The organism is Streptomyces sp. NK15101 (assembly GCF_020400725.1).
Taxonomy (GTDB): domain Bacteria; phylum Actinomycetota; class Actinomycetes; order Streptomycetales; family Streptomycetaceae; genus Streptomyces.
The window spans coordinates 1-57,671 of the sequence record NZ_JAINVG010000034.1 but is presented as its reverse complement, the minus strand read 5'-3'; the positions used below and the strand labels follow the sequence as shown (position 1 = coordinate 57,671).

Here is a 57,671-nt window from a genome sequence, read left to right as displayed (position 1 = left end):
CGCGGCGCAGCAGCGCACGCAGCCGGGCCAGCAGCACGGCGTACGAGAAGGGCTTCGTCAGGTAGTCGTCGGCGCCGGTGTCGAGTCCCTCCACCTCGTCCCACTCGCCCTCCTTGGCGGTGAGCATGAGGATCGGGGTCCAGATCCCCTCGGCGCGCAGGGCGGCGCAGAGGCGGTAGCCGTTCAGGCCGGGGAGCATGATGTCGAGGACGATCGCGTCGTACGCGTGCTCGCGCGCCCGCCACAGGCCCTCCGTGCCGTCCAGGGCGACGTCGACGGCGAAGCCCTCCGCCTCCAGGCCGTTGCGGAGCCCCTCGGCGAAGCGCTCCTCGTCGTCCACGATCAGAACCCGCATGCCCCGATTGTGACCCGCGTCACCCGGAGCGGAGCCGAAGGGCGCGCGCGGCCCCGGCGGAGAGGCCCCGGCGCCGTACGCGGGGGCCCGCACCGTGCTACGGCAGGACCGGCAGCACGCTCGCGCGCGCGGGCTTCGCGGGCGGGGTGGTGCCGTACACGTCCGGGCTGATCTCGTAGCCGCGCGCGTCCTGTTCCAGCACCTCCTCGCGGACGGCCGCGAGCTCCTCGCGGCCGAGTCGGGTGAACTCGGTCAGGGACAGCGTCTCCGGGTTCTCCTCGCCCACGGGCTCCACCTTGATGTTGCCCACGTGGGGCGCGTAGGACTTCAGCTGGTGGCCGCCCTCGGGGTCGAGGGGCGCGAACTCGTCCGTCACGAGGACGTTCTCGAAGCAGCCGGCCTCGACGCAGACGCTCTGGCCGGTCTGGACCACCGTGGCGCAGTCCAGGAAGTCGATCTCCGGTGCCAGGCCCTCGGTGTAGGTGGGGGTGCCCACCCGCGGCCTGGCGAGCATGGCGATGCCCGCCTTGGCGCCCTCCACGCCGGAGATCCAGGTGTCGGGCGCGCCGGTCAGCCGGCCGTTCTCGTAGATCTCCGGGTACTCGCCGAGGCGCCAGACCGTACCGCGCCTGTCCTGGGCGAAGAACGCCAGCTCCGACTCCTGGATCTCGTCGCCGTTGAAGTCCTGGTCGAACACCACCACGGTGCGCACGCCGTCGATGACCTTGGTCAGGTCGGTCACCGTCGTCACCACGGTGTGGTCCTCACCGGCGACGTCGCCGGTGAGGACCAACCGGGTTCCGGGCTTCAGGGGAAGGAACTTGTTGTTCACCTTCGGGCGGGCGGGGAACGTGTACGGACGAAGGGCGGGCGGGTTTCCACAGCCGTTCTGAGCGCTCGGTCCGCTCTTCGCCGGGGCGGCGGAGGGCACCTTGGGGGCGTCGGTGGCCGACGCGCCGGGGGCCAGCAGCAGCGCGGCGACGATCGGGCTCAGCAGGACAGCGGACGCGCGGAGGCGGCGGGGCATTCGGCTTGATCCTCTCGGTGGAGCCAGGGTGGGGCTCCACCGGGAGGCGGCGGCCCCGTCCGCCGCCTGCCTCAGTGCGTGGCGGCCGCCTCATCCTGCGGCCGGTGCCGTCGGAAGCCCTTGCCGAAACGCAGGTACAAGGACGGCACGACGAGCAAATTCAGCAGAGTGGACGTAACCAGACCGCCCACGATGACCACGGCGAGCGGGTACTCGATCTCGTGGCCCGGCCGGTTGCCGAGGAAGACCAGTGGCAGCACCGCGAGTCCGGTCGCCAGGGAGGTCATCAGGATGGGGGACAGCCGTTCCCGCGCACCGCGCAGCACCAGGGCGGGCCCGAAGGCCATGCCCTCGTGCTCCTCCAGGTGCTGGTAGTGGTTGATCAGCAGGATGCCGTTGCGTGCGGCGATGCCGAACACGGTGAAGAAGCCGACCAGGGAACCCAGCGAGATGTTCCCGCCGGCGATCCAGACCGCGAGGACACCGCCGACCAGGGCCATGGGCAGGGTGAGGAAGGACAGCACCGCGAGCCGCCAGCTGCGGAAGGAGACCTGCAGCAGCACGAGAACCGCCAGTCCCGCGAAGATCGCGCTGTAGAACAGGACCCGCTGGGCGGCCTGCCGCTCCTCGTGCTCCCCGAGCAGCTCCGCGTGGTAGCCGCGGGGGAAGTCCGTGGAGGCGATCGCCTTCTCGACGTCCGCGACGACGGCGCTGAAGGAGCGTCCGGAGACGGTGGCGTCCACGTCGAGGCGACGCGAACCGTTCTCGCGTGCGATCAGGTTCGGCACGGGCTGGACGGTCACCTCGGCGACGTCACCGAGTCGCACCGTGGTGCCGGAGGGCGTGTCGATCGGGAGCCGGCTGATGGCCGCCACGTTGCTGCGCGTCTCGGGGGTGCTCCACACCACCGTGTCGTAGGCCCTGCCGCCGCGGAAGATGTCTCCGACCTCCTCGCCGGCCACGAGGGTGGACGCGGCGCGGCGCACGTCACCGGGCTTCAGCTGGTACTTCGCCGCCTTGGCGACGTCGACCTCCACCTGGACCTGCGGGATGTCGAGCTGCAGGTCGGTGTGGACGTCGCCGGTGCCGGCGATCTTGCCGATCTTCTCCTGGAGTTCCAGGCCCTTCTCGCGCAGGATCTTCTGGTCCTGGCCGAAGAGACGGACGACGATCGGCGACTTGGAGCCGGTGAGCACCTCGTCGACGCGCTCGTTGAGGTACGTCTGGACGTCGTGCTCCACGCCGGAGTAGCGCGCCACGGTCTCCTTGACCTTCTTGAGGGTCTTGTCGTAGTCGGCCTTGGGATCGATGCTGATCCAGCCCTCGCCGAAGTTGACCCCGACGACCTCGTCGCCCAGGAACGCCTGCCCGGTGTGGGCCCCGAAGACGTTGCGCACGCCGGGGATGGCCCGCACCTCACGGCTCAGCTGGAAGGTCATGCGCTGCTGTTCCTGTACGGACGTGCCGGGCGTGGTGATGAAGTGCATCAGGAAGTCCCGCTCCTTGAAGGAGGGCATCAGGGACTGGCCGAGCTGCGGCACCACGAGGGCCGCGACGACCGCGAGCACACCCGACACCAGGTAGGCGTTGCTCGGCCGCCTGACGATGCGCCGGAGGCCCGACGTGTAGCCGTTCTGCAGCCACCGCAGCAGTGGGGACTGCCGGCGTTCGACCTTGGCCTTGCGCAGCATGATCAGGCACAGGGCGGGGGTCACGGTCAGGGCCACGACCATGGAGGCGACGATGGCCAGCGTGTAGGAGACGGCGAGCGGCCGGAAGAACGAGCCCGCCAGCCCCTGGAGCAGGAACACCGGCACCGTGGCCGCGACGATGATCATCGTCGCGTAGACGATCGGGCTCCGGACCTCCAGCGAGGCGTTCAGGACGACCTTCGCCACCGACGTCCCACCGCCGGTTCTCCGGTGCTCGCGCAGGCGTCTGAGGACGTTCTCGACGTCGATGATCGCGTCGTCCACGACGGCGCCCAGTGCGATCACGAGGCCGGCGAGGGCCATCGTGTTGATGGTGGCCCCGCGCCAGTGGAGCACCAGCACGGTCGCCATGAGGGACAGCGGGATCGTCAGCAGGCTGATCAGCGCGACGCGCCACTCGTAGAGGAAGGCCGCGAGGACCACGACGACCATCACGAAGCCGAGCACCAGGGCCTGGGTCAGATTGTCGATCGCGGTGTGGATGAAGTCCTGCTGCCGGAAGATGGTCGTGTCGAACGTGATGTCGGGCAGGCCGGGTTGCAGGGAGTCGATCGCCTCCTGCACGTTCTTGGTGATCTCCGGGGTGTCGCCCCAGGGCAGCTTCTCGACGATCAGCAGCAGACCGGGACCGCCGCCGACGACGCCGTCGCCGATGAGGGGCTGGTGGTCCTCCTTCACCTGGGCCACGTCCCCGAGCCGGACGGTGCGGTTGTCCTCGGTGCGCACCGGGACCTTGGAGAGGTCGGTGGGCGTCACGATCGGCAGGACGTGCCGGATGCCGAGGCGCTGCTCGGGGGTCTCGACCCAGCCGCCGGTGCCGATGACCGAACCGGTGGTGAACCTGAGCAGACCGGAGTCGACCGACTCGCCGGTGGCCTCCATGACGTGGTCGAGACTGACCTTCTGGGCCTGCATCTTGACCGGGTCCACCTGCACGGTCATCATCTTCAGCCGCTCGCCGAAGATGCTCACGTTGGCGACGCCGGGCACCCGCAGCAGGCGGGCCCTGACCTCCCAGTACGCCGTCATGGACATGGACATCAGGGACGCGTCCGAGTGATCCGCCGACGACATCCCGATCTTCATGACACGGCTGGTCGCCGAGACGGGCGGCATGATCACCGGAGGGGCCGCCCAGGTCGGCAGGTTGGGCGACACCTGCGCCACCCGTTCCTGGACCTCCTGCCGTGCCTTGAAGAGGTCGGTTCCCTCGTGGAAGATCAGCTGGACCGACGAGAGCTGCGAGACGGACTTGGAGCGCAGGTCGTTGAGTCCGTCGAGCCCGTTGAGGGACTGCTCGAGCGGGACGGTGACCAGGGACTCCACGTCGGCCGTGGACAGGCCGAGGCAGGCCGTCTGGATCTCGACCCGCGGCGGCGCGAACTCGGGGAAGACGTCCACCCGCGTCTGGGGCAGCGACGCCACGCCGACGACCATCATGATCGCGGCCGCGGCCACCACGAGGTAGCGGAATCGCATGCTGGAACTGACGATCCAGCGCATCAGAGTGCGGCGTTCCTCGGCCATCAGTGCTCGCCGTCCGTCTCGTACTCGATGCCCAGCAGTTCGGCGGCCCCGACCGTCACCACGGGGGTGCCCGTCGCGATGCCGGACTTCACGACGGCGTGGTCCTCACCGAACTGCCCCAGTTCGACGGGGGTCCGGAGGTACACGTGGGGCTCCGGGTTGGTGAAGGCGAAGGTCTCGCCCTCCGGGTCGTAGACCACTGCGCTCAGCGGGATGAGCGTCTGCGGCGGCCCTGCGCCGTCCAGCGGCGCCTGCCGCAGCGGCTCCGTCGTGAGGTGGATCCGTTCGACCACGTCCTCGGCCAGCGTCAGACGGGGGATCTTCCCTTCCGCGACGTCCTCGATCTGGGCGGGAAGATTGTCGGTGTGCTCGGCGGCCGAGGCCGAGGAGGGGTTCGAGTCGGCGCAGGCCGACAGGCCCGCTCCACCGGCGAGCAGCAGCCCCGCGGCCGACAGGCCGGCGGCCCACCGGCGCCTGGTGCGACGCCGGCCGGGCCCGCTGCGGGGCGCTTCTCGCCGTTCCGCCCTGCCGTCGTCCGCGGCTGCCGCGCCCGGGGCGTGGCCGGCCGTCGACAGTCCCGGCTCGGGGCCGGTGCGACGCTGCTTGAGGCCGCCGGGGGCGGAGAAGAAGCGGATGTAGAGGGCGGGCACGATGAACAGCGTCACGAGGGTCGAGGTGACCAGTCCGCCGAGCACGACGACGGCCAGCGGGTGCAGCACCTCCATGCCCTCGACGGTCCCGAGGAAGACCGCGGGCAGCACCGCGACGGCCGTGGCCAGTGCGGTCAGCAGGACCGGGCCGACCCGGTCGCGCGTGACGTCGACGACGTGCTGCGGGTCGACGGTTCCGTCCTGGCGCGGCTCGGTCTCCTGGTAGCCGCGGACGAGCAGCACCAGGTTGCGCACGGCGATGCCCACCACGACCAGGAAGCCGCCGAGTGCGCCGATCGACGTGACGCCGTCGACGGCGAACGCGGTCAGCACACCGCCCACGCCGGCCAGCGGCAGGGCGAGGAGGACGAGCGTCGCCGCCCGCCAGCTGCTGAAGGCGGCCTGCAGGAGGAGGAAGGCGACGAGTAGCGCGGCGGCCACGAGCCCCGCGATGCGCAGGTCCTGGCTCTGCTGGTGCGCGACGTCGCTCTGCACCTCGACGTGGTACTCGTACGGCATCGGCATGGCCTGGACGCGGTTCCTGACGTCGTCGAGGACGGTGTTCAGGTCGCGCCCGCTGACGTCGGCGACGACGTCGATGCTGCGCGAGGTGGCGTCGTGCTCGATGACCGTCGGGTACGGGGTGACACGGACGGTGGCGACGTCGCCGAGGCGCACGGGGGTGCCGCTCGGCGTGTCGATCAGGAGGTCCTGGACCTTCTGCGGAGCGGAGCGGGTCTCGGGCGAGCCCCACACCACGACGTCGAAGACCTTCTGCTCCTCGTAGAGGCTGCCCACCGGCAGGCCGGAGAAGTAGGTGGCGGCCGTACGGCGGACGTCACCGGGCTTGATCCCGTGGCTCTGGGCCGCCGCGAGGTCGACCTTGACCTCGAGGGTCGGCTCCTCGACCGTGTCCGGGACCTGCGGCCGGACGACTCCGGGGATCTGCGACAGGGCCTTGCTCACCTGCTCGGCCTGTTGCCGCAGCACACCCAGGTCGTCGCCGTAGACGCGGACCACGACGGGCGCGCCGTTGCCGTTCTCGGCCCGGACCTCGTTCAGCCGTGCCTGCGGGTACGTCACCACTTCGCTGTCGAGGCCGGTCTGGTCGTTCATGGTGCGGTCGATCGCGGCGACGGTCTTGCCGTAGTCGGCCGAGCTCTTGAGGTTGACCCAGAACTCACCGGAGTTGACGTTGACGACCTGGTCGGACTCCCTGGCGCGGCCCACGTGGGCTCCCACGCTCTCGACGCCCGGCAGGGCGCGCAGTTCGTCGGCCGCCGCCTGGCCGAGGCGGTTCATCTCCGGCAGCGACGTGCCGGGTGCCGCCTCCACGCGGATCAGCAGCTCACGCTGGTGCAGGGCCGGGACGGGGGACGCCCCGTCGAGCTGCGGCCACGCCGCGAAGCCCGCGCCGACCAGCACGGCGACCGCGGCCAGCGCCAGGCCCGGCCGGAGCAGGGTCTTGGGACTGATCCGGTCGAAGCCGCGGTGGAGCCGACCGAGCAGCGGGTTGCGGCGGTGTCCGAGCCTGGCGCGCGCGAGCAGCATGGCGGCCAGCACGGGGGTGAGGGTCAGGGCGACGACGGTGGAGGCGACCACCGCGAGCACGTAGGACAGGGCGAGCGGTCGTGCGAACGCTCCGCCCACTCCGCTCAGGAAGACGACGGGCACCACGGCCAGCAGCAGGATCAACGTGGCGAAGAAGGCGGGCCGCCGCACCGCCGCCGTGGCGTCGACCACGACGTCGGCCACCGAGCGGTGTTCGTCGGATCCCCGGCCCTCCTGCCGGAACTGCCGCTGGATGCGGTCGAACCCGATGACGATGTCGTCGATGATGGCGCCGAGAGCGATCGTCAGCCCGGCCAGGACCATCATGTTGAAGCTCGAACCGCGCAGGTAGAGCACCCACAGGGCGGCGATCTCCGCCATCGTGATCGACACGAGGCTGATCAGGGCGACGCGCCAGGAGAGGAAGTACAGGCCGAGCAGCACCGAGACGGCGGGCACGGCGATGAGCACCCACAGGCCCACGTTGTCGAGTGCCGAGTCGACGAAGGACGCCGGCCGGTACACGTCGGTGTCGACGGTGATGCCGGACAGTCCGGGCTGGAGTGCCGTCATCGCCTTTTCGATGTCGTGGGTGACGTCACCGGTGTTGGCACCGGGGAACTTCTCGATCACCAGCATGATGCCGGGGCCGTTGCCCAGCATCACGTCGCCGATGAGGGGCTGGTGGTCCTCCACCACGGTGGCCACGTCACCGATGCGCAGCTTCTTGGCCTCGGTGTCCTCCACGGCCACGGAAGCCAGGTCCTGTGCCTTGGCGATGGGCAGCACGTGCTGGATCGACAGCCGCTGGCTCGGGGTGTCGATGAACCCGCCGGTGCCCGGTGTCGAAGCCTCCACGAAGGTCAGCGGCGACACCCACAGCGCGTTGCCCGTGGTGCGGACCACCTGGTCCAGAGAGACGCCCCGGCTGCGCAGCTGCTCCGGGTCGACCTGGACCTGCAGCTGCCGGTCCCGCTCGCCCCAGATGACCACGTTCGCCACGCCGGGGATGCCCATCAGGCGCGGCTTGATGCTCCACCGCGCGAGGACGGACATGTCGATGCGGGAGACCTCCTTCGAGGAGAGCCCGATCATCATCACCCGGCTTGTCGACGACAGCGGCTGGATCATCACCGGCGGCTTGCCCACCTGCGGCAGGCCGCCCACCTGGATCAGGCGTTCCTGGACGGCCTGCCGGGCCTTCTGCTCGTTCGTGCCCGGTTCGAACACCAGGTCGACGGAGGACAGGCCGGGGGCCGACTCGGAGGTGATCTCGTCGAGCCAGGCCACGCCGTTCAGCAGGTCCTGTTCCAGCGGGACGGTGATGAGCTGCTCGACCTCGGCGGCGGAGAGACCCGGCGCCTCGGTCTGGATCTGCACCTGCGTCGGGGCGAACTCCGGGAAGACGTCCGTCGACGCCGCCCGCGGGAGCTGGAAGAAGCCCAGGGCCATCACGGCCGCTGCCACACCGAGGATCAGGTTCCGGAACGTAAGACTGAGAGAGAGGATTCTGTGGACCACGGCAGGGTCCTGCCTTCCGGAGCGACTGTGCGTTCCGCCGCACCGCTTCCGGGGCCTCTTCGCAGGGCCTGGTGAGAGTACGGGATCACGCACCGGGCGGACGGCGCACGGGGGCGCCCGCACGGGGTCGTCCGTCCTGCTGCGGCATCAGTCGCCGGCTTCGACCGGCGATGGAGAGGATTCCTGGCCACCGCCCTTTCCGCGCGATCGCGGGAAAGGGGCGGGCCGACCTCATATTCATGTCCGGTAAGAGCTGTAAACCGACGGAGCTGTCAGCCATGCCCGTAGTCGATAGATACGTTGTAAATGTAGCCAGTAGGTAAAACCCCTGTCAACGGATCGGCCGGATGAGGATTAGGGATCAAGAATCAGGGAAGGGCCTCGCAGGACGGGCCGTCGGGTGCGCGGTCGCGGGAGCACAGGGTCACGTCCCTCCCCTTGAGGTAGGCCAGCAGCCACTCGCCGAACGTCATCTCGTAGAAGGTCCAGGAAGGACTGTCCATCTCCTGGACCAGGACGCGCCAGCGCGACGAGGATTCCCCGGGGACGCCGAGGAAGACCGTCTCGCCCGTCGTGGCCGTCGCCACCGGCAGCAATTCACCGGGACCCGCCCCCGCCCGGCTCGGCAGGAACTCGGCCATGTCCTCCTCGCGCCAGAACTCGATCTCCTCCCTGACGAAGCTTCCCAGGTCGTGCAGAAGATGGGTGGCGGGGTGTTTCAGATACAACTGCCCGTTGACCGAGACCGAACCGTAGGCGTCCGTGATCTCGCGGAGGTCCGCGGGAAACGCGACGCCGAGTTCCTGCTCCAGTTCGGTCCACGGCGCGGGGTCCGGCCAGTTGAACCGTGGTTCACCCAACAGGGCTTTTATTTTCGAGAGATCTGCCACCGCTGTGCCCCTTCTGACGAGTCGAGCCGATGCCGGCCTCGGAGGAACTGTTCATCACAGAACAGGCCCTCCGTCAAGTGACCGCCCCATCAGGACATTTCGCGTGCCGGCTTGTGAAGGTTGAACGCGTGTCGCCGGACTTGTCGTACGCCCGGCCGGCGTGGATTCCGATGGTGTGTGACCCGGGCCGAATTCACGTCGATCGAAAGCGCGGCCATCTCCACCACGAAGAACCGGCGGAAACGGCAAGGCCGGAAGAGCCGGCGAAGCGGGAAGAGCCGGGGGAGGGACGAGAGCGGAGCTCCCCCGCCGGCGCCTCCGGCCGTACGACGTGCGGCGGCGAAGCGCCCGGGGACGCCGACGGGGCCCGCTGAACGGATGAGACGGATGAGCGGACGTTCCACCTCCCTTGACGCCCCTGTCCCGCAGGACGAGACTCCGCACGGTCAAGAACCCCACGCCCCGCACGGCCTCGTTCCGTCCCCGAACGAAGGGTTCCGTCCATGACCGCAACCGCGCCCTCCGGCAGACCCGGCCCCTCCGGCGTCCACGGGGGCCGTGTCGAGCTCGCGCCCGGCACGGCCCCCGCCGACCCCCGCTTCGCCAACGACGACCTGCTCCCCGTCCCCGTGGCCGACCGCCGCTGGACCACGTACAACTTCGCCGCCCTCTGGGTCGGCATGGCCCACAACATCCCCTCCTGGATGCTCGCCTCCGGTCTCGTCGCCCTCGGCATGGACTGGAAGCAGGCCGTCCTCACCATCGCCCTGGCGAACGTCGTCGTCCTCGTGCCGATGCTGCTCACCGGGCACGCCGGACCCAAGTACGGCATCCCCTTCCCCGTCCTCGCCCGTGCCTCCTTCGGACTGCGAGGGGCCAACCTGCCCGCCCTCGTCCGGGCCGGCGTCGCCTGCGCCTGGTTCGGCATCCAGACCTGGATCGGCGGCCAGGGCGTCTTCGTCCTGCTCGACAAGGCGTTCGGCGGCGGCTGGGCGGAGGCCTCGGAGGTCGGCGGGCAGCCCTGGACGCTGTGGCTCTGCTTCGTCCTCTTCTGGGCGCTCGAACTCGCCGTCATCCACCGGGGGATGGAGGCCCTGCGCCGCTTCGAGAACTGGGCCGCGCCCTTCGTGATCGTCGGCGCGCTCGTCCTGCTCGGCTGGATCACGGTCAAGGCGGGGGGCCTCGGTCCGCTCCTCGACCAGCCGTCGAAGCTGGGCTGGGGCGCCGACTTCTGGCCCGTCTTCTTCCCCGCCCTCATGGGCATGATCGCCTTCTGGGCCACGCTCAGCCTCAACATCCCGGACTTCACCCGCTTCGGCGCGGCCCAGCGCTCCCAGGTCCTGGGGCAGGCCCTCGGACTCCCCACCACCATGACGCTGTTCGCGCTGCTCTCGGTGCTGGTCACCTCCGGCTCGCAGGCCGTGTACGGGGCGCCCGTCTGGGACCCGGTGGCGCTCGCCGCGAAGACCGACAACGTCTTCGGACTGCTCTTCGCCCTGGTGACCGTGCTGGTCGCCACCCTCTCCGTGAACATCGCGGCGAACGTGGTCTCCCCGGCGTACGACCTCGCCAACCTCGCCCCGAGGCTGGTGGACTTCCGTACGGGGGCGCTGATCACCGGTGTCGTCGGCGTGCTCATCATGCCGTGGAAGCTCACCGCCACCCCGGAGCTGTACATCTTCACCTGGCTCGGCCTGGTGGGAGGCCTCCTCGGCACGGTCGCCGGCATCCTCATCGCCGACTACTGGCTCGTCCGCCGGACCGTCCTCGACCTCGAAGGCCTCTACCGGGCCGACGGCCCCTACTGGTACCGGGGCGGCTGGAACCCGGCGGCCGTCCTCGCCTTCGCGGTCGGCGGCGTCCTCGCCGTCGGCGGCTCCCACTCGGCGCCGGGCACCGGACCGTTCCCCGAGGACGGCCTGATTCCGTTCCTCGAGCCGCTCGCCGACTACGGCTGGGCCGTGGGACTCGTCGCCGCGCTGCTCCTGTACACCGCCCTCATGAGGCGAGGGGCGGCTTCCCGGCCGTCCGCCCGATCCAGCTGAGGTAGGACCAGACCCGGGTGTTCACGGCGGGGGTCTCGGTCGCGCACTCCTTCCCGTACGAGACCAGACCGACCAGGTACGGCCTCCCCGCGATCGTGTGGACCAGGGGGCCGCCGGAGTCGTACTGACAGGTGTCCCGGCCGGGCGCGTACGTGCAGAGCTGGGCGGCGGTGACCTGGGACATGCCCCGGGCCCCGCACGTCGGGTTGCTCATGGTGCCGAGGACCACGGTCCGCAGGACGTCGGAGGTGCGGCCCCCGAAGGAGGTGGTGCCCCAGCCGGGAGCCTCGACCTGCGTGTGGTCGAAGGTGCCGTGGGCGTACCGGACGGGCAGGGCGACCGGCCGCACGTCACGGTTGAACACCACCGGCTCGGCCAGCCGGACGAGCGCGATGTCGTCGCGCTGGGTGGCCGGGTCGTAGCCCGGGTGCGTGAGGAAGGCGGCGGGGGCCGCGAGCACCGCGTTCGGACTGTCGTCCCCGCGCGTCAGGTCGTGGTCGCCGAGGAGCACCCCCACGCGCGCGGTGCTGCTGTACGAGCCGGTCAGACAGTGCGCGGCGGTGAGCACGTACCGCTCGTCGACCAGCGCCCCGCCGCACATCACCCGCCGCTCCGCCAGATCCACGAGCCCCACCATGAACGGGTACTGGTGGGGCCGCGCCTCATGGCCCCCTACGACCGCGTGCGCGGGGGCGGGCCCGAGCGGACCCACCGCCGTCACCGCACCCGCGAACGCGGCCGCGAGCTTCCTCGCCCATCCCATGGGTTCTCCGTACTGTCGGCGGCGTCTTCCCGGGGCCGACGGCGTGCGGAGACGTTTCCTCAGCCTTCGGCCCGCGTGGGCGACGACGAAAGCGTCCGGCCCACGTGGGCATCAACGAACCGGGCCGGACGCGGTCACCCTCCGGAGGGCCACGCGTCCCCTGCCGCTTCCGACGGGCGCGGCAGCGGACGAGGCACGGGTGCTCCCGCGGGAGCACCAGGAGAAGGCCGATGCCTCAGGACGGGACGAGCAGCGCCACGAACGTCCGGGCGACGGCGGTCTGTTCGCGGTGGAGGCTCTCCATGGGAGACGGGCCCGGGCCCGGTCGAGCCGGCGCGCTCGTCCCGCCGTACGGTCCGCTCGTCGGCGTCCGGCCGACGGCCGCCTCGGGCTCGGGACCGAGGCGGGCGGGACCGAGGCGGGCGGGACCGGCATCGACCCGGCGGCCGCCGTCACGCCGCGGGCGGTCGTCTCCTGCGCGCCGTCCGGTCGGCCCTGACGGTACGGAACGCATTCGGCCACGGGGTGCTCCCCGGGGAAACGGAGGGTGACATGTGCGGCATTCCGGTTGTCAGCGGCCCGTGCTTAGCTGGACGCATGATCGAAGACTTCCTTGAGCAGGTCCTCGACGGCCGCACGGCCGAGGTCGAGGAGGCCGTCCGCAAGGCTGCCGCCGCCGAGATCATGCCGCGCTTCCGGCAGCTCGCCGCCGACGACATCGTCGAGAAGAACGGGCCGCACGACCTGGTCACCGTCGCCGACCGGGCCGCCGAGGCCCACCTCACCGCGTCCCTCACGGCCCTGCTGCCCGGCTCCGTGGTCGTCGGAGAGGAGGCCGTCCACGCCGACCCCACCGTGTACGAGGCGCTGCGCGGCGACGCCCCCGTCTGGATCGTCGACCCCGTCGACGGAACCCGCCAGTTCGTCCACGGCGACCCGGCCTTCTGCACCCTCGTCGCCCTCGCCCGGCACGGCGAGGTCCTCGCCTCCTGGACCTTCGCGCCGGCCCTGGAGCAGTTCGCCGTCGCCGTGCGCGGGCGCGGCGCCACGCTCGACGGGCAGGAGATACGGTCCGGTTCGCCGGCGCCCGGCGCGGCCCTCGAGGTCGCCACCTCGCACCCCGACTACACCACCCCGGACCAGAAGCGGGCCCTGCTCGGCCTGGTCGTCGAGGGCGTCCGTCCCCGCCCCTGCGGCTCGGCCGGTCTCGAGTACCTCGCGGTGGCGCGCGGGGAGCTCGACGCCACCGCGTTCTCCTGGGAGTACGCCTGGGACCACGCCGCCGGACTCCTCCTGGTCGCCGAGGCGGGCGGCGCGACCACGACGATCGCGGGGGAGCCGTTCCGCCTCGCCGGGGGCAACGCCCTGCCGTTCACCACGGCCCGGGACGCGGCGACCGCCGAGCGGATCCGGACGCTCCTCGGGGGCGGGTGAGACGCGCTTTCCCACCCGCCTATCCTGGGAGCCCTGGCCATCGGCTGACGAAGGAGCCCGAAGGTGACGAACGAGACGTCGATGCTCGATGCCGTCGTCGTGGGGGCGGGACCCAACGGACTGACGGCCGCCGTCGAACTGGCCCGGCGCGGCCTGTCCGTGGCCGTCTTCGAGGCCAAGTCCACCGTCGGCGGCGGCGCCAGGACCGAAGAGCTCACCCTTCCCGGCTTCCGCCACGACCCGTGCTCCGCCGTGCACCCGCTCGGCGCCGGCTCGCCCGTCTTCAAGACGATGCCGCTCGACCGCTACGGCCTGGAGTGGCTCCACCCCGAACTGCCCATGGCCCACCCCTGGGACGACGGCACCGCCGCCGTCCTCGCCCGCTCCGTCGCCGAGACCGCCGCCTCCTTCGGACCGCGCGACGCCGGGACGTACCGCCGGCTCGTCGCCCCCTTCCTCGGCAAGTGGGACACGCTGGCGAGCGACTTCATGCAGCTGCCGCTCACCGCCCTGCCCCGCGATCCGGTCACCCTCGCCCGCTTCGGCCTCGCCGGACTGCCGCCGTCCACCTGGCTGATGCGGAGGTTCCGGGACGAGAAGGCCCGCGCGCTTCTCGCCGGGCTCGTCGGTCATGTCATCGCCCCGCTGGACGGCATCGCCACCGGCGCCGTCGGCCTGGTCTTCGCGCTCGCCGCGCACGCGGGCGGCTGGCCGATGCCCCGGGGCGGCTCGCAGTCGATCTCCGACGCCCTCGCCGCGTACCTCAAGGACCTCGGCGGCGCCGTCCACACCGACTTCGAGGTCAAGCGGCTCGACGACCTGCCGCCGGCCCGCGCCTACGTCTTCGACACCTCGCCCACGGCCCTGGCCCGGATCGCCGGCTTCGGCGGGCACTACGACCACTACAAGTACGGCGCCAGCGCCTTCAAGATCGACTACGCGCTCGACGGACCCGTGCCCTGGACCGCCGAGGAGCCCCGCCGCGCCGGCACCGTCCAGGTCGGCCCCACCGCCGGCGAGATCGGCACCGCCCTGCGCGAGGCCTCCTCGGGCACCGCCCCCGGCGCACCCTTCCTCATCACCGCCCAGCCGAGCCTCGTCGACCCCTCCCGCGCCCCCGAGGGCAAGCACGTCTTCTGGGCCTACGGCCACGTGCCGAACGGCTGGCGCGGCGACCTCACCGAGGCGATCGAGCGTCAGATCGAGCGCTTCGCCCCCGGCTTCCGCGACCGCGTCCTGGCCCGCGCCACCGCCGGCCCGCCCGAACTCGCCGAGCGCAACGCCAACTACATCGGCGGCGACATCGCCTGCGGCGCCGCCCGCGGCCTCCAGCTCCTGCTGCGCCCCACGCTCTCCCTCCGCCCCTACGCCACCCCGCACCCGGCGGTCTTCCTCTGCTCCTCCGCGACCCCGCCCGGCCCCGGCGTGCACGGCATGTCCGGGCACAACGCGGCGAAGGCCGTATGGCGGAGCCTGCGAAAATAGACTGGCCCCCATGGCCAAGTACTTCGACGTGCACCCCGACAACCCCCAGCCCCGCACCATCGGTGCGGTGGCCGACTCCATCCGGAACGGGGCGCTCGTCGCGTACCCGACCGACTCCTGCTACGCGCTGGGCAGCCGCATCGGCAGCCGTGACGGCATCAGCCGGATCCGCGCCATCCGCGACCTCGACGACCGGCACCACTTCACGCTGATGTGCGCGAACTTCGCCCAGCTGGGCCAGCTCGTGCACATCGACAACGACGTCTTCCGCGCGGTCAAGGCGTCCACCCCCGGCGCGTACACCTTCATCCTGCCGGGCACCAAGGAGGTGCCCCGCCAGCTGCTGCACCCCAAGAAGAAGACGGTCGGCGTCCGCATCCCCGACCACGTCGTCACCCAGGCCCTCCTCGCCGAACTCGGCGAGCCGCTGCTCTCCAGCACCCTGCTCCTTCCCGACGAGGCCGAACCGCTGACCCAGGGCTGGGAGATCAAGGAGCGGCTCGACCACCAGGTGGACGCGGTCCTCGACTCGGGCGAGTGCGGCACCGAACCCACCACCGTCATCGACTTCTCCAGCGGCGAGCCCGAGATCGTCCGCCGCGGCGCGGGGGACACCGCCCGGTTCGAGTAGCCGGCCCGGAGGGCGGTCGGTCCGCCGGCTCTGAACCGATCCGCGGCTCCCGGAAGCGGTCCACCGGCCCCGAGCCGGCCCACCGCTCCCGGAAGCGGTCCACCCGTCCCGAAGCGGCCTTTTCCGGCCCGGTCGTGATCACCTTGCGGTCGCGTGTGAACGCCCGTTCACACGCGCCCACGGAGACCCGAGCCGCATGATCGTCATCGCCCACGTCAGCGACGTCCACATCGACGACGAGCAGCACAGCGCGGACCGGACCCGCGCCGTCCTGCGCTACCTGGAGGAACTGCCGTACGACCTGGCGGCCGTCCTCGTCACCGGCGACGTCGCCGACCGCGCCACCCCGGACGAGTACGCGGTGGCGCGGGAGCCGCTGACCTCCCGTCACCCGCTGCTCGTCTGCCCCGGCAACCACGACGACCGCGCCGCCTTCCGCAAGGGCCTCCTCCCGGAGGAGACGGCGGCACGCCCCGACGCGCCCGTCGACCAGGCGCTCCGCGGCGAGGGTTTCGTCATCGCCCTCTGCGACTCCTCGGTGCCCGGCGAGGACCGGGGCCTCCTGGAGGACGAGACGATCGAGTGGCTCGACGGCGTCCTCGCCGGGACCCCCCCGCGAGGTGCCCGTCCTGGTCGCCTTCCACCACCCGCCGGTCCCGCTGCACACCCCGCACGTGGACGGGATCCGGCAGTTCGGCGAGGAACGGCTCGCCGCGCTCGCCGACCGCCACCCCCACCTGACGGCCTTCCTCGTGGGCCACGCCCACACGGCGGCCGCCACGACCTTCGCCGGCCGCCCGCTGCTCGTCGCGCCCGGGGTCGTCTCCGCCCTCCGGCTGCCCTGGGAGAACGCCGGCGCCGAGAACCCCCACGTCCGCCTCGACCTGCCGCCGGCGCTCGCCTTCCACGTCCTCGGCGAGGACGGCCGGCTGACCACCCACTACCGGACGGCCACGGTCTGAGGAACCGGGAGGGGGCGGACGTCCATGTCGTTTTCTCGCCAGCCCGCGGGCCGTCCGTCCCCGATCCTGGAACCATGCACACCGACACCGAGCGCTGCGTGCGGGCCGTCCAGTCCAAGGAGGCGCGCTTCGACGGCGTGTTCTTCACCGCCGTCCGCACCACCCGGATCTACTGCCGGCCCAGCTGCCCGGCCGTCCCGCCCAAGCCCGAGAACATGGAGTTCCACCCCAGCGCCGCCTCCTGCCAGCGCGCCGGCTACCGGGCCTGCAAGCGGTGCCGGCCCGACACCAGCCCCGGCTCGCCCCAGTGGAACGTCCGGGCCGACGCCGTCGCCCGCGCCGTACGCCTCATCCAGGACGGCGTCGTCGACCGCGAAGGCGTCCCCGGCCTGGCCCGGCGGCTCGGCTGGTCCACCCGCCAGATCGAACGCCAGCTCCTCGCCGAACTGGGCGCCGGACCGCTCGCCCTGGCCCGCGCCCAGCGCGCCCAGACCGCCCGACTGCTCATCGAGACCACCGCGATGGCCTTCGGCGAGATCGCCTTCGCGGCCGGCTTCTCCTCCATCCGCACCTTCAACGACACCGTCCGCGAGGTCTTCGCCCTCACCCCCGGCGAGCTCCGCGCCCGCGCGGCCCGCCGGTCGCCGGTCCGGGCGACCACGACCCCCGGAGTCATCGGCCTCCGGCTGCCGTTCCGCGCCCCCCTCGAACCCTCCAACCTCTTCGGCCACCTCGCCGCGACCGCCGTCCCCGGCGTGGAGGAATGGCGCGACGGCGCCTACCGGCGGACGCTGAGCCTCCCGTACGGACACGGCATCGTCGCCCTCGCCCCGCGCGCCGACCACATCGCCTGTCGCCTCTTCCTCACCGACCCGCGCGACCTCACCCACGCGATCAGCCGCTGCCGCCGGCTCCTCGACCTGGACGCCGACCCCGTCGCCGTCGACGAACGGCTCCGCACCGATCCGCTGCTCGCCCCGCTCGTCGACAAAGCACCCGGCCGCCGCGTCCCCGGGACCGTCGACCCCGCCGAGTTCGCCGTACGGGCCGTCCTCGGCCAGCAGGTCTCCACCGCCGCCGCCCGCACCCACGCCGCCCGCCTGGTCACCGCGCACGGCGTCCCGATCGAGGACCCCGAGGGCGGTCTGACCCACCTCTTCCCGGACCCCGGGGCGCTCGCCGCCCTCGACCCCGAGAGCCTCGCCCTGCCGCGCAGCCGCCGCACCACCCTCCTCACCCTCGTCCGGGCCCTCGCCGACGGTTCGCTCCCGCTCGGCCCCGCCGACGACCGGGAGGAGGCCCGCGCCCGGCTGCTCGCCCTGCCCGGCTTCGGGCCCTGGACCACCGAGATCATCGCCATGCGGGCCCTCGGAGACCCCGACGCCTTCCTCCCCGGCGACCTCGGCGTCCGCCGCGCGGCCGAGGGGCTCGGCCTGCCCGGCACCCCGGCCGCGCTCACCGCCCGCGCCGCGCACTGGCGCCCCTGGCGCGCCTACGCCGTCCAGTACCTCTGGGCGACCGACGACCACCCGGTCAACCACCTGCCCGCGTAGCCGGCCACCCGACCGGCACCTCTCCCTCCGCCGCGTGAAGGATCCCGTCCCATGCCCGTCATCCAGCACACCGTCGTGGACAGTCCCTACGACCCGCTGACCCTCGTCGCCGTCGACGGCGTCCTCAGCCGCCTCCACATGACCGGCCAGCGCCACCGCCCGCCGGAGGAGACCTTCGGCGAACCGGACCCGCGGCCCTTCGGCGAGGCGGTCCGCCAGCTCGACGCGTACTTCGCGGGCGAACTGACCGAGTTCGACCTGCCTCTGAACCTGGTCGGCACCCCGTTCCAACTCCGGGTCTGGGAGCAGCTCCTCCGCATCCCGTACGGGGAGACCCGGACGTACGGCGAACTCGCCGGGGAACTCGGCAACCCCGGCGCCTCCCGCGCCGTCGGGCTCGCCAACGGCAAGAACCCCGTGGGCATCATCGTCCCCTGCCACCGGGTGATCGGGGCGGGCGGCGGTCTCACCGGCTACGGCGGCGGCCTGGACCGCAAGCAGCGGCTGCTCGCCTTCGAATCGGGTGCGGCGGAACCCGACGCCCTGTTCTAGGCGAGCCGGTCGAGCAGTGCGGGCAGCGCCGTGCCGATCGGCTCGCGCACGACCTCGTCGGCGACGGAATCGTACGGGGTGGGCTCGGCGTTCACGATGATCAGCCGGGCGCCGTGCTCGGCCGCGATCCCCGCGAGGGAGGCCGCCGGATTCACCTGGAGACTGCTGCCGACCACGACGAACACCTCGGTGGCCTTGGCGATCGACATGGCCGTGCCGAGCACCACCGGATCGAGCCGCTGCCCGAACATCACCGTCGCGGCCTTCAGGATCCCGCCGCACGCCCGGCACGCCGGGTCGTCCTCACCGGCCCGCACCCGGTCGAGCGCCTCCGCCATCGACGACCGCGCGTGGCAGGCCGTGCACACCACCGACCGTGCCGAGCCGTGGAGTTCGAGGACCTTCCGTCCGGACACCCCGGCCGCCTGGTGCAGCCCGTCCACGTTCTGCGTGATCACCCGCAGCGCGTTGCCGCTCGTCCGCTCGTACGCGGCGATCGCGCGGTGCGCCGCGTTCGGCTCGGCGTCCAGGACCGGACCTTCGAGCCGCATCCGCCACGAGCGGCGGCGGATCTCCGGATCGGCCATGTACGGCCCGTACGTCACGAGCCGCTCGGCCTCGGGGTCCTGCCGCCACACGCCGTTCGGGCCCCGGTAGTCGGGGATGCCCGAGTCCGTGGAGATACCGGCACCGGTGAAGATCGCGACCATCGTCATGCGGCGACCCTAGGCACCACCGAACCGCTCACGCGAGAGGGTTTCCCGGTGTTAGGTTCCCGCCATGACCAAGGTGAACATCGGGCTCGACGCCGAACTCGTCGTGGAGGTCATGGTCCTGGCGGGCATCGGCAACCCCCAGGACGCCGTGGAGGCGGTGGTCCGCGACTACATCGCCCGCGGCCACCGCACCGAGGCCCGGGTCGCCGGCCGGGACGAACCGCGGAACACGGGCGAGATCGTCCCGCCGGAACCCCCGCAGGGCTGAGGTGCCGGAGATCTCCGACCGGAGCGCCGCATGCTCCTGGGTCCTCGACGGCGACCTCGTCCCGGTCGTCGGTGCTCTGCTGCTCTTCGCGGCCGCCCTGTCGTCCCTCGAACGGCCCGCGGACCCCAAGCCTCCCCTCACCCCGTCCGCTCGGCCAGCCGCACCGTCCGTTCCGCCAGTTCGCCGATGCCGATGCCGTCGAAGCCGAAGACGGCGCTGCGCACCCGGTCCCGCAAGGGCTCCGACCACTGGGGCGGGATCGCGGCCGCGCCGCAGCGGACCCCGGCCACCGAACCCGCCGTCGCCCCGTTGGAGTCGGTGTCCAGGCCGCCGCGGACGGTCAGCGCGATCGTCCGGGTGAAGTCCCCTTCGCCGTAAAGGAGTCCGGCCGTCAGGACGGCCGCGTTCGGGACGGTGTGGATCCAGCCGAGGCCCGCCGTCCGCTCCGCGAGCTCGGTGAGCGCCTCCGACCAGCCGAGGCCCGACTCGTACAGCGCGATCGTGCCCCGTACGGTCCGGGCGAGCCGGCTGCTCGCCGGCACCCGCTCCAGACTCGTCTCCAGGGCCGACCGCAGGTCCGGCGCGGTGAAGGCCGCCGCGATCAGCGCCGCCGCCCACATCGCCCCGTACACGCCGTTCCCGGTGTGCGAGAGGACCGCGTCCCGGCGGGCGAGCGAGGCGGCCCGGCGCGGGTCGCCCGGACAGGTCCAGCCGTGGACGTCGGCCCGGATCAGCGCCCCGATCCACTCCTGGTACGGATTGTCGTACGTGGCCGTCAGCGGCGGCCGCAGCCCGGCGGTGAGGTTCCGGTAGGCGACCCGCTCCGCCGTGAACGTCTGCAGGTACGGCATCCGCAGCAGCCACTCCTCGCCGACCTGCTCGGTGGTGAACGCGAAGCCGTACGTCTCCAGGAGGTGCAGTCCCAGGACCGACCAGTCGACGTCGTCGTCCCGGCAGCTGCCGTCGATCCCGCCCCGCACGCACCGCTCCCACTCGGGCCGCAGCTCGAAGCCCTCCGCCCCGGGCGGCGGGGGAGGGAGGTAGTCCGTCAGCGGGAGCGCCCCGGTCAGCCGCAGATACGCGTCGATGCGCTCCCGGGTCCAGTGCTCCCCCTGCTCCACGGGCTTGCCGAGCATGTTCCCGGCGATCCGGCCCGTCCAGCCGCCCAGGATCCGGTCCTTGAGCTCCCCGTCCGTGAACCCCATACCTCCGGTGTACCGAATCCGGCGGCCGGGCGCGCGCCGGGGCCTCAGCCCCCGCCGTCGGGGGGCTCCGCGCCGGTGCGGACCTTCGGCGCCTCCGGGGGCCCGCCGTGGCGGGGGCCGCCGGCCCGCTCGGTCATCGCCTCCCCGACCAGGGTCCGCACCGCGTCCCGCAGCCCGTGCAGGGCGGGGTGCCGGGCCGGGCCCGCCCCCGGGTCCTCCCGCAGCTCCTTCAGGAGCGCGAAGCACAGCACCAGCATCACGACCACGAACGGCAGGGCCACCAGGATCGTCGCCGTCTGCAGCGAGTTCAGACCGCCCGCCACCAGCAGCACCGCCGCCACCGCGGCCATCAGGACGCCCCAGGTCACCACGAGCCAGGTCGGCGGATGCAGCGAACCGCGGCTCGTCAGCGAACCCATCACCAGCGAGGCCGAGTCCGCGCTCGTGATGAAGTACGTCATCACCAGGAGCATCGCGATCACCGACGTCACCGTCCCGGCCGGCAGCGCCTCCAGCATCGCGAACAGCGAGGCCTCCGCGCCGTCCTGCACCGCCGTCGCCAGGTCCGCCGCGCCCGTCGACTCCAGCCGGATCGCGGTCCCGCCCATCACGCAGAACCACACCACCGTCGCCCCCGACGGCACCAGCAGCACCCCCACCAGGAACTCCCGGATCGTCCGGCCGCGCGAGATCCTGGCGATGAAGGTGCCGACGAACGGCGCCCAGGACAGCCACCACGCCCAGTAGAAGATCGTCCACGCGCCCAGCCAGTCGCGGTCGGTGAACGCGCCCGTACGGCTGGCCATCGGCAGCAGCTGGTGCAGATAGCCGCCGACGGAGGCCGGGAGGGCGTCCAGGACGTAGACGGTCGGACCGAGCAGGAACACGAAGAGCATCAGACAGGCCGCGAGCACGACGTTCAGCGTGGACAGCCACTTCACGCCCTTGTGGAGACCGGAGAACGCCGACAGCACGAACGCCGCCGACAGCGCCACGATCACGATCAGCTGCGTGGTCGTGGAGTTCTCCACGCCCGTCGTCAGGTTCAGTCCCTCGGCGACCTGGAGTGCGCCGAGACCCAGGCTCGTCGCCGTGCCGAACACCGTCGCGAACACCGCGAGGAGGTCGATCGCCCTGCCCGGCCAGGAATCCGCCCGGCGCGCCCCCAGCAGCGGCACGAAGGCGGAGCTCAGCCGGTTCCCCCGCCCCTTGCGGAAGCCCGCGTACGCCAGCGCGAGGCCCGCGATCCCGTAGATCGCCCACGGGGTCAGCGTCCAGTGGAAGAACGAGTACTCCAGGGCCGTCCGGGCCGCCGCGCCCGTCCCCGCCGGGACCCCGGTCGCCGGGGGAGGGGTCAGGAAGTGCGTCAGCGGCTCCCCGACCCCGTAGAACATCAGGCCGATGCCCATCCCGGCGCTGAACATCATCGCGATCCACGCCAGGTTCGTGAACTCCGGCTCCGAGTCGTCCGCGCCCAGCCTGATCCGGCCGAAGCGGCTCAGGGCGATCACCACGCACAGCACCAGGAAGGTGTCCGCCGCGACCACGAAGAGCCAGGCGAAATCCGACAGCACCCACGACAGGGCGGAGGAGGACGCGCCGTCGAACGAGTCCTCGCCCAGCGCCGCCCAGCCGACGACCGCCACCACGGCCGCGACCCCGATCCCGATGACCCCGCCGTCGGGCCTGCCGTCAGGAACGATCTTTTCCGTGCTCATGTGACCCCACTATGGTGCGGAATATCGCCTTATCAGGGGGTGGCACGCCGTCTGGCCGTACGGATAGGGTCTGCCTCGGCGCGACTGCACGTTCGAAAGCAAGGGATGCAAGGTGACGGACGGGGCAGCAACTCAGGTCGCTCACGTGCTCGTGGCGGCCGACAAGTTCAAGGGCTCGCTCACGGCCGTGCAGGTCGCGGAGCGGGTCACAGCAGGACTGCGACGGGTCGTCCCGGAGCTCACGGTGGAGACGCTCCCCGTGGCGGACGGCGGCGACGGCACCGTCGCGGCGGCCGTCGCGGCCGGCTTCGAGCGGCGCGAGGTCCGCGTGACGGGCCCGCTCGGCGAGCCGGTCACCGCGGCGTTCGCGCTGCGCGGCACCACCGCGGTCGTCGAGATGGCGGAGGCCTCGGGCCTCCAGCTGCTCCCGCCCGGTGTGTTCGCCCCCCTCACGGCGACCACGTACGGCTCCGGAGAGCTGCTCCGCGCCGCCCTGGACGCGGGCGCGACCACCCTCGTCTTCGGCGTCGGCGGCAGCGCCACCACCGACGGCGGCGCCGGCATGCTCGCCGCGCTCGGCGCCCGGTTCCTCGACGCGGACGGCGAGCCCGTCGGCCCCGGCGGCGCACCCCTCGCCGACCTCGCCACGGCCGACCTCAGCGGCCTCGACCCCCGCTTCGCCTCGGTCGACCTGATCCTCGCGAGCGACGTCGACAACCCGCTCACCGGCCCCAAGGGCGCCCCCGCCGTCTACGGCCCGCAGAAGGGCGCGACCCCGGACGACGTCCGGGTGCTGGACGCGGCCCTCGCGCACTTCGCCACCGTCCTGGAGAAGGCCATCGGCTCCCGGGCCGCCGAGGCCGCCGTCGCGCCCGGCGCGGGCGGCGCGGGCGGCATCGGGTACGGCGCGCTCATCCTCGGCGCGAGCTTCCGGCCCGGCATCGAGCTGATGCTGGAGGTCCTCGGCTTCGCCCCCGCCCTGGAGCGCGCCACCCTCGTCATCACCGGCGAGGGCTCCCTCGACGAGCAGACCCTCCACGGCAAGGCCCCGGCCGGGGTCGCCGCCGCGGCCCGTGCCGCGGGCAAGGAGGTCGTCGCGGTCTGCGGCCGCCTCGCCCTTCCGCCCGAGGCCCTGGGCGCGGCCGGCATCCGACGCGCGTACCCGCTCACGGACCTGGAACCGGACACGGCGAAGTGCATCGCGAACGCGGGGCCGCTGCTGGAAATGGTCGCCTCCGACATCGCCCACGACTTCCTCCCGTAGCCCCCGCCACGGGCCCCACTCCGCCGGAACGGCGCCCCGCCCGTTGTGGGCAGTTGTTCCGCCGGGTCGGAACGGGTGGGCACAACGGAACGGCGCCCCTTGCCGGCACCCGAGGCTCACGCGCCTGGACCCGCACCCCGTGCACAGTGTGCTGTCGGTGCGGGGCAAGGCGCGGAACGCGGAGGCGCCACTGAGGGCGCCGTCCCGTGTGCCCACCCTCCCCCAAGCTCTCGGCTCCGCTCGAGCAGGGGGGAGACCCCCTCGCCCCAGCGGGACGATTGCCCACACGGCGGGTGGGCGGGGGCACCGCCCCCCCGCGGGCCCGCACGGGCGGACGCGCGGCCCGCGCGGGCGGGGCGGCACCTGACGACCGGCGGCGCCCGTCGCGCCCGCCCCCAGTACCCGCATGGGCCCCGCCCCAGAAGACCGTCATCTTCGGGAAACACGCGGATGTGAAGCTCGGTCCATGACCGCACGCATCGAGGAGAACCGCTCCCACCCCCGCCTGCCCGACCTCCTGGCCGCCTACCACCTGGTCAACCAGGCCGAGAAGGGGACGGCCGTGGCGACCGCCGCCGAGCTTCCGGCCGTGTACCGCGCCGAGGCCGAGGACCCGGCCGCCGCGTTCGCCGCCGACACCGTCCTGCTCGCCACCCCGCCCGGCGCCGACGAGCCGGCCGGTTGCGTGGTCCTCAAGGCGCCGCGGGAGGGCCGCGCGCCCGAGATCAAGCGGCTCTGGGTCGCGCCCGAGGCCCGTAGGAAGGGGGTCGCGAAGGCGCTCATGGCCGAGGCCCTGCGCCGGGCGGCGGCCGCCGGCGCCCCCGCCGTACGCCTCACGGTCTGGAACTGGCGGGAGGAGCCGCTCGCCCTCTACCGGAGCCTCGGCTTCGGGACCGTCGCCTCCTGGGACGACCGTCCCGACCTCCTCTGCCTGGAGCGGCGGCTCGACCTCATCGAGCGCCTCGACCCCGACGCCGTACGGGCCCACGCCCCGGCCGGGCTCGCCGCGCTCCTCGTCGACGCCGTCGACGGCGGGGCCTCCGTCGGCTTCCTGGCGCCCCTGGAAGCCGCCGAGGCGGCCGCCTGGTGGTCGGGCGTCGCCGAGGAGGCCGCGCGGGGCGTACGGGACGTCTGGGCCGCCCGCGCCCCCGACGGGCGGCTGACCGGCGTCGTCACCCTCGTCCGCACCGGCACGGCCAACGGCCGGCACCGCGGGGAGATCGCCCGGCTCCTCGTCCACAGCTCTGCCCGCGGCCGGGGCCTCGGGCAGCGGCTGCTGGCCACGGCCGAGGCGCACGCCGCCGCCACGGGCCTCACGCTGCTGGTCCTGGACACCCAGACCGGCAGCCCGGCCGAGCGCCTCTACCGGGGAGCGGGCTGGACCGCCGCCGGGACGATCCCGGACTTCGCCGCCGACCCGGCCGGCACCCTCCGGTCCACCACGCTCTACTACAAGCGCCTCGGCTAGGGCGGGTCCGGAAGGTCCCGCCCGGCTCGCGGCGCCCCCACCACCCTTGGCACCGTCCGAAGCAGGAAGCAGGGAGCAGGGAGCAGGGAGCCGGGAGCCGGGAGCCGGGAGCCGGGACGGAGCGAGCGGAGCGGACGCGGCGCACCGGACGCCACGAGCCCTGCCCTCCGGGCAGACGGTGCTCCTTTCCGGCCACGCCCCAGGGCATGCGGAAGGGCCCGGGAGACGATTCGCCTCCCGGGCCCTTCCGTACGCCGTCCGCTACGGCAGCTGCGCCGCCCGCGCCTCCCGGCTCTCACGCCGGTTGCCGCGGAAGGTGTTCACTCGGCGGGCCGTCGCGAAGAGGGGGATCACGGCGCCCATCACCACCTGCAGCGCGCAGCCGGTCTGGAGCAGGAACGCCCCGCCCGGCGCGTCGAACGCCCAGGCCGCCAGCATGGCCATCGCACCGACGATCCAGCTGAGCATCGCCACCGCGAGGACACCCCGCGGCTTCGGGTACTCGACCCGGCTGACCATCAGCCACGCCACTCCGATGATCGCGAGCAGCGTCGGGATGAAGGGCAGCTCGAGCAGCACGATCGAGACGACCGTCAGCGCGCCGAAGGGGCTCGGCATGCCCTGGAACATGCCGTCCTTCATGGTCACGCACGAGAATCTCGCGAGCCTCAGCACCACGGCGAGCAGCACCACGATCGCGGCCACGGCCGAGACCTTCTGCTGTGCGTCGTCCGCGACCATTCCGTACACGAGCACGAAGTAGGCCGGGGCCAGACCGAAGCTGATCAGGTCCGACAGGTTGTCGAGCTCGGCGCCCATCGGCGAGCTGCGGAGCTTGCGCGCCACGATGCCGTCGAAGAGGTCGAAGATCGCCGCGGCCAGCATCAGGATCACGGCGGTGGCGGCGCTGTTGCGCGCCATGCCGGTCTCGCTGCTGCCGGTGAGGTGCGGGATGAGGATGCCCGTGGTGGTGAAGTACACCGCCATGAAGCCGCACGTGGCGTTACCGAGCGTGAGGGCGTCCGCTATGGACAGCCTCAGCGACAGCGGCATCTCCTCGGCGTCCTCCGCCTCCGCCTCCGCGTCGGCGACCCAGTCGGCGGCCCGTGTGTCGGGATCAATCACGGTCAATGCGAGTCACCCCCGCGGTGGTGACCTGGCCGACCTCGACCGCGACCTCGACGCCCTCGGGGAGGTAGATGTCGACGCGCGAGCCGAATCGGATCAGACCGATGCGGTCACCCTGCTCGACCTTCGTCCCCTGAGGGATGTACGGCACGATCCGCCGGGCGACGGCGCCCGCGATCTGGACCATCTCGATGTCACCGAGCTCGGTGTCGAAGTGCCAGACAACGCGCTCGTTGTTCTCGCTCTCCTTGTTGAACGCCGGCACGAACCCGCCGGGGACGTGCTCCACGGACGTCACCGTGCCGGCCAGCGGCGCGCGGTTGACGTGGACGTTCAGCGGGCTCATGAAGATGGCGACCCGGGTGCGCCCGTCCTTCCACGGCATGATGCTCTGCACCACACCGTCGGCGGGGGAGATGACCCGGCCCTGAGCGATCTCGCGCTCGGGGTCGCGGAAGAACCACAGCATGCCGGCCGCGAGAGCGGTGGTCGGCACGGCGATGGCCGCGGCACGCCTCGACTTGCGGGAGCGCGCGAGGCTGAGCGCCGCGGTGGCCACGGTCGGCAGAAGCCACGGCGATGCTCCGCGTGCGATGCGTACGCCCTTGAGGCTGTCGCGATGTGCAGAGGTTCGACTGTCGGGCATGGATGACCTTCGTAGCGGATGATGCCGCACTGGCAACGGGGGACGGCGGCTTTCCGGCGATGCTATCGGTTGCGGGGCGCAACTGGGCAAGCCAGGAACCGAGTCGGCGGCCGGAAGACGAACACAGGGTGTGATCTTCTTCGCGGCCGAACCGGCTCAAAAGCGACAATCAACCCTGGAATCGGTACTCCTCGAGCAGCCGACGACCAATGATCATTTTCTGGATCTCGGCGGTACCTTCACCGATGAGCAGCATCGGAGCTTCCCGGTAGAGGCGCTCGATCTCGTACTCCTTCGAGAACCCGTATCCACCGTGGATCCGGAAGGCGTCCTCGACGACCTCCTTGCAGTATTCGGAGGCGAGGTACTTCGCCATCCCTGCTTCGAGGTCGTTTCGTTCCCCGGAGTCCTTTTTGCGTGCTGCGTTCACCATCATGGCATGGGCGGCCTCGACCTTGGTAGCCATTTCGGCCAGCTTGAACTGGATCGCCTGGTGCTGGGCGATCGCCTTGCCGAAAGTGTGACGCTGCTGGGCATACTGGACGCCCAGTTCGAAAGCACGCTGAGCGACGCCGCAACCACGGGCCGCCACGTTCACGCGGCCGACCTCGACTCCGTCCATCATTTGGTAAAACCCTCGGCCGGTGACCCCGCCGAGTACACGATTGGCCGGAATGCGCAGTCCGTCCATGATGAGCTCGGTCGTGTCGACGCCCTTGTAACCCATCTTGTCGATCTTGCCGGGGATGGTGAGGCCGGGGCGGACCTCTCCGAAGCCGGGCTCCTTCTCGACGAGGAAGGTCGTCATCGACTTGTGGGGGGCCGTGCCCTCGGGGTGTCCTTCGTCACTTCGGACGAGAACGGCCACCAGCGTTGACGTGCCGCCGTTCGTCAGCCACATCTTCTGGCCGTTGAGGACGTACTCGTCGCCGTCCCTGACCGCCTTCGACGTGATCGCCGACACGTCCGAGCCGAGGCCCGGCTCCGACATCGAGAAGGCGCCGCGCGTCTCGCCGGCCGCCATCCGCGGAAGGAAGTACTCCTTCTGCTCCTGGGTGCCGTGCTGCTTCAGCATGTACGCCACGATGAAGTGGGTGTTGATGATGCCGGAGACCGACATCCAGCCGCGGGCGATCTCCTCCACGCACAGCGCGTAGGTGAGCAGCGACTCGCCCAGGCCCCCGTACTCCTCGGGGATCATCAGGCCGAAGACGCCGAGCTCCTTGAGCCCGTCGACGATCTGCTGCGGGTACTCGTCGCGGTGCTCCAGCTCCGTCGCGACCGGGATGATCTCCTTGTCGACGAAGTCCCGGACGGTGGCGAGGATCTCCTGCTGGACATCGGTCAGACCGTGGGTCTGGGCGAGTCGCGCCATGACTACTTCCCCTGTTCCTTGAGCTCGGGGCGGCCGGGCTGCTCGCCGCCGCGCTCCTTGATGTACGTCTCGGTGGGGACCATCACCTTGCGGCGGAAGACGCAGACGAGGGTGCCGTCCTGCTTGTAGCCCTTGGTCTCGACGTAGACGATGCCGCGGTCGTTCTTCGACTTCGACGGGGTCTTGTCGAGGACCGTGGTCTCGCCGTAGATGGTGTCGCCGTGGAAGGTCGGCGCCACGTGCCGCAGCGACTCGATCTCCAGGTTGGCGATCGCCTTGCCGGAGACGTCCGGCACGGACATGCCGAGCAGCAGCGAGTAGATGTAGTTGCCGACGACGACGTTCTTGCCGAAATCCGTCGTGTTCTCGGCGTAGTTCACATCCATGTGCAGCGGATGGTGGTTCATCGTCAGCAGACAGAAGAGGTGGTCGTCGTACTCGGTGACCGTCTTTCCGGGCCAGTGCTTGTAGACGGCACCGACTTCGAACTCTTCGTAGGTACGGCCGAACTGCATCGGACTCAGGCCTCCGGGATCTCGAACTTGCTGGTGCGCTGCATGCCGGCGGCGCGGCCCTTGCCGGAGATGACCAGGGCCATCTTGCGGGAGGCCTCGTCGATCATCTCGTCGCCGAGCATCGCGGAGCCCTTCTTCCCGCCGGCCTCGGACGTGTAGTAGTCGTACGCGTCGAGGATCAGCTCGGCGTGGTCGTAGTCCTCCTGCGAGGGCGAGAAGATCTCGTTCGCGGCGGCGACCTGGTCCGGGTGCAGCACCCACTTGCCGTCGAAGCCCAGGGCGGCGGCGCGCTGCGCGACCGCCTTGTAGCCCTCCTGGTTGCGGATCTGCAGGTAGGGGCCGTCGATCGCCTGGAGGTTGTTGGCGCGGGCCGCCATCAGGATGCTCATCAGGATGTGGTGGTAGGCGTCCGCCGGGTAGCCGGGCGGCTGCTCGCCGACGACGAGGGACTTCATGTTGATGGAGGCCATGAAGTCGGCCGGGCCGAAGATGATCGTCTCGACGCGCTGGGAGGCCTGCGCGATCGCGTTGACGTTGGTCAGGCCCTGGGCGTTCTCGATCTGCGCCTCGATGCCGATCTTGCCGACCTCGAAGCCCATGGTCTTCTCGATCTGCGTGAGCAGCAGGTCGAGGGCGACGATCTGCTGGGCGTCCTGGACCTTCGGCAGCATGATGCAGTCGAGGTTCTGGCCGGCGCCCTCGACGACCGTGACGACGTCGCGGTAGGTCCAGTGGGTCGTCCAGTCGTTGACGCGGACCACGCGGGTCTTGCCGGTCCAGTCGCCCTCGTTCAGGAACTTCACGATGGTGTGCCGGGCCTCGGGCTTGGCCAGCGGGGCGCACGCGTCCTCCAGGTCGAGGAAGACCTGGTCGGCGGCGAGGCCCTGGGCCTTCTCGAGGAAGCGCGGGTTGGAGCCGGGGACCGCCAGGCAGGAGCGGCGGGGGCGGAGCCGGTTCACAGGGCTGGTCATGCGAGGACCTCCGTACTTTCCAGGGGGCTGAGCTTGTTCGCTTGCCGGATCTCGTCGACGATACGGCCGATGATCTCCGTGATACCGAAGTCCTTCGGTGTGAAGACGGCGGCCACGCCCGCGCGCTTCAGTTCTGCGGCGTCGGCGTTCGGGATGATTCCGCCGACGATGACCGGGATGTCCGGGGCGCCCGCCTCGCGGAGGCGGTCGAGGACGTCCGGGACCAGCTCGGAGTGCGAGCCGGAGAGGATCGACAGGCCCACGCAGTGCACGTCCTCCGCCAGGGCGGCGCTGACGATCTGCTCGGGGGTCAGCCGGATGCCCTGGTAGACCACCTCGAAACCGGCGTCACGCGCGCGTACGGCGATCTGCTCGGCCCCGTTGGAGTGCCCGTCCAGGCCCGGCTTGCCGACGAGCAGCCGCAGCCGCCCGCAGTTCAGCTCCTCGGCGGTCCGGGCCACCTTCTCGCGGACCAGCGCGAGCGGCGTGCCCGCCTCGGCCGTCACGGCGACCGGGGCGGAGGAGACGCCCGTCGGGGCGCGGAACTCCCCGAAAACCTCGCGCAGGGCCCCGGCCCACTCGCCGGTGGTGACACCGGCGCGGGCGCACTCGAGGGTGGCCTCCATGAGGTTCTCCGTGCCCTTGGCGGCCTCCTTGAGGCGCTCCAGGGCCTTGCAGGGCCGCGGGTGGTTGAAGGGCGGCTGGTAACGGTTGTCGCGCCAGGTCTTCAGCGAGTCGACGACCCGGGCCTCGACCGCCGGGTCGACCGTCATGATCGCGGTGTCCAGGTCGGCGGTGAGGGGGTTCTCCTCGGTCGACTGGAAGATGTTCACGCCGACGATCTTCTCCTCGCCGGCCTCGATCCGGGCGCGCCGCTCGGCGTGCGAGGAGACCAGCTGCGACTTGAGGTAGCCGGACTCGACGGCGGCCATCGCGCCGCCCATCTCCTGGATCCGCTCGATCTCGGCCAGGCACTCCTCGACGAGGGCGTCCACCTTGGCCTCGATCACGTGCGAGCCGGCGAAGATGTCCTCGTACTCCAGCAGGTCGGACTCGTGGGCGAGCACCTGCTGGATGCGGAGCGACCACTGCTGGTCCCAGGGCCGGGGGAGGCCGAGGGCCTCGTTCCAGGCCGGGAGCTGCACGGCACGCGCGCGGGCGTCCTTGGAGAGGGTGACGGCCAGCATCTCCAGGACGATCCGCTGGACGTTGTTCTCCGGCTGTGCCTCGGTCAGGCCGAGGGAGTTGACCTGGACGCCGTAGCGGAACCGGCGCTGCTTGGCGTTCTGGATGCCGTACCGCTCCAGCGTGATCTTGTCCCAGATGCGGCCGAAGGCGCGCATCTTGCACATCTCCTCGATGAAGCGGACGCCCGCGTTCACGAAGAAGGAGATGCGGGCGACGACCTCGCCGAAGCGGTCCTCGGGGACCTGGCCGGAGTCGCGGACCGAGTCGAGGACCGCGATCGCGGTGGCCATCGCGTACGAGATCTCCTGGACCGGCGTGGCCCCGGCCTCCTGCAGGTGGTAGCTGCAGATGTTGATCGGGTTCCACTTCGGGATGTGGTTGACCGTGTACGCGATCATGTCCGTCGTGAGGCGGAGCGAGGGGCCGGGCGGGAAGACGTGCGTCCCGCGCGACAGGTACTCCTTCACGATGTCGTTCTGGGTGGTGCCCTGGAGCTGGGTGATGTCCGCACCCTGCTCCTCGGCGGCCACCTGATAGAGCGCCAGCAGCCACATGGCGGTGGCGTTGATGGTCATCGAGGTGTTCATCTGCTCCAGGGGGATGTCCTGGAACAGCCGGCGCATGTCACCGAGGTGCGAGACGGGGACGCCGACCCGGCCGACCTCGCCGCGGGCGAGGATGTGGTCGGGGTCGTACCCGGTCTGCGTCGGCAGGTCGAACGCGACCGAGAGGCCGGTCTGACCCTTGGCGAGGTTGCGCCGGTACAGCTCGTTGGACGCCTCGGCGGTCGAGTGACCGGCGTACGTCCGCATGAGCCACGGCCGGTCCTTCTGGCGCTCTGTCATCTTCGGGACCTCAGACGTTCCGGAAGCGGTTGATGGCGTCGATGTGCTGGGCCCGGAGCTCCGGGTTGCTGACGCCCAGGCCCTCCTGCGGGGCGAGGGCGAGGACGCCGACCTTGCCCTGGTGCAGGTTGCGGTGGACGTCGTAGGCGGCCTGGCCGGTCTCCTCCAGGGAGTAGACCTTCGACAGGGTGGGGTGGATCTTGCCCTTGGCGATCAGGCGGTTGGCCTCCCACGCCTCGCGGTAGTTGGCGAAGTGCGAGCCGATGATCCGCTTCAGCGACATCCACAGGTAGCGGTTGTCGTACTGGTGCATGTAGCCCGAGGTCGAGGCGCAGGTGGTGATGGTGCCGCCCTTGCGGGTGACGTAGACCGAGGCGCCGAAGGTCTCGCGGCCCGGGTGCTCGAAGACGATGTCGATGTCCTCGCCGCCGGTCAGCTCGCGGATCTTGGAGCCGAAGCGCTTCCACTCGCGCGGGTCCTGGGTGTTCTCGTCCTTCCAGAACTTGTAGCCCTCGGCGTTGCGGTCGATGACCGCCTCGGCGCCCATGGACCGGCAGATGTCGGCCTTCTCGGGGGAGGAGACGACACAGATCGGGTTGGCGCCGCCGGCCAGGGCGAACTGCGTGGCGTACGAGCCGAGTCCGCCGCTCGCGCCCCAGATGAGGACGTTGTCGCCCTGCTTCATGCCGGCGCCGTTGCGGGAGACCAGCTGGCGGTAGGCGGTGGAGTTGACGAGGCCGGGGGCCGCCGCCTCCTCCCAGCTGAGGTGGCCGGGCTTCGGCATCAGCTGGTTGGACTTGACGAGGGCGATCTCGGCGAGGCCGCCGAAGTTGGTCTCGAAGCCCCAGATGCGCTGCTCGGGGTCGAGCATCGTGTCGTTGTGGCCGTCCGAGGACTCCAGCTCGACCGAGAGGCAGTGGGCGACGACCTCGTCGCCGGGCTTCCAGGAGTTGACGCCGGGGCCGGTGCGCAGGACGACGCCCGCGAGGTCGGAGCCGATGACGTGGTACGGCAGGTCGTGGCGCTTGGTGAGCTCCGAGAGCCGGCCGTAGCGCTCCAGGAAGCCGAAGGTCGAGACCGGCTCGAAGATCGAGGTCCAGACCGAGTTGTAGTTCACGGAGCTCGCCATGACGGCCACGAGGGCCTCGCCCGGGCCGAGCTCGGGCAGCTTGACGTCGTCGAGGTGGAGCGACTTGCGCGGGTCCTTGTCGCGGCTGGCGAGGCCGGCGAACATCTCCGCCTCGTCCTTGTGGACGGTGACGGCCCGGTACGACTCGGGGAGCTTGATGTTCGCGAAGTCGGCGGACGTGGAGTCCGGGGACTGGATCGCGTCCAGGATTTCCTTCACGGGTTGCCTCCGGCGGTGAGCGTCCCGGGGGAGGGACGCCTGAGGGTTACGGCGGAACGTGTTGCTGCTGTGGAGGTGTGCCGTCGGTTCGGCTGGGTGGTGCGGTGGCGGCGCTGTGTGGTGGAGCGCGAGGGTGCCTGTGACGCAGGCGTCCGGGCGCACCGGCCGTCGGCTGGTGGGGACAGCCGGCGCGCGAGGTGTGGTCTCTGCGCGCCGGCCGCCCGGACAACATCAACGTATGGCACGCCGTGTCACCTGACAAGGCACTGCGTGCCAACAATTTCACTCAGATGCAATCTGCCCGTCACGGATGAGCGATGATCGATCGAAATGGCCCGTGAGCTGCGGGAACATCACGGGAACGCAGAGAGGGCCGCCCCCGGATTCCGGGGGCGGCCCTCTCTGCGGAGCGGGGCTCAGGGCTTGGTGAGCGCCTGCTGGATGGTCCGCATGACCTCGTCGAGCGGAGCGTCCGTGCGCGCCACGGCGACCACGACGTCGCCCGTCGTCGACGCGGTCGCGGCCGGAGCCTCCGGGGCCGGCTCGGCCGGTACGGCGGTGCTCCCCGCGGGCGCCGGGCGGGCGCCTATGCCCGACCCGAAGGTCTCCCGGACGATCGCGAAGGCGTGGTCGAGCTGGGCCTCCACGTCGCCCTCGCCGCCCGCCCGCAGCCAGCGGCGCAGCACGTGGTTGTGGGCGGTGACGACCGCCGACGCGGCCACCTCGGCGAGCAGCGGGTCGTCGTTGCCGTCGTGGTGGTCCCGCTCGTCGAAGTGCCCCAGGAGATAGCGGGTGAAGAGGCGCTCGTAGCGGGCCACCGAGGCGATCTCCCGCTCCCGCAGGGTCGGCACCTCACGGGTGAGCCGGTAGCGCTCCACGGAGACCGCGGGGGACCCCGCGTACATCTTCATGACTTCCTTGATGCCCCGGCACACCGTGTCGAGCGGGTGCTCGTGCGGCGGAGCGGCGTTCAGCACCGCCTCCGCCCGCACCAGCGTGTCGTCGTGGTCGGGGAAGATCGCCTCTTCCTTGGACCGGAAGTGCCGGAAGAACGTCCGCCGGGCGACCCCGGCCGCGGCCGCGATCTCGTCGACGGTGGTCGCCTCGTACCCCTTGGTCGCGAACAGCTCCATCGCGGCGGTGGCGAGCTCCCGGCGCATCTTGAGCCGCTGTGCGGCGGCACGGGTGCCCGCCGCGCTCTCCGGAGCGTCGGACGGGGACGTGGCACGGGGTGTCTTCGCGGCCTTGGGCATGGTCCGAACGTACTGCATCGGAGGGGGAGTGTGCCCAGGTGGGGGCGGGGAGGCCCCCGGGGCACCGGCGGTGCCCGGGGGACTCAGCAGACCGCCCCAGCCGGCGGTGCGGGGCTCAGCGTCGGGCATATTCGCGGAAGCCGCGACCCGTCTTGCGGCCCAGGCAGCCCGCCGCCACCAGGTGCTCCAGGAGCGGGGCGGGAGCGAGGCCCGGGTCGCGGAACTCGCGGTGCAGCACCTGCTCGATCGCGAGCGAGACGTCCAGGCCGACCACGTCGAGCAGCTCGAACGGGCCCATCGGGTAGCCGCCGCCCAGCTTCATGGCCGCGTCGATGTCGTCCAGGGTCGCGTAGTGCTCCTGGACCATCTTGACCGCGTTGTTCAGGTACGGGAAGAGCAGCGCGTTCACGATGAAGCCGGCGCGGTCGCCGCAGTCCACCGGGTGCTTCCTGATCTTCGTCGTGACCTCGCGGACGGTGGCGTGGACGTCGTCGGCGGTCAGGACCGTACGGACGATCTCCACCAGCTTCATCGCCGGCGCCGGGTTGAAGAAGTGCATCCCGATGACGTCCTGCGGGCGCGAGGTGGCGCGGGCACAGGCGATGACCGGCAGCGAGGAGGTCGTGGTGGCCAGCACCGCGCCCGGCTTGCAGATCTTGTCGAGCCGTCCGAACAGCTCCTGCTTGACCGCCAGGTCCTCGGCGACCGCCTCGACGGCCAGGTCGACCTCGGCGAAGGCGTCGAGGGAGCCGGCCGGGGTGATCAGGGCGAGCGTCGTGTCGCGCGCCTCGGCCGTCATCCGGCCCTTGTCGACCGAGCGGGCCAGGGACTTGGCGATCCGGCCCTTGGCGGTGTCCGCCTTCTCCTGGGAACGGGCGGCGAGCACGACCGCGTAACCGGCCTTGGCGAAGACCTCGGCGATGCCGGAGGCCATGGTGCCCGAGCCGGCGACGCCGACCGAGCGGATCTCGCGGCCGCCGCCGGCTTCGGCGGAGGCGAGCGGGGTCAGCGCGTCGGGCACGACCTCGCCGGAGCCCGGCGCCTCGTACGTGTAGAAGCCGCGGCCCGCCTTACGGCCGGTCAGACCGGCCTCGCTGAGCTGCTTGAGGATCGGGGCGGGGGCGTGCAGCCGGTCGTGCGAGGCGGCGTACATGGCCTCCAGGACCGTACGGGCCGTGTCGACGCCGACCAGGTCGAGCAGCGCCAGCGGGCCCATCGGCAGGCCGCAGCCCAGCTTCATCGCCGCGTCGATGTCCTCGCGGGAGGCGTACTTGGCCTCGTACATCGCGGCGGCCTGGTTCAGGTAGCCGAAGAGCAGCCCGTCCGCGATGAAACCGGCCCGGTCGCCGACCGCCACCGGCTCCTTGCCGAGGTCCTGGGCGAGCCGGGTGACGGCGTCCACGGCCCGCGGGTCGGTCAGCACGGAGGAGACCACCTCGACCAGCTTCATCGCCTGGACCGGCGCGAAGAAGTGCAGGCCGAGGACCCGCTCGGGGTGCGCCGAGTCGGCGGCGAGCCGGGTCACGGAGAGGGCGTTGGTGCCGGTGGCCAGGATCGCGTCGGGCCGGACGATCCCGTCGAGGGCCCGGAAGACCTCCTGCTTCGCCTCGTACGACTCGGGCACGACCTCGATCACGAGGTCGGCCTCGGCGGCCGCCTGGAGGTCGGAGAAGGTACGGAAGCGGGCCAGGACGTCCTGCCGCTCCTCCTCGGTGATCCGCTCGCGGGCCACCGCGCGGGCGGTGGAGGCCTCCAGGGCGGCGACGGCCTGGGCGGCGGCGGTGTCGCTGATGTCGATGCCGATGACCTCGCGGCCGGCCCGGGCGAGGACATCGGCGATACCCGTGCCCATGGTGCCGAGACCGACGACGGCGATGGTGGAGAGAGGGGTGTCCATCAGGGGACTCCAGAGGAAGAGTGACGACTGAGGGCAGTGCGCGCACGAAAGGGGCGCGGGAAAGAGCGAGGGCGGGGCCCGGAAAAGAGAGCGGTGCCCTGGGAAAAGGTGCGACGGACTCTGTCCCGGAGCCACGTCGAAACTGCCGAACCGACAAGCGAACACAACGGCTGCGTCACCAGGCCGTTGTGAGAAGTGCGGGTGGTGCCCGCTCACCTGAGACTAACCGGCCGGTAACGAGCGCGCCAGTCCCGGGAAGTTGGGAAAGTGTGATCTGGATCGCGGATAGGGTCGGATTCATGGAAATCTCCGAGGACCCGGAATTCTGCTCGATGATCGATCGATTGCGGGACGAGATCGAGAATGACTCCGGAGAAGTCCCGACGGCATTCACGGAACTCACCGCACTCGTGGAACTCGCCGGATCCGGAGACCGCGCCGGGTCCGGGGACCGCGCCGGGTCCGGGGACCGCGCCGGGTCCGGGGGCCGCGCCGAGGAACTGCACCGTGTCCTCACCGCCCCCGGACAGCCGCTCTGGGCCCGCGAGATCGCCGCCTACGCCCTCGGCGTCGCCGGCGACTCCCGTGCCTTCGAGGCCCTCGTCCTGCTCCTCAACCACCGCGACCCGGAGCGCTGCGTCACAGCCGCCCACGCCCTGGCCCGGCTCGGCGATCCGCGCACCGCGCGCGCGGCCGCCGCCCTCGCCACCAACGAACTCCGCGTGGCCTACGCCCTGCTCCCGGTCCGGCTGCTCGCCGAGCTCCGCGCCCCCGAATCCGTGCCCGCCCTGATCACCGTCCTCGAACGGCGCCTCCGGGCCGACGACCCCCACTGGCGGGTCGGCCTCGCCTGCGTCGAGGGCCTGGGGGCGCTGGGCGACGCCCGGGCCCGCCCCGCCCTGGAGGCGGCCCTTCCGCACCCTAGGCTCGGCGTCGCCGCCCAGCGGTCACTGACTCGCCTCGACCGGGCCGGCTGACCCCGGGCGGGGCCGCGTCCCGGCCGGGCGCAGGCCGCCGACCGCCGCGAGGACCGGCGGGAGCGCGGCGAGCGCGAAGCAGACCGGCAGCGGCACCCTGCCCACCAGGAATCCCGCACCGGCCGTCGCCCCCGTGGTGCCCGCGTTGAAGGCCGTGTTGACCCAGGCCCCGGCCCGCGTGCGCCGTCCCGCGTCCACGGACTCGTCGGCGAGGAGATAGGCGCTCGTGATCGCCGGCGCCAGGAACAGACCGCCGAGCGCCACCCAGCCGGCCAGCGCGTACGGATGCGGGGAGAGCCCCGCCAGCGCGAGGACCGCACCGAGTCCGAGTGCCAGAGCCGAAAGCCGTACGGCGGTGGGCACCCGCCACGGCACGGCGCCGTACACCAGCCCGCCCACGGCGCTGCCCGCGGAGAGGGCCGCCATCGCCCACGGCACCGCCCCGGGGCGGTGGTGTGCGTCGGCGAACGCGATCACCAGCAGCTCGACCGCGCCCAGACACATGCCGACCGCGGCCGCCACGCCGGCCGCCGTGACCAGGCCGACCGGGGGCGCGCCCCGCAGCCCCGCCGCCTTCTCCGGCCCGCCGGACCCGAGTTCCCCGGCGCCGTTCCGCACCGGCGGCGAGGTGACGAGGGCGAGCGTTCCGGTCAGCACGAGCCCGGCGCTCACCGCGAGCCCGGCCGGCGCCGAGGCGTACCGCACGATCAGACCCACCAGCAACGGGCCCGTGACGAAGAGGAGTTCCTCCGCCACCGTGTCCAGGCTGTACGCGCGCCGCAGCAGGTGCCGGTCGGGCAGCATCGCGCTCCACAGCGCCCGCGTCACCGGACCGAGCGGCGGAGTCAGGGCCCCCGCGCAGGCGGCCAGGACCACCGGTGCGAGCGCCGGGGTCGCGGGCCGGGCCGTGGCCACCGCGAGCGCGGCGAGCAGCAGCGCGTACGCGGCGGCCGGCGGTACCAGTGCCCGGCGCGGCCCGAACCGGTCGACGAGGCCGGCCCGGGCGGGCGACAGCAGGACACCGGCGAGACCGAACGCGGCCATGGCCGTACCGGCCGCGGCGTAGGAACCGGTGCTCCCCTTGACGGAGAGGATCAGGGAGAGCGGGGCGGTGCCGTACGACAGCCGCCCCAGGAGGGCCGCCCCGAAGGTGCGGCGGGCGTGCGGGGCCCGCAGCACCGCGGCGTACGAGGGCGCGGGGGAGTGGGAAGGGGAGGTCACGGACATGACGGAGTTCCTCGGAAGGGGCGCCGGGCAGCGGCCTGCGGCGCCGAAGCGTGCGGGGACGGCGGGACACCGCGCCCGGCTGGGCACGGTCGTCGGATCGCCGACTCCTACGCACGGAAGAGGAACATGCGCGTCAAAGTATCAGGGAAGATCCGCCCCGGCGTCGCCGGGCTCCGTCGCGGCCCGGTCCGGGACCAGCGCGAACGCCTCGATCTCGACGAGCAGTTCCGGTCGGACGAGCGCCGACACCTGCACCGCCGAGCTCGCCGGCAGCGGCGCGCCCGCGAAGCGGGCGTCCCGGGCGTCCCGCACCGCCGGGAGGTGGGCCATGTCCGTCACGAAGTACGTCAGCTTCACCACGTCCCCGAAGCCCGCGCCGGCCGCGGCGAGACAGCGCTCCAGGTTCGCGAAGACCTGCTGGGCCTGGGCCGCCGCGTCGCCCTCCCCGACCACCGCGCCGGAGGCGTCGAAGGCACACTGCCCGGATATCGCGACGAACCTGCCCGTGCCCCACACGACGTGGCTGTACTGGGGGCTGGGCGCGAGGCCGTCGGGGGCGGGCACATGGGTGAGGTGGCTCGTCATGCCCCACATCCTCGCGCACGCCGGCGACGGTGCCCGCCCCCCTTGGCGGGGAGCGGGCACCGGGAAGGGAAGGGAAGGGTCAGCGCACGTGGCCGAGAAGACCGTGGAGGGCGATTCCGGCCCGCTCCGCGCGCACCGCGCCCGCCCGCTTGCCGCTCTTCTCCGGGGTCGACGGCGCGGCCGCGGTCACGGGCTCCGGCTCCGGTTCGGGGAGCGCGGCGCAGATCGCGTCCACCTCGGTGTCGCCCTCGCCGCGCGGGACCTCGCCCGTGGCGAGGTAGGCGGCCAGGTGCTCGTCGAGGCAGTCGTTCCCGCCGAGCGTCACCCCGTGGTTCCCGCCGCCCTCCTCGACGACGAGGCTGGAACCGCGCATCAGACGGTGCAGGGCGACCCCGCCCTCGTACGGCGTCGCCGCGTCGTCCGTGGCCTGGAGGATGAGCACCGGCGGCAGCTGGTCGTTGGCGACCTCCGGCGGGGTCAGGGACTCCACCGGCCAGAAGGCGCAGGGCGCGTTGTACCAGGCGTTGTTCCAGGTCGAGAACGGCGCCTTCGCGTGCACGTCCCAGTTGTCCTTGCGCCACACGCTCCAGTCGCGGGGCCAGCCCGCGTCCCGGCACTGCACGCTCGTGTAGACCGAGTAGCCGTTGTCGGCGGCCGCGTCGGCCTCCCCGTACCGCTCGTACGCCTCCTTCAGCGGCACCGGGTCCGCGTCGTTGACGTACGCGGCGAAGGCGCTCGCCAGGCGGGGCCAGTAGCCGTTGTAGTACCCGCCGGGCAGGAAGGTGTCCTCCAGCTCGGCGGGGCCGACCTTGCCGCCGGCCGGGGCCGTGCGCAGCGCGTCGCGCATCCGGTACCAGGCGGCCTCGACCGCCGCCGGGTCGGTGCCCAGCCTGTACACGGCGTTCTGCCGGGCCACCCACGCCATGAAGTCCTTGTGCCGGTTGTCGAAGGCGTAGTCCTGCGCGATGTTGTCCTCGTACCAGACGCCGTGCGGGTTCACGACCGAGTCGAGCGCCATCCGCCGCACCCGGTCCGGGTAGAGGCGCGCGTACACGGAGCCCAGGTAGGTGCCGTACGAGTAGCCGAGGTAGTTGATCCTCGGCGCGCCGACCGCCTGCCGGATCGCGTCCAGGTCCCGGGCGGTGCTCACGGTGTCGATGTACGGCAGCACGTCCGCGTACTTGTCGCCGCAGGCCTCGGCGAAGGACTGCGCCCGCTCGATGGCCGCCCGCTCGGCCGTGGTCCCGGTCGGCACCGAGTCCGCCCGCACCGGCGCGAAGTGGCCGGGCTTGCAGTCGAGCGCGGGCTCGCTCCTGCCGACCCCGCGGGGGTCGAAGCCGATCACGTCGTACTCGGCGGTCACCTTCGGGGGCAGCGAGGCCGCCACGTACCCGGCCATGCCGAGCCCGCTGCCGCCGGGGCCGCCCGGGTTCACGAGCAGCGGGCCCTGGAAGGTCTTCGCGGTGTGCGGGACGCGGGTGAGGGCCAGGGTGATCTTCCGCCCGGCCGGGTCGTCGTGGTTGAGCGGCACCTTCAGGGTGGCGCACTGGAGCCGGGGGTACGCCTTCGTGGCGCACTCGGTCCAGGCGAGCCCGGCGAGCGGCCGGGGGGTCGGTTCGCCGGCGTCCGCGGGGGCGGCGGGCAGGACGGTGACCGTCCCGGCGACCAGCGCTCCAGCGGCGATCAGCATTCCTGCGCGTGGGGTCATAGGGCGTTTGTGTCCCGTACCGGCGCCGAGAGGACCTGTTTCGCCGAGAGTTGACCCGAACGGATGCGGATCCGACGGCGTGTCAGACGACCGGTCCGATGATCGGCCCGGCGTGCCGTCGGGGAGCCGTCCGGGCGCTCAGAGGAGGGAGAGCTGCTCCGGGACGGCCGTCGTGGACGGCTCCTCCGGTACGGGGATCCGCCGCGCCGCGCCCCGGTGGGCGGGTCCGATGCCGAACTCGGCGGCCAGCTCGTGCACCTGACGGGTGATCCGGCGCTGGTACCAGGTCGGCGCGTAGGCCCCGTCCGCGTACATCCGCTCGTACCGCCGCACCAGGCCCGGGTGGTGGTCGCGCAGCCAGGCCGTGAACCACTCGCGGGCGCCCGGCCGCAGGTGCAGGACGAGCGGGGTGACCGAACTCGCGCCGGCCTCGGCGATCGCGCGGACCGTCGCGCGCAGCTGCTCGGGCCGGTCGCCGAGGAAGGGCACCACGGGCGCCATCAGGACCCCGCAGTCGATGCCGTGCTCGCCGAGGGCGCGGACGACGTCGAGGCGGCGCTGCGGCGAGGGGGTGCCGGGCTCGATCGTCCGCCAGAGCTCCCGGTCGGTGAAGCCGACCGAGACGGAGATGCCGACCTCGGTCACCCGGGCGGCCTGGGCGAGGAGTTCCAGGTCGCGCAGGATCAGGGTGCCCTTGGTGAGGATCGAGAACGGGTTCGCCCGGTCCCGCAGCGCCGTGAGGATGCCCGGCATGAGGCGGTAGCGGCCCTCGGCGCGCTGGTAGCAGTCGACGTTGGTGCCCATGGCGACGTGCGCGCCCTGCCAGCGGGCGGAGGCGAGCTGCCGGGTCAGCAGCTCCGGGGCGTTGATCTTGACGACGATCTGGGAGTCGAATCCCAGGCCGGTGTCCAGGTCGAGATAGCTGTGGCTCTTGCGGGCGAAGCAGTACACGCACGCGTGCGTGCAGCCGCGGTACGGGTTGACCGTCCATTCGAACGGCATCCGGGAGGCGCCGGGCACCCGGTTCAGGATCGAGCGGGCCCTGACCTCGTGGAAGGTGATGCCCCGGAACTCGGGAGCGTCGAAGGTGCGGGTGGTGACCGCGTCCGTGCCGAACAGGGCGATGTCGGCGGGGGCGGCGGGGGTGTCGCCCAGATTGTCCCAGCGCATGGACGTCTCCTCGGTGGCTCGGCCTCGACCGTTCGCTCAGAATAGAACATCTGTTCCCTTGATCGTCGCAACCCGGATTTCGCCCCCCGGAGCCCACGTGGTTCGCTTGGCCCACACCCCCCGAGGAATCACGAGCTGGAGGAAGTCAATGGCGCAGGTCGAGGCCACCACGGAACGGATCATCGCCGCGGACGCGGAGACGGTGTTCGACGCCCTGGCCGACTACAGCGGCACGCGCGCGAAGCTGCTCCCCGAGCACTTCAGCGAGTACGAGGTGCGCGAGGGCGGCGACGGCGAGGGCACCCTCGTCCACTGGAAGCTCCAGGCCACCAGCAAGCGCGTCCGCGACTGCCTCCTGGAGGTCACCGAGCCCACCGACGGGCAGCTCGTCGAGAAGGACCGCAACTCCTCCATGGTCACCACCTGGACGGTCACCCCGGCCGGCGAGGGCAAGTCCCGCGCCGTCGTCACCACCGTCTGGAACGGCGCCGGCGGCATCGGCGGCTTCTTCGAGAAGACCTTCGCGCCCAAGGGGCTCGGCCGCATCTACGACGCCGTCCTCGCCAAGCTGGCCGACGAGGTCGAGAAGTAACGCCCCGGGCGTTCACCGATTCGAGTGGATCGCCCGCACCCCCCGTACCGGCGCCCCCGCGCACCGGGGGGCGCGGGCCTTCTCGTAAACGCGCTGATGAGCGACCCAAGTGCGCCGTAGTGCAGGGACGTTCACCCCCGGAGGCGCCACCACCCTCCCGTGCCGCCCGACTTGCTCCCCCTTCGCGTGCAATGCGAAGAATGGCGCGGCGCAGACGCCGTGACGAGGGGAGCAGACACGTGGGTGCGATCACGATGGTGAAAGGCCTCGACGGGGACGCGGAACCGCTCGCCCCGGACGGCCCGTCCACCGACCTCGCGCCACCGCCCGGCCCGGGACCCGCCGCCCTCGACCCCCGCCGCGTCCGGCTCGTCTTCTGCGGCCTCGTGCTCGCGCTGCTCCTCGCCGCGCTGGAGCAGATGATCGTCGCCACCGCCCTGCCGAAGATCGTCGGCGAACTCCACGGCCTGGACCGGATGTCCTGGGCGATCACCGCCTACCTGCTGACCTCCACCATCGGCCTGCCGGTCTACGGAAAGCTCGGCGACCTCATCGGCCGCAAGGGCGTCTTCCTCTTCGCGATCGTCGTCTTCGTCATCGGCTCCGGCCTCGCCGGCTGGTCCCGCACGATGGACCAGCTCATCGCCTTCCGCGCGGTCCAGGGCATCGGCGCCGGCGGTCTCATGATCGGCGTCCAGGCGATCATCGCCGACATCGTCCCGGCCCGGGAACGCGGCCGCTACATGGGGCTCATCGGCGCCGCCTTCGGCCTCGCCTCCGTCGCGGGACCGCTGCTCGGCGGCTTCTTCACCGACCACGTCTCCTGGCGCTGGTGCTTCTACTTCAACGTGCCCTTCGGGCTCGTCACCCTCGCCGTCGTCGCCACCGTCCTCAAGCTCCCGAAGCCCACCGCACGCGCGCGCTTCGACGTCCTCGGCGCACTGCTCCTCGCCGCCGCCTCCACCTGCCTGGTCCTGCTGACGAGCTGGGGCGGCACCGAGTACGCCTGGGACTCCCGGGTCATCCTCGCCCTCGCCTGCGGCGCCCTCGGAACGGCCCTGCTCTTCCTGGTCGTCGAGCACTTCGCGCCCGAACCGCTCATTCCGCTGCGGCTGTTCCGCGACTCCGTCTTCACCGTCACCGCCCTCGTCGGCGCCGTCATCGGCATCGCGCTCTTCGGCGCCGCCAGTTACCTCCCCAGCTTCCTGCAGATGGTCGAGGGCGCCAGCGCCACCGAGTCCGGCCTCCTGATGCTGCCCCTCATGGGCGGCATCGTCATCGCCTCCGTCGTCTCCGGCCAGCTCATCAGCCGCACCGGCCGCTACAAGGTCTACCCGGTGGCCGGCGGGGCCGTCGCCGTCCTCGGCATGTGGCTGCTCTCCCGCATGGACACCGACACCCCGCGCCTCCAGCACAGCCTCTGGCAGGCCGTACTCGGCACCGGCATCGGCCTCGTCATGCCGGTGCTCGTGCTCGCCGTGCAGAACTCCGTACGCCCCGCCGACCTCGGCACCGCCACCAGCGCCCACAACTACTTCCGCCAGATCGGCGGCAGCGTCGGCGCCGCCGTCTTCGGCACCCTCTTCGCCTCCCGGCTCGACGACGCCCTCGGCGACCGGCTCGCCGGCGTCCTCGCCCAGGACGGCTCCACCCCGCTGCCGCCGGCCGAGTCGATCACCCCGGGGACCGTCCACACCCTGCCGCCCGCCCTGCGCGACGCGTACGTCCAGGCGTACGCGGACGCGATGCCGCGGATCTTCCTCTACCTCGTGCCGGTCCTCGCGCTCGGCCTCGTCCTCGCCTTCTTCCTCAAGGAGAAACCGCTGGTGTCCCACACTCCCGCCACCGAGGCCCCCACGACCCCCGTCCCGCACGCCCGCCACGCCGCCCCCGCCCCCGCCGTCGTCCCCCCTCCGCACTCCGGAGTGCCCGTCTGCGGCACCGTCCAGCACCACGACGGCAGCAGGGTCCCCCGGGCCGCGCTCACCCTCATCGACGTCCAGGGCCGACAGATCGGCCGCGGCGCGAGCGGCGAGGACGGCCGGTACGCCCTGAGCGTCCCCGGCGGCGGCGCGTACGTCCTGATCGCGGCGGCCGGCGGCCACCAGCCGCAGGCCGTCTCCGTCACCGTCGGCGACCGGCCGGTGGAGCTCGACGTCGTCCTCGGCGGCGCCGGACGGCTCGCGGGCAGCGTCGTCACCGCCGACGGCACGCCCGTACGGGACGCGGCCGTCACGCTCACCGACGTGCGCGGCGAGGTCGTCGCCTCCACCCGCAGCGGACGCGAGGGCGGTTACGTCATCGGCGAGCTGGTCGCGGGCGAGTACACGCTCGCCGCCAGCGCCCCCGCCTTCCGGCCGGCCGCGCTCCCCGTGAGCGTCCAGGCCTCCCGCGAGACCCGCCAGGACATCGAACTGGCCGGCGGCGCGGTGCTGCGCGGCACCGTGCGGGCCGGGGGAGGGCGCCCCGTGGAGGACGCCCGGGTCACCCTCCTCGACGCCGCGGGCAACGTCGTCGACACCCTCACCACCGGGGCCGACGGCACCTTCCGCTTCATCGACCTGTCCTCCGGCGAGTACACGGTCATCGCCGCCGGGTACCCGCCCGTCGCCACCGTCCTCCAGGTGGCCGGCGGCGGCCGCACCGAGCGCGACCTCCAGCTCGGCCACGAGGACTGACCGGCTCCCCTCAGGAGGCGGTCGTCGCCCTGCGCAGCGCGCTGATGCAGGTGCCGATCGCCTCCTGGAGGGCTTCGAGGCGCTGGAGCATGTCCGCCTCGTAGATGTCCTCCTCCATCACCTCGTCGAGCGTCAGCTCCTCGAAGACCTTCGTCGCCTTCTGCAGGCTGTTGTAGAACCTGGTCCGCCGCTCCTGGACGCGCAGCGCCGGATCCTCCTCGACCGCCTTGGCGACCAGGTTCTTCACCGTGTCGTAGGCCTCGCCGGCCCACTCGCCCGCCTCCTCCGAGTCGTCCAGCTCGTCGAGGAGCGACAGGTGCCGCTCGGCCTCGGCGCGGATCTCGGCCGGTGCCTCCACCGTCTGCCCGGCGGGGGTCCTGATCTGGCCCTTCTCGACGATCTGCCGCACGTACCCGATGCGGTCGGCCGCCTTCGCCTCGCTCGCCACCGCCTTCTTCAGGTCGTCGGTACGGGCGATCGCGCGGGCCATCTCGGTCTGGAGGGCCGGGTCCTCCTTCATCCGGTCCAGCAGCGCCCCGCGCGCGGCCTGGGCCGTCCCGGGGTCGGCGAGGATCGCCGCCCGCAGCGCCGTCGGGTTCTCCGCGACCTCCAGGGCCTTCGTCGGCCGGATGCCCTCCGCCTCGGCCGCCGCGCTGATCGCCTGGCCGCGCACGGAGGACGCGCTGCTGCGGGAGGCGTAGTACGAGAGCCAGACGTCCGCGTCCGGCAGCTCGATGTCCTCGCCCGGGACCAGGACCTCGAACTGCGGGACCAGACCGTCGTCGGCCGCCATGTCCCAGGCCTTGTAGTAGCGCATGACCCGCTCGGGCGAGCACCCGGCGAGCTCGGCGAAGGCCTTCGCGGAGACCTTCGTCCGGGCCGTCCCCTCGGCGGGCTGCCCGCCCGGCCGCACGCTCCGGGCCACCTTCAGCGCGAAGGCCCAGCCGCCGGTCCGCGCGTAGACCCCGAAGTCCCGGGCGTCGCGCACGACGACGGGGTCGTGGTCCTGCCCGTGGACGTCGGCGTCGTCCACGTCCGGAGCGTCGTCCGCGTCGTCCGTGTCCGGGGGCTCGTGCGCGTCCCGCGCGTCCTGGGGCTCCGGGTCCGAGGGCTCCCAGAACTCCGGCTCCTCCGCCATGACGGGCCCGGCGGGCTCGGGGACGACGGGGGGCTCGGTCTCGGCGGGGGCGGATTCGGACGGGGTGAAGGCGATGGTCACCGAGAGCTCTCCGGAAGGTCGACAACGACAACTGCGGCCGACAGCCTATACGCACCCCTTGGCGAGGTTTCGTCCGATTCGAAGGCCGCCGATCGGGTGGCGCGCCGGGCCGTCACGAGGACACCGTGCCCCCATGTCCCACGGGGCGGCCGTCCCCTCCTCGCATCCGCGCGCACAGCGGGCCCCGGGATCCCGCCCACCGGCACGGCGGATCGTGGAGGAGCCCAGGAGGGATCCGGAACCGGCCGGGCGAGGCGTACCGCCGTCCGGTGGGCGCCATTGGTCCACTCCAACGGAGGTTATCCACAGGGGTGGTAGGGCCGCCGGGCGGCGCGTACGGTGCCAGGCATGAAGATCCTCATCAGCGCCGACATGGAGGGCGCCACCGGTGTGACCTGGCCCGCCGACGTGCTGCCCGGCACGCCGCAGTGGGAGCGGTGCCGCGCGATGTTCACCTCCGACGTGAACGCCGCCGTGCTCGGCTTCTTCGACGGCGGCGCGGACGAGGTGCTCATCAACGAGGCGCACTCGTCCATGCGGAACCTGCTCCTGGAGCGGCTCGACGAGCGCGCCGAGATGCTCACCGGCCGGCACAAGTCCCTCTCGATGGTCGAGGGCGTGCAGCACGGGGACGTCGACGGCATCGCCTTCGTCGGCTACCACACCGGCGCCGGCACCGAGGGCGTCCTCGCGCACACCTACCTCGCCAACTCCATCACCGGCGTCTGGCTCAACGGCGAGCGGGCGAGCGAGGGCTTCCTCAACGCCCATGTGGTCGCGGAGTACGGGGTGCCCGTCGTCCTCGTCACCGGGGACGACCTGACCTGCGAGGACGCCCTCGGCTACGCGCCGGAGGCGCCCAAGGTCGCCGTCAAGGACCACGTGTCGCGGTACGCGGCGGTGTGCCGTCCCCCCGCCCGGACCGCCGCCGACATCCGCGCCGCGGCGAAGACCGGCGCCGCGCTCGCCGTCCGGTACGAACCGGTCCGGGGCGGCCCGTTCACCGTGGAGCTGGAGTTCGACGCCGAGCACCTGGGCGCCGCCGCCACGGTGGTTCCCGGCGTGGCGCGGAGCGGTGAGCGGCGCGTCGCGTACACCAGCGGGACGATGTACGAGGCAATTCGCACGTTCAAGGCGGTCACGACCATCGTCTCGGCCGCGGTGGAGGAGCAGTATGGCTGAGGAGGTCCGGAGCCCGGACACGACGGCGCTCGACGAGGTGGTCACCTTCACCTCCGAGCTCATCCGCATCGACACCACCAACCGGGGCGGCGGCGACTGCCGCGAGCGGCCGGCCGCCGAGTACGTCGCCGAGCGGCTCGCGGACGCCGGGATCGAACCCACCCTCCTGGAGCGGACCCCCGGCCGCACCAACGTGGTGGCGCGGATCCCCGGCACCGACCCCTCGGCCGAGGCGCTCCTCGTCCACGGCCACCTGGACGTGGTGCCCGCCGACCCCGCCGAATGGACCGTGCACCCCTTCTCCGGCGAGGTCCGCGACGGGATCGTCTGGGGGCGCGGCGCCGTCGACATGAAGAACATGGACGCGATGGTCCTGGCCGTCGTCCGCTCCTGGGCCCGCCACGGCATCCGGCCCCGCCGCGACATCGTCCTCGCCTACACCGCCGACGAGGAGGCCAGCGCCGAGGACGGCTCCGACTTCCTCGCCGACCGGCACGCGGCGCTCTTCGAGGGCTGCACGGAGGGCATCAGCGAGTCCGGGGCGTTCAGCTTCCACCCGCAGCCCGGCACCACCCTCTACCCGATCGCGGCGGGGGAGCGGGGCACCGCCTGGCTCAAGCTCACCGCCCGCGGCCGGGCCGGCCACGGCTCCAAGGTGAACACGGCCAACGCCGTCACCCACCTCGCCGCGGCCGTCGCCCGGATCGGCGCCCACACCTGGCCGGTCCGCCTCACCACGACCGTCCGCGCCGCCCTCACCGAACTCGCCTCGCTGTACGGCATCGAGGTCGACACCGGCGCCCCCGACCTCGACGTCGACCTCCTCCTCGACAAGCTCGGCCCCGCCGCCGCCCTCGTCGAGGCGACCGTCCGCAACAGCGCCAACCCGACGATGCTGGAGGCCGGTTACAAGGTCAACGTCATCCCGGGCCAGGCCGTGGCCTACATCGACGGGCGGACGCTGCCGGGCGGCGAGGAGGAGTTCGTCGCGACCATGGACCTGCTCACCGGACCCGACGTGGAGTGGGAGTTCCACCACCGCGAGGTACCCCTGGAGGCCCCGGTCGACTCCCCGACCTTCGCCAAGCTCCGGGCCGCCGTCGAGCGCTTCGACCCGGCCGGGCACGTCCTGCCCTTCACCATGTCCGGCGGCACGGACGCCAAGCAGTTCTCGCGGCTCGGCATCACCGGCTACGGCTTCTCGCCGCTCCGGCTGCCCCCGGACCTCGACTACGGAGCGCTCTTCCACGGCGTCGACGAGCGCGTCCCGGTGGACGCCCTGCACTTCGGCGTCCGTGTGCTCGACCACTATCTGAAGTCCGCGTAGGACAGAGGGGGGACCAGTCCCATGACAGGGGGAGACGAGATGGCCACGACCACGGCCGGGTACGGCAGCTGGCCGTCGCCCGTCGACGCCGCGCTCGCCGCCGCCCACGACGGGCGGCCCGAGTACCTCGGCGCCGTCGGCGACGAACTCTGGTGGACCGCGCCACGCCCCGCCGAGGGCGGCCGGCGCGCCCTCGTCAGGCGGCGCGCCGACGGCACCGAGGAGAGCCTGCTGCCCGCCCCGTGGAACGTCCGCAGCAGGGTGATCGAGTACGGCGGGCAGCCCTGGGCGGCCGTCGCGCGCCCGGCGGACGGACCGCTCGCCGTGTTCTGCCACTTCCCCGACCAGCGGCTCTACGCGTACGAACCCGACGCCGGGACCACCGCGGAGCCGCGGCCGCTCACCCCGGTCTCCTCCGTCGGCGGCGGGCTGCGGTGGGTGGACCCGGTGATCCACCCGGACCGGGGCGAGGTGTGGTGCGTCCTGGAGGAGTTCACCGGTCCCGCGCCCACCGACGTGCGCCGCGTCCTCGCCGCCGTGCCCCTCGACGGCTCGGCCGCCGAGGACCGCGCCGCCGTCCGCGAACTCTCCGACGGACGCCACCGGTTCGTGACCGGACCCCGGCTCTCCCCGGACGGCCGCCGGGCGGCCTGGATCGCCTGGGACCACCCCCGGATGCCCTGGGACGGCACCGAGGTCCAGCTGGCCGAGGTCACCCCCGACGGCACCTTCCACGAGGCCAGGACCGTCGCCGGCGGGACCGCCGAGTCGATCCCGCAGGTCGACTGGGACGCGGCCGGCCGGCTGCTCCTCGTCAGCGACCGCACCGGCTGGTGGAACCTCTACCGCGCCGAGGTCGACGCCGACGGCGGCCTCGCCGAACCGGAGGCGCTCTGCCCGCGAGCCGAGGAGTTCGGCGGCCCCCTCTGGCAGATCGGGCTCCGCTGGTTCACGCCCCTGGAGAACGGGCTGATCGCCGTCGTCCACGGCAAGGGCACCACCGGCCTCGGAATCCTCGACCCCGAGCGCCGCACCCTCGTCGACGCCGGCGGATCCCGCACCGAGTGGGCCGCCACCCTCGCCGGACACGGCACCCGGGTGGTCGGCGTCGCCGCCGGACCGCGCAGCTCCGCCGAGCTCGTCGAGCTCGACACCCGCACCGGCCGCAGCCGCGTGGTCGGCGCCGCCCACACCGACGCCGTCGACCCCGCGTACCTCCCCGAGCCCCGGATCCGCACCTTCACCGGCCCCGGCGGGCGGGAGATCCACGCCCATGTGTACCCGCCCCACCACCCCGGGTTCACCGGGCCCGAGGACGAGCTGCCGCCCTACCTGATCTCGGCCCACGGCGGTCCCACCGGGCGCGCGCCGCTCGTCCTCGACCTGGGGATCACCTACTTCACCTCGCGGGGCATCGGCGTCGCCGTGGTCGACTACGGCGGCTCGACCGGCTACGGCCGCGAGTACCGGGAGCGGCTGCGCGAGCAGTGGGGCGTCGTCGACGTCGAGGACTGCGCGGCCGTCGCGGCGGCGCTCGCCGCCGAAGGCACCGCCGACCCGGCCCGGCTCGCCGTGCGCGGCGGCAGCGCGGGCGGCTGGACGACCGCCGCGTCCCTCGTCTCCACCGACGTGTACGCCTGCGGCACGATCATCTACCCCGTCCTCGACCTGCGGAACTGGGCCGCCGACGAGACCCACGACTTCGAGTCCCAGTACCTCCACGGACTGATCGGGCCGATCGACGAGGTGCCCGCCCGCTACAAGGAGCGCTCGCCGATCGAGCACGTCGACCGGGTCACGGCCCCCTTCCTGCTGCTCCAGGGCCTCGACGACGTCATCTGCCCGCCCGCGCAGGCCGAGCGCCTCCTCGCCCGCGCGGCCGGCCGGGGCGTCCCGCACGCCTACCTCGCCTTCGAGGGGGAGGGACACGGCTTCCGCAGGGCCGACACCATGATCAAGGCCCTGGAAGCCGAACTCGCCCTGTACGTAAGGACCTTCGGCATCGACCGTACGGACGTACCGGACCTGGAGTACCGCACGTGACCGGCCCGTCCTCCGCCGTCGAACCCCTGACCCGGGCAGGGCGGCTCGGGCCCGGGGCACGGGTCGCCGTCGTCGCCCCCAGCGGGCCCGTCCCCGAGGAGCGGCTCACCGCCGGGCTCGACGTCCTGCGCGGCTGGGGCCTGGAACCGGTGGTCGCCCCGCACGTCCTGGACGCCCACCCCACGCTCGGCCACCTCGCGGGGGCGGACCGGGCGCGCGCCCGCGACCTGACCGAGGCCTGGTGCGACCCCTCGGTCTCCGCGGTGCTCTGCGCGCGCGGCGGGTTCGGGGCCCAGCGCATGGTGGACCTGGTCGACTGGACGGCGATACGGGCGGCCGGGCCCAAGGCGTTCGTCGGCTACAGCGACGTCACCGCCCTGCACGAGGCCTTCGCCGTCCGCGCGGGCTTCGCCACCCTGCACGGGCCGATGGTCGCCGCCGGCACGTTCCTGTCGGACCCGCGCACCCGGGAGTCGCTGCGGGCCACCCTCTTCGAGCCCGAGACCGTCCTCACGCTCGGTCTGGAGACGGCACGCTCCCTGGTGCCCGGCCGCGCCCGGGGCGTGACGCTCGGCGGCTGCGTCAGCCTCCTCGCCGCCGACCTCGGCACCCCGCACGGGCGGCCCTCGGCGCGCGGCGGGCTGCTGCTCCTGGAGGACGTGGGGGAGGAGCCGTACCGCCTCGACCGCATCCTCACCCAGCTGCTGCGTTCCGGTTGGCTCGACGGGGTCGCGGGCATCGGCCTCGGCTCCTGGGAGGAGTGCGGTCCGTACGAGGAGGTGCGGGCGGTGCTCGCCGACCGCCTCGGCGGCCTCGGCGTGCCGGTCGTGGAGGAGATGGGCTTCGGGCACAGCACGACCGCGCTGACCCTGCCGCTCGGCGTCCCCGCCGTACTCGACGGGGACACGGCCACGCTCACTCTGGACGCACCGGCCCTGCGCTGAGCGGGCCCCGCGGCGACCGCCTCGACGGTCCGGCCCGACGGCCCGCCCCGGGAAGGCGGTCGGCAGGGCCGCCCGACAGTTCGGGCCCTCGCGACCCGCCGCCGACGGGGGCACGGTGGGGACTACTCCGGCGCCGTCCTGCGCTGGTGCGCGGCGGCCTCGTCCCGGCTCGTCTCCAGGTGGCGCAGGGCCAGCTTCTCGACGCGCTCCACGTCCCGCGCCTCGATCCCCCGGTACAGCTCCGCGTGCTCCTCGGCGACGACGGTGAAGTCGTCGTGCTGCCCGAGCAGCCAGCGCATCCGGCTGCGCAGCGTCGCGTTGAGCTCGCTGAGGAGGGCGTTGTCGGCCAGTTCCGTGACGGTCTCGTGGAAGTCGGCGGCCGCCCGCCGGGCGGCCTGCCCGTCGCCCTTGGCCGCGGCCGCCAGCTCGGCGTCGAGGTCGGCGCGGAGCTTGGCGAGCCCCGCCCGGGTGCGGCGCTGCGCGGCGAGCCGGAAGCCGAGGATCTCCAGGGCGGACCTGACCTCGCCGAGGTCCGAGATGTCGGACGCCGTGAACTCTCGGACCACCGCCCAGGTGCGCGGGCGCGGCGTCACCAGGCCCTCGGCGACCAGGTCCCGCAGGGCGTCGCGGACGGGCAGCCGGCTCACGTCCAGCTCGGCGGCGATCTCGCGCTCCACCAGCCGGCTGCCGGGGGCACGGGTCCCGTCGATGATCTGATCGCGCAGGACGCGCGTCACCCGCTCCGATTCGGGTCTGAATTCCTCAGCGCCTGTCATGCCGCCATTCTCCCATCGGAGAGCGGGTGGCGGTCCGTGGGACCCGGCCGTGGGCGCGGGGCGTGCCGCCTTCACTGAATCTCCGTCAACAACCTTCGTCCGGCGCGTTGACGGGCTTATGACACGTGTCACAGCATGAGCGCTGCCCCGGTACCTACCAGTCGGTAGGTGCCGGGTCTCCCGGCGTCGTCCTCAGTGTGGAGGTCCCTCCGTGTCCCGTGCCGTGCCCCGCTCCCGCAAGGTCCTCGCGCTCGTGGCCGGCGCGGCCGCGCTCGCCGCACCGCTCACGCTCGCCGCGCCCGCCGGCGCCGAAGCCGGCTCCGGCGCGTACACCGTCACCCCGCTCCGGTTCACCGTCGAGGCGAACGGCCGGAGTTGCGCGGTCGACGCCGACCTCTACCGGCCCGCGGGCGTGGACGCCGCCCACCCCGCGCCCGCCGTCCTCGCCACCAACGGCTTCGGCGGCAGCAAGAGCGACGGCTCCACCGCCGCCGTCGGCAAGGCCTTCGCCGAGCGCGGCTACGTCGGCCTCGTCTACTCGGGCCTCGGCTTCGGGAAGTCCGGCTGCCTGATCTCCCTCGACGCCCCGGAGAGCGACGGCCGGGCCGCGACCCGCCTCGTCGACTTCCTCGCCGGCACCCACGCCGCAGACGACGGCACCCGCGCCGACTTCGTCACCCGGGACGGCGCGGGAGACCCGCGCGTGGGCATGATCGGCGGCTCCTACGGCGGCGCCGTACAACTCGCGGCCGCCTCCGTCGATCCCCGCATCGACGCCCTCGTCCCCCTGATCACCTGGAACGACCTCGCGTACTCGCTCGCCCCCAACGCCGCCGACCGGTCCACCCCCGGCGTCTTCAAATGGCAGTGGGCCAACGGCTTCTACCTCATCGGCGAGGGCCAGCCCCTGCTCTCCCCGTCCCTCGACCCCAGCCGGATCAACTCCCTCGGCTGTCTGCACTTCGTCGCCGACGCCTGCGACACCGTGAGGCTCCTCAACTCCGGCCGCTACCCGGCCGCCGAGACCGAGAAGATGCTCACGTACGCCCGCGGCGTCTCCCCGGTCTCCTACCTGGACCGGATCACCGCGCCCACCCTGATCGTCCAGGGGCAGTCCGACAGCCTGTTCAACCTCAACGAGGCCCGCGCCACCTACGACCGGCTGCGCGAGCGCGGCGTCGACACCCGGATGATCTGGCAGTCCTGGGGCCACAGCGGAGGGCAGAAGCCGGGCGAACTCGACCTCGGCAACCCCGAGGGGAGTTACGTGGGGCAGCGCGTCCTCGCCTGGTTCGACCGCCACCTCCGGAAGAACGCGGCCGCGGACACCGGCCCCGCCTTCGCCTGGTACCGCGAGGGGCGGAGCGGTTACGGCACCGCCGACCGCGTCCCGGCGCTCAGCCAGGAGCTGTACCTCTCCGGCGACGGCAAGCTCGTCGACAACCGCACGAAGGTCGCCCGCGGCTCCCGCCGGTACGGCAACTGGCTGATCCCGACCAGCCACTCCGAGTCCTCGCTCGCCGGCATGACCGGGCTCCCCGATCCCCGGCCGTACGACACCCCCGGCACCTACCTCGGCTGGACCAGTGCCCCGCTCGCCGCGCCCGTGGACCTCGTCGGCGCGCCGAGGGCGACGCTGCGGGTGGTGTCCCCGGCGACCGAACGCGTCCAGGACTCGGGCGACGCCGCCGACAAGCTCGTCCTCTTCGCCAAGCTCTACGACGTCGCGCCCGACGGGACGAAGACCCTGGTCAACCGGCTGGTCGCGCCGGTACGCGTACCGGACGTCACCCGCCCCTTCACCGTCGAGCTGCCGGGCATCGTCCACCGCTACGAGACGGGCCACCGGCTGGAGTTCGTCGTCGCGGCGAGCGACACCGCGTACTTCGGCAACCGGGGCATCAAGCCGGTGACCGTCGTCAGCGCCCCCGAGTCCACGGGGACGCTCTCCCTTCCCCTGGTGGGCGGGGGAAGGGTCGGCTGAGGCCCTCGGGCCCTCGGGCCGGCTGGCCTACAGCGCCGCGTACCCCGGGCGGACGACCTCGTCGATCAGCCGCTGCCGCTCCGGCAGCGGCAGGAAGGCGGCCTCCAGGGCGGCGACCGTGAACTCCTCGAAGACCTCGGGGCCGTACCCGAAGGCGTCCACCATGTGCTGGAACTCCTCGCTCATGGTGGTGCCGGAGACCAGCCGGTTGTCGGTGTTGAGCGTGATCCGGAAGCCGAGCCGGCGCAGCTCGTCGATCGGGTGCGAGGCGTAGTCCTTCGCGGCGCCCGTCTGGAGGTTGGAGGTCGGGCAGACCTCCAGGGCGATGCGGTTGTCCCGGACGTACGAGGCGAGCCGGCCCAGCGTGCCGTCCTCGGCGATGTCGTCCGTGATCCGCACGCCGTGGCCGATCCGCTCGGTGCCGCAGACCTGCACGGCCTCGTGGATCGACTCCGCGCCGACGGCCTCGCCGGCGTGGATCGTGTAGTGGCAGTTCTCCCGCTTCAGGTGCTGGAAGGCGGCGAGGTGGCGGGCCGGCGGGTTGCCGATCTCGCCGCCGGCTATGTCGAAGCCCGCCACGCCGTTGTCCCGGTGCGCGACGGTGAGCTGCGCGATCTCCAGGGAGCGGTCGGTGTGGCGCATGCCGGTGAGGAGGGTGCGGACCGTGATCCGGCCGCCGGTGCGGCGCTCGCCCTCGCGGAAGCCGTCGTTCACCGCCTCGACGACCTCGTCGAGGGTGAGGCCGCCCTCCAGGTGCTGCTCGGGGGCGTAGCGGATCTCGGCGTAGACGACGCCGTCCGCCGCGAGGTCCTCGGCGCACTCGGCCGCGATGCGCACGAGCGCCTCGCGGGTCTGCATCACCGCGCAGGTGTGGGCGAAGGTCTCCAGGTAGCGCTCCAGCGAACCGGAGTCGGCGGCGTCCCGGAACCAGACCGCGAGCTCGGCCGGGTCCTCGGTCGGCAGCGCGGTGTACCCGCACTCCCGCGCCAGCTCGACGATGGTCGCGGGACGCAGCCCGCCGTCGAGGTGATCGTGGAGGACGGCCTTGGGGGCCCGGCGGATCCACTCGGAGACGGTGGCGGCGGCAGGCGTGGCAGGGTTGTCAGACAAGTGCATGGCGGGGAAGTGTACGCCAAGGGCGGGCGGGGTGCTGTGACGGGCCCGACAGCGGTCGGGGGGCCGGGAAATCCGCCCGCATGCCCGCATGCCCGCACGCACGCATGCCCGCACGCACGGGCGCGCGGGACGCCCACGCGGCCCACGGACCGGCCCGGGCGCGCGGAGGCGCCCATGTGGCTCCCGGCCCGGGCTCGGCCCGGACCCGCTCCCCGTCCCCGCTCAGTGCGACTGCAGCACCGGCAGGGCGGGCGTGCCCGTCGGGAGCATGTGCTTGGCCGCCAGGACCGGGGTCTCGCCGACCCGTACCACCTGGGTGACCAGGACGGCGGGGGTGTCCGCCGGGCGGCCCAGCTGCTCCCCGCGCCGCCGCCCGAGCAGCGTCGCCGTGATCCCGCTGTGCGCGCTCAGGGCCGTCTCCCGCGAGGCCCCGACCAGCACGGCCAGCATCGAGACCGCGCCGCCGGCCGCCGCGTCCGCCTCCGCCGCCCGCAGGGCCCGCGCGAACTCCGGGTGCACCCGGTCGAGCAGCTCGTCGGGCGCCGCCCACTCGTGGCTCAGCGCCGCCGCCGTGCCCTCCCCGCCGAGTACGGACTCCCAGAACCGCAGCTCGGCGCGGGCGGGCGCGAGCAGGTGCTGGGTGGTGAAGTCGGTCGGCTCCTCGACGGTCCTGAGCAGTGCCCGCACCCGCAGCGGCGTGCCCGCGCCGATCAGCTCCTCCAGCGGCTGGACCTGCTCGAAGCCGCGCCGGGGCGGGCGGTCGTTGACGGTGCGGCCCACCCCGCGCCGCACCGTGAGGACGCCGTCCTCCTGCAGCAGCAGCAGCGCCTCGCGCAGGGCCGGCCGGCTGACGCCCAGCTCGGCGGCGAGCTTCGGTTCGGAGGGGAGCGTGGAGCCCGGCGGGTAGGTCCCGTCGTGGACGGCGTCCGCGATCCGCTCGTAGAGCGCCACGACCGGTCGCCGCCGCTGCCCGCTGACCGCCACGGCCCCTCCTCGTCTCGTCCCCGGCTCGCTCTCCGCCGGTCTTCGCACCACGGTAGTCGTCCCATGTTGTCTGACAAGTCACCCGTACGGCTCCTCTCACCGTCACGGGGAGGCGCCGCGCGTCCCATTCTGGTCCCACGGCTGTGGCCGGGTACGACCGACGGCACGACGGAGGAGAGGGGCCGGGCATGAGTCCCAAGTGGGCGCCACGGGCAGCGGGCGGGGGCGCGTCCCGGTGGGCCGGAGCCCTCACCCCGGGGCGGATAGCGATGGTCGCGGTCGCGGTCGTCACCCTGGTCTTCATCTTCGAGAACACCCGTGAGGTCAGGATCCGCCTGCTGGTCCCCGAGGTCACCCTGCCGCTCTACGTGGCGCTGCTCGCGACCGCCCTCCTCGGCGCGGCCTGCGGCTACTACTTCGCCGCCCGGAGGCGGAAGTGAGGCGGGCCACCGTCGTCGGCGCCGTCGCGGTCCTGGCGCTCGCGGCCGTCGCCGTGTCCTCGGCGGAGGACGCCGCCGCGCCGGACGAGGAGGCCGGAACACGGGCGATGCCGGACTTCCTGGACCGGGGCCTGTGGCGGGTCTTCACCCGGCTCGACCGCCGGACCCGGCTCGACGTCCACGACGTGAGCGGCCGCGACCGGCGGGTGCTCTGGCCGCCGCGCTGGGAGGTCTGCACCCAGTACCCGGCGGCGGG

The 57,671-nt window shown here is 72.5% G+C and carries 45 protein-coding genes and 1 pseudogene (1 of these 46 running past the window's edge); 20 read left to right on the top strand and 26 right to left on the bottom strand.

The features are described 5' to 3' along the window. The 5 genes from K7G60_RS19590 to K7G60_RS19570 all read right to left on the bottom strand — a co-directional run. Positions 1-355 carry the 5' portion of a response regulator transcription factor gene (locus K7G60_RS19590; RefSeq protein ID WP_225802232.1) on the bottom strand. 323 nt of this gene lie to the left of the window's left edge, so 355 of the gene's 678 nt are visible here — the first part of the coding sequence; it begins with the start codon at positions 353-355; the stop codon falls past the left edge of the window. Positions 356-452: 97 nt separating this feature from the next. Next, complete coding sequence (locus K7G60_RS19585) at positions 453-1,382, bottom strand: hypothetical protein (protein WP_225802231.1); 930 nt, start codon at positions 1,380-1,382, stop codon at positions 453-455. 71 nt (positions 1,383-1,453) lie between these two features. Next, on the bottom strand, positions 1,454-4,621 hold the full coding sequence (locus tag K7G60_RS19580; RefSeq protein WP_225802230.1) for an efflux RND transporter permease subunit: 3,168 nt from the start codon (positions 4,619-4,621) through the stop codon (positions 1,454-1,456). Then, a complete protein-coding gene (locus K7G60_RS19575) occupies positions 4,621-8,289 on the bottom strand; it encodes an efflux RND transporter permease subunit (RefSeq protein ID WP_225802229.1) in 3,669 nt (1,222 codons plus the stop codon). Before K7G60_RS19575 ends, K7G60_RS19580 begins: the two co-directional genes overlap by 1 nt. Positions 8,290-8,711: 422 nt before the next feature. Next, entirely contained in the window at positions 8,712-9,233 is a 522-nt protein-coding gene (locus K7G60_RS19570) for an SMI1/KNR4 family protein (protein WP_225802228.1), read from the bottom strand. A 503-nt stretch (positions 9,234-9,736) separates the two neighbouring features. Between K7G60_RS19570 and K7G60_RS19565 the strand changes: the two genes are divergently transcribed. Further along, complete coding sequence (locus K7G60_RS19565) at positions 9,737-11,278, top strand: NCS1 family nucleobase:cation symporter-1 (RefSeq protein WP_225802227.1); 1,542 nt, start codon at positions 9,737-9,739, stop codon at positions 11,276-11,278. Here the strand turns inward: K7G60_RS19565 and K7G60_RS19560 are convergent. After that, positions 11,232-12,041: a serine protease gene (locus tag K7G60_RS19560; protein WP_225802226.1), complete on the bottom strand. Its 810-nt coding sequence runs from the start codon at positions 12,039-12,041 to the stop codon at positions 11,232-11,234. The genes K7G60_RS19565 and K7G60_RS19560 overlap by 47 nt on opposite strands. Positions 12,042-12,638: 597 nt before the next feature. Here K7G60_RS19560 and K7G60_RS19555 point away from each other — a divergent pair. The 6 genes and pseudogenes from K7G60_RS19555 (at position 12,639) to K7G60_RS19530 (ending at position 18,658) form a co-directional block, all read left to right on the top strand. Next, complete coding sequence (locus tag K7G60_RS19555) at positions 12,639-13,475, top strand: inositol monophosphatase family protein (protein WP_225802225.1); 837 nt, start codon at positions 12,639-12,641, stop codon at positions 13,473-13,475. Positions 13,476-13,556: 81 nt separating this feature from the next. Continuing rightward, positions 13,557-14,960 (top strand): NAD(P)/FAD-dependent oxidoreductase, encoded by a 1,404-nt coding sequence (locus K7G60_RS19550; RefSeq protein WP_225802253.1) that lies wholly within the window; start codon positions 13,557-13,559, stop codon positions 14,958-14,960. A 10-nt stretch (positions 14,961-14,970) separates the two neighbouring features. Beyond that, the gene (locus K7G60_RS19545) at positions 14,971-15,591 is read left to right on the top strand and encodes an L-threonylcarbamoyladenylate synthase (protein ID WP_225802224.1); all 621 of its coding nucleotides are present in this window, start codon (positions 14,971-14,973) and stop codon (positions 15,589-15,591) included. 196 nt (positions 15,592-15,787) lie between these two features. Beyond that, positions 15,788-16,553: pseudogene (locus K7G60_RS19540) on the top strand (metallophosphoesterase). A gap of 74 nt (positions 16,554-16,627) precedes the next feature. Further along, a complete protein-coding gene (locus K7G60_RS19535) occupies positions 16,628-18,106 on the top strand; it encodes an AlkA N-terminal domain-containing protein (protein WP_225802223.1) in 1,479 nt (492 codons plus the stop codon). Between the two features lie 51 nt (positions 18,107-18,157). Next, positions 18,158-18,658, top strand: a complete 501-nt coding sequence (locus K7G60_RS19530) for a methylated-DNA--[protein]-cysteine S-methyltransferase (protein ID WP_225802222.1) — start codon at positions 18,158-18,160, stop codon at positions 18,656-18,658. Here K7G60_RS19530 and K7G60_RS19525 read toward each other — a convergent pair. Continuing rightward, positions 18,655-19,374 carry a Sir2 family NAD-dependent protein deacetylase gene (locus K7G60_RS19525; protein ID WP_225802221.1) on the bottom strand — a complete coding sequence of 240 codons (720 nt, stop codon included), beginning with the start codon at positions 19,372-19,374 and terminating at the stop codon, positions 18,655-18,657. The two genes, K7G60_RS19530 and K7G60_RS19525, sit on opposite strands and share 4 nt — an antisense overlap. 64 nt (positions 19,375-19,438) lie before the next feature. Between K7G60_RS19525 and K7G60_RS19520 the strand changes: the two genes are divergently transcribed. Further along, positions 19,439-19,642 (top strand): type II toxin-antitoxin system VapB family antitoxin, encoded by a 204-nt coding sequence (locus tag K7G60_RS19520; protein WP_225802220.1) that lies wholly within the window; start codon positions 19,439-19,441, stop codon positions 19,640-19,642. A 137-nt stretch (positions 19,643-19,779) separates the two neighbouring features. Here the strand turns inward: K7G60_RS19520 and K7G60_RS19515 are convergent, their stop codons facing one another. Both K7G60_RS19515 and K7G60_RS19510 read right to left on the bottom strand, forming a co-directional pair. Further along, positions 19,780-20,847 carry an ADP-ribosylglycohydrolase family protein gene (locus K7G60_RS19515; protein ID WP_225802219.1) on the bottom strand — a complete coding sequence of 356 codons (1,068 nt, stop codon included), beginning with the start codon at positions 20,845-20,847 and terminating at the stop codon, positions 19,780-19,782. Between the two features lie 44 nt (positions 20,848-20,891). Continuing rightward, positions 20,892-22,565: a BCCT family transporter gene (locus tag K7G60_RS19510; RefSeq protein WP_225802218.1), complete on the bottom strand. Its 1,674-nt coding sequence runs from the start codon at positions 22,563-22,565 to the stop codon at positions 20,892-20,894. 145 nt (positions 22,566-22,710) lie between these two features. Between K7G60_RS19510 and K7G60_RS19505 the strand changes: the two genes are divergently transcribed. Together K7G60_RS19505 and K7G60_RS39430 are read left to right on the top strand one after the other, a co-directional pair. After that, complete coding sequence (locus K7G60_RS19505) at positions 22,711-23,829, top strand: glycerate kinase (protein ID WP_225802252.1); 1,119 nt, start codon at positions 22,711-22,713, stop codon at positions 23,827-23,829. A gap of 466 nt (positions 23,830-24,295) precedes the next feature. Continuing rightward, the gene (locus K7G60_RS39430; protein WP_374115653.1) at positions 24,296-25,297 is read left to right on the top strand and encodes a GNAT family N-acetyltransferase; all 1,002 of its coding nucleotides are present in this window, start codon (positions 24,296-24,298) and stop codon (positions 25,295-25,297) included. Positions 25,298-25,558: 261 nt separating this feature from the next. On the opposite strand, the gene pssA is transcribed toward K7G60_RS39430, so the two are convergent. The 9 genes from pssA to K7G60_RS19450 form a co-directional block, all read right to left on the bottom strand. After that, positions 25,559-26,422 carry a CDP-diacylglycerol--serine O-phosphatidyltransferase gene (gene pssA / locus K7G60_RS19490; RefSeq protein WP_225802250.1) on the bottom strand — a complete coding sequence of 288 codons (864 nt, stop codon included), beginning with the start codon at positions 26,420-26,422 and terminating at the stop codon, positions 25,559-25,561. Continuing rightward, on the bottom strand, positions 26,415-27,071 hold the full coding sequence (locus K7G60_RS19485) for a phosphatidylserine decarboxylase (protein WP_225802217.1): 657 nt from the start codon (positions 27,069-27,071) through the stop codon (positions 26,415-26,417). The genes pssA and K7G60_RS19485 overlap by 8 nt, the downstream gene beginning before the upstream one ends. Positions 27,072-27,240: 169 nt before the next feature. Continuing rightward, positions 27,241-28,446 (bottom strand): acyl-CoA dehydrogenase family protein, encoded by a 1,206-nt coding sequence (locus K7G60_RS19480; RefSeq protein WP_225802216.1) that lies wholly within the window; start codon positions 28,444-28,446, stop codon positions 27,241-27,243. A 2-nt stretch (positions 28,447-28,448) separates the two neighbouring features. After that, a complete protein-coding gene (locus K7G60_RS19475; protein WP_015656728.1) occupies positions 28,449-28,961 on the bottom strand; it encodes a MaoC family dehydratase in 513 nt (170 codons plus the stop codon). A 5-nt stretch (positions 28,962-28,966) separates the two neighbouring features. Further along, the gene (locus K7G60_RS19470) at positions 28,967-29,932 is read right to left on the bottom strand and encodes a CoA ester lyase (protein WP_015037486.1); all 966 of its coding nucleotides are present in this window, start codon (positions 29,930-29,932) and stop codon (positions 28,967-28,969) included. Beyond that, positions 29,929-31,965, bottom strand: coding sequence for a protein meaA (locus K7G60_RS19465; RefSeq protein ID WP_225802215.1), 2,037 nt, complete (start codon positions 31,963-31,965; stop codon positions 29,929-29,931). Before K7G60_RS19465 ends, K7G60_RS19470 begins: the two co-directional genes overlap by 4 nt. 10 nt (positions 31,966-31,975) lie before the next feature. Next, positions 31,976-33,313 carry a crotonyl-CoA carboxylase/reductase gene (ccrA, locus tag K7G60_RS19460; protein WP_225802214.1) on the bottom strand — a complete coding sequence of 446 codons (1,338 nt, stop codon included), beginning with the start codon at positions 33,311-33,313 and terminating at the stop codon, positions 31,976-31,978. A 416-nt stretch (positions 33,314-33,729) separates the two neighbouring features. After that, positions 33,730-34,566, bottom strand: coding sequence for a TetR family transcriptional regulator (locus K7G60_RS19455; RefSeq protein ID WP_225802213.1), 837 nt, complete (start codon positions 34,564-34,566; stop codon positions 33,730-33,732). A 115-nt stretch (positions 34,567-34,681) separates the two neighbouring features. Then, positions 34,682-36,463: a 3-hydroxyacyl-CoA dehydrogenase family protein gene (locus tag K7G60_RS19450; RefSeq protein WP_225802212.1), complete on the bottom strand. Its 1,782-nt coding sequence runs from the start codon at positions 36,461-36,463 to the stop codon at positions 34,682-34,684. Between the two features lie 299 nt (positions 36,464-36,762). Here K7G60_RS19450 and K7G60_RS19445 point away from each other — a divergent pair, with 299 nt between their 5' ends. Beyond that, complete coding sequence (locus K7G60_RS19445) at positions 36,763-37,440, top strand: adenylosuccinate lyase (RefSeq protein WP_263986083.1); 678 nt, start codon at positions 36,763-36,765, stop codon at positions 37,438-37,440. On the opposite strand, the gene K7G60_RS19440 is transcribed toward K7G60_RS19445, so the two are convergent. The 4 genes from K7G60_RS19440 to K7G60_RS19425 form a co-directional block, all read right to left on the bottom strand. After that, positions 37,411-38,667 carry an MFS transporter gene (locus tag K7G60_RS19440; protein WP_225802210.1) on the bottom strand — a complete coding sequence of 419 codons (1,257 nt, stop codon included), beginning with the start codon at positions 38,665-38,667 and terminating at the stop codon, positions 37,411-37,413. The two genes, K7G60_RS19445 and K7G60_RS19440, sit on opposite strands and share 30 nt — an antisense overlap. Positions 38,668-38,808: 141 nt before the next feature. Beyond that, on the bottom strand, positions 38,809-39,252 hold the full coding sequence (locus tag K7G60_RS19435; protein ID WP_225802209.1) for a RidA family protein: 444 nt from the start codon (positions 39,250-39,252) through the stop codon (positions 38,809-38,811). Positions 39,253-39,331: 79 nt separating this feature from the next. Continuing rightward, complete coding sequence (locus tag K7G60_RS19430) at positions 39,332-40,960, bottom strand: alpha/beta fold hydrolase (protein ID WP_225802208.1); 1,629 nt, start codon at positions 40,958-40,960, stop codon at positions 39,332-39,334. A 138-nt stretch (positions 40,961-41,098) separates the two neighbouring features. After that, positions 41,099-42,130, bottom strand: coding sequence for an Rv2578c family radical SAM protein (locus K7G60_RS19425; protein ID WP_225802207.1), 1,032 nt, complete (start codon positions 42,128-42,130; stop codon positions 41,099-41,101). Between the two features lie 148 nt (positions 42,131-42,278). Between K7G60_RS19425 and K7G60_RS19420 the strand changes: the two genes are divergently transcribed. Continuing rightward, a complete protein-coding gene (locus tag K7G60_RS19420; RefSeq protein ID WP_030686492.1) occupies positions 42,279-42,722 on the top strand; it encodes an SRPBCC family protein in 444 nt (147 codons plus the stop codon). A gap of 239 nt (positions 42,723-42,961) precedes the next feature. Next, the gene (locus K7G60_RS19415; RefSeq protein WP_374115652.1) at positions 42,962-45,400 is read left to right on the top strand and encodes an MFS transporter; all 2,439 of its coding nucleotides are present in this window, start codon (positions 42,962-42,964) and stop codon (positions 45,398-45,400) included. A 10-nt stretch (positions 45,401-45,410) separates the two neighbouring features. Here the strand turns inward: K7G60_RS19415 and K7G60_RS19410 are convergent, their stop codons facing one another. Further along, entirely contained in the window at positions 45,411-46,619 is a 1,209-nt protein-coding gene (locus K7G60_RS19410) for a hypothetical protein (protein WP_225802206.1), read from the bottom strand. Between the two features lie 348 nt (positions 46,620-46,967). On the opposite strand from K7G60_RS19410, the gene K7G60_RS19405 reads away from it, so the two are divergent. From K7G60_RS19405 to K7G60_RS19390, 4 genes are read left to right on the top strand one after another with little or no spacing between them, the layout of a single operon-like run. After that, complete coding sequence (locus K7G60_RS19405) at positions 46,968-47,801, top strand: M55 family metallopeptidase (RefSeq protein WP_225802205.1); 834 nt, start codon at positions 46,968-46,970, stop codon at positions 47,799-47,801. Further along, complete coding sequence (locus K7G60_RS19400; protein ID WP_225802204.1) at positions 47,794-49,128, top strand: M20/M25/M40 family metallo-hydrolase; 1,335 nt, start codon at positions 47,794-47,796, stop codon at positions 49,126-49,128. The genes K7G60_RS19405 and K7G60_RS19400 overlap by 8 nt, the downstream gene beginning before the upstream one ends. A 21-nt stretch (positions 49,129-49,149) precedes the next feature. Beyond that, positions 49,150-51,171 (top strand): prolyl oligopeptidase family serine peptidase, encoded by a 2,022-nt coding sequence (locus K7G60_RS19395; RefSeq protein WP_374115651.1) that lies wholly within the window; start codon positions 49,150-49,152, stop codon positions 51,169-51,171. Further along, on the top strand, positions 51,168-52,115 hold the full coding sequence (locus K7G60_RS19390) for an LD-carboxypeptidase (protein ID WP_225802202.1): 948 nt from the start codon (positions 51,168-51,170) through the stop codon (positions 52,113-52,115). The genes K7G60_RS19395 and K7G60_RS19390 overlap by 4 nt, the downstream gene beginning before the upstream one ends. A 122-nt stretch (positions 52,116-52,237) precedes the next feature. Here K7G60_RS19390 and K7G60_RS19385 read toward each other — a convergent pair whose 3' ends face one another. Beyond that, positions 52,238-52,891: a GntR family transcriptional regulator gene (locus tag K7G60_RS19385; RefSeq protein ID WP_225802201.1), complete on the bottom strand. Its 654-nt coding sequence runs from the start codon at positions 52,889-52,891 to the stop codon at positions 52,238-52,240. A gap of 211 nt (positions 52,892-53,102) precedes the next feature. Between K7G60_RS19385 and K7G60_RS19380 the strand changes: the two genes are divergently transcribed. Continuing rightward, the gene (locus tag K7G60_RS19380; RefSeq protein ID WP_225802200.1) at positions 53,103-54,875 is read left to right on the top strand and encodes a CocE/NonD family hydrolase; all 1,773 of its coding nucleotides are present in this window, start codon (positions 53,103-53,105) and stop codon (positions 54,873-54,875) included. A 27-nt stretch (positions 54,876-54,902) separates the two neighbouring features. Here K7G60_RS19380 and K7G60_RS19375 read toward each other — a convergent pair whose 3' ends face one another. Then, the gene (locus K7G60_RS19375) at positions 54,903-55,991 is read right to left on the bottom strand and encodes an adenosine deaminase (RefSeq protein ID WP_225802199.1); all 1,089 of its coding nucleotides are present in this window, start codon (positions 55,989-55,991) and stop codon (positions 54,903-54,905) included. 222 nt (positions 55,992-56,213) lie between these two features. Then, positions 56,214-56,975 carry a GntR family transcriptional regulator gene (locus K7G60_RS19370; RefSeq protein ID WP_225802198.1) on the bottom strand — a complete coding sequence of 254 codons (762 nt, stop codon included), beginning with the start codon at positions 56,973-56,975 and terminating at the stop codon, positions 56,214-56,216. Positions 56,976-57,163: 188 nt separating this feature from the next. Here K7G60_RS19370 and K7G60_RS19365 point away from each other — a divergent pair, with 188 nt between their 5' ends. Together K7G60_RS19365 and K7G60_RS19360 are read left to right on the top strand one after the other, a co-directional pair. Beyond that, a complete protein-coding gene (locus K7G60_RS19365; protein WP_225802197.1) occupies positions 57,164-57,415 on the top strand; it encodes a DUF1049 domain-containing protein in 252 nt (83 codons plus the stop codon). Further along, positions 57,412-57,671, top strand: a 260-nt coding sequence (locus K7G60_RS19360; protein WP_225802196.1) for a hypothetical protein, incomplete at its 3' end; no start/stop codon positions are given. The genes K7G60_RS19365 and K7G60_RS19360, both read left to right, overlap by 4 nt.

Bases quoted from the DNA above. Each gene is read 5' to 3' on its own strand.
- K7G60_RS19585 (WP_225802231.1), bottom strand. From the start codon at position 1,382: ATGCCCCGCCGCCTCCGCGCGTCCGCTGTCCTGCTGAGCCCGATCGTC.
- K7G60_RS19580 (WP_225802230.1), bottom strand. From the start codon at position 4,621: ATGGCCGAGGAACGCCGCACTCTGATGCGCTGGATCGTCAGTTCCAGC.
- K7G60_RS19565 (WP_225802227.1), top strand. From the start codon at position 9,737: ATGACCGCAACCGCGCCCTCCGGCAGACCCGGCCCCTCCGGCGTCCAC.
- K7G60_RS19560 (WP_225802226.1), bottom strand. From the start codon at position 12,041: ATGGGATGGGCGAGGAAGCTCGCGGCCGCGTTCGCGGGTGCGGTGACG.
- K7G60_RS19555 (WP_225802225.1), top strand. From the start codon at position 12,639: ATGATCGAAGACTTCCTTGAGCAGGTCCTCGACGGCCGCACGGCCGAG.
- K7G60_RS19550 (WP_225802253.1), top strand. From the start codon at position 13,557: ATGCTCGATGCCGTCGTCGTGGGGGCGGGACCCAACGGACTGACGGCC.
- K7G60_RS19545 (WP_225802224.1), top strand. From the start codon at position 14,971: ATGGCCAAGTACTTCGACGTGCACCCCGACAACCCCCAGCCCCGCACC.
- K7G60_RS19535 (WP_225802223.1), top strand. From the start codon at position 16,628: ATGCACACCGACACCGAGCGCTGCGTGCGGGCCGTCCAGTCCAAGGAG.
- K7G60_RS19530 (WP_225802222.1), top strand. From the start codon at position 18,158: ATGCCCGTCATCCAGCACACCGTCGTGGACAGTCCCTACGACCCGCTG.
- K7G60_RS19525 (WP_225802221.1), bottom strand. From the start codon at position 19,374: ATGACGATGGTCGCGATCTTCACCGGTGCCGGTATCTCCACGGACTCG.
- K7G60_RS19520 (WP_225802220.1), top strand. From the start codon at position 19,439: ATGACCAAGGTGAACATCGGGCTCGACGCCGAACTCGTCGTGGAGGTC.
- K7G60_RS19515 (WP_225802219.1), bottom strand. From the start codon at position 20,847: ATGGGGTTCACGGACGGGGAGCTCAAGGACCGGATCCTGGGCGGCTGG.
- K7G60_RS19510 (WP_225802218.1), bottom strand. From the start codon at position 22,565: ATGAGCACGGAAAAGATCGTTCCTGACGGCAGGCCCGACGGCGGGGTC.
- K7G60_RS39430 (WP_374115653.1), top strand. From the start codon at position 24,296: ATGACCGCACGCATCGAGGAGAACCGCTCCCACCCCCGCCTGCCCGAC.
- K7G60_RS19485 (WP_225802217.1), bottom strand. From the start codon at position 27,071: ATGCCCGACAGTCGAACCTCTGCACATCGCGACAGCCTCAAGGGCGTA.
- K7G60_RS19480 (WP_225802216.1), bottom strand. From the start codon at position 28,446: ATGGCGCGACTCGCCCAGACCCACGGTCTGACCGATGTCCAGCAGGAG.
- K7G60_RS19475 (WP_015656728.1), bottom strand. From the start codon at position 28,961: ATGCAGTTCGGCCGTACCTACGAAGAGTTCGAAGTCGGTGCCGTCTAC.
- K7G60_RS19470 (WP_015037486.1), bottom strand. From the start codon at position 29,932: ATGACCAGCCCTGTGAACCGGCTCCGCCCCCGCCGCTCCTGCCTGGCG.
- K7G60_RS19465 (WP_225802215.1), bottom strand. From the start codon at position 31,965: ATGACAGAGCGCCAGAAGGACCGGCCGTGGCTCATGCGGACGTACGCC.
- K7G60_RS19455 (WP_225802213.1), bottom strand. From the start codon at position 34,566: ATGCCCAAGGCCGCGAAGACACCCCGTGCCACGTCCCCGTCCGACGCT.
- K7G60_RS19450 (WP_225802212.1), bottom strand. From the start codon at position 36,463: ATGGACACCCCTCTCTCCACCATCGCCGTCGTCGGTCTCGGCACCATG.
- K7G60_RS19445 (WP_263986083.1), top strand. From the start codon at position 36,763: ATGGAAATCTCCGAGGACCCGGAATTCTGCTCGATGATCGATCGATTG.
- K7G60_RS19440 (WP_225802210.1), bottom strand. From the start codon at position 38,667: ATGTCCGTGACCTCCCCTTCCCACTCCCCCGCGCCCTCGTACGCCGCG.
- K7G60_RS19435 (WP_225802209.1), bottom strand. From the start codon at position 39,252: ATGACGAGCCACCTCACCCATGTGCCCGCCCCCGACGGCCTCGCGCCC.
- K7G60_RS19430 (WP_225802208.1), bottom strand. From the start codon at position 40,960: ATGACCCCACGCGCAGGAATGCTGATCGCCGCTGGAGCGCTGGTCGCC.
- K7G60_RS19425 (WP_225802207.1), bottom strand. From the start codon at position 42,130: ATGCGCTGGGACAATCTGGGCGACACCCCCGCCGCCCCCGCCGACATC.
- K7G60_RS19420 (WP_030686492.1), top strand. From the start codon at position 42,279: ATGGCGCAGGTCGAGGCCACCACGGAACGGATCATCGCCGCGGACGCG.
- K7G60_RS19405 (WP_225802205.1), top strand. From the start codon at position 46,968: ATGAAGATCCTCATCAGCGCCGACATGGAGGGCGCCACCGGTGTGACC.
- K7G60_RS19400 (WP_225802204.1), top strand. From the start codon at position 47,794: ATGGCTGAGGAGGTCCGGAGCCCGGACACGACGGCGCTCGACGAGGTG.
- K7G60_RS19395 (WP_374115651.1), top strand. From the start codon at position 49,150: ATGACAGGGGGAGACGAGATGGCCACGACCACGGCCGGGTACGGCAGC.
- K7G60_RS19385 (WP_225802201.1), bottom strand. From the start codon at position 52,891: ATGACAGGCGCTGAGGAATTCAGACCCGAATCGGAGCGGGTGACGCGC.
- K7G60_RS19375 (WP_225802199.1), bottom strand. From the start codon at position 55,991: ATGCACTTGTCTGACAACCCTGCCACGCCTGCCGCCGCCACCGTCTCC.
- K7G60_RS19365 (WP_225802197.1), top strand. From the start codon at position 57,164: ATGAGTCCCAAGTGGGCGCCACGGGCAGCGGGCGGGGGCGCGTCCCGG.